At 43.0% G+C, this 41,064-nt stretch carries 51 protein-coding genes, 1 pseudogene and 1 other annotated feature (1 of these 53 running past the window's edge); of the genes and pseudogenes, 44 read left to right on the top strand and 8 right to left on the bottom strand.

The window, feature by feature from the left end; translation table 11 throughout:
- The 17 genes from OCV65_RS03335 to OCV65_RS03415 all read left to right on the top strand — a co-directional run.
- Positions 1 to 178, top strand: the 3' portion of a protein-coding gene (locus OCV65_RS03335; protein WP_262580934.1) for an adenylate kinase. 467 nt of this gene lie to the left of the window's left edge; 178 of the gene's 645 nt are visible here — the last part of the coding sequence; the start codon falls outside the window, past its left edge; its stop codon occupies positions 176 to 178.
- Positions 179 to 181: 3 nt separating this feature from the next.
- The gene (gene map / locus OCV65_RS03340; protein WP_262580935.1) at positions 182 to 946 is read left to right on the top strand and encodes a type I methionyl aminopeptidase; all 765 of its coding nucleotides are present in this window, start codon (positions 182 to 184) and stop codon (positions 944 to 946) included.
- A 21-nt stretch (positions 947 to 967) separates the two neighbouring features.
- Positions 968 to 1,216, top strand: a complete 249-nt coding sequence (locus OCV65_RS03345) for a KOW domain-containing RNA-binding protein (RefSeq protein ID WP_118452188.1) — start codon at positions 968 to 970, stop codon at positions 1,214 to 1,216.
- Positions 1,217 to 1,229: 13 nt separating this feature from the next.
- Positions 1,230 to 1,448, top strand: a complete 219-nt coding sequence (gene infA, locus OCV65_RS03350) for a translation initiation factor IF-1 (RefSeq protein WP_004607275.1) — start codon at positions 1,230 to 1,232, stop codon at positions 1,446 to 1,448.
- Between the two features lie 139 nt (positions 1,449 to 1,587).
- Positions 1,588 to 1,701: a 50S ribosomal protein L36 gene (gene rpmJ, locus OCV65_RS03355; RefSeq protein ID WP_005339020.1), complete on the top strand. Its 114-nt coding sequence runs from the start codon at positions 1,588 to 1,590 to the stop codon at positions 1,699 to 1,701.
- Positions 1,702 to 2,116: 415 nt separating this feature from the next.
- Positions 2,117 to 2,485 (top strand): 30S ribosomal protein S13, encoded by a 369-nt coding sequence (gene rpsM / locus OCV65_RS03360; RefSeq protein WP_262580936.1) that lies wholly within the window; start codon positions 2,117 to 2,119, stop codon positions 2,483 to 2,485.
- A gap of 28 nt (positions 2,486 to 2,513) precedes the next feature.
- Positions 2,514 to 2,909, top strand: a complete 396-nt coding sequence (gene rpsK / locus OCV65_RS03365; protein WP_118382514.1) for a 30S ribosomal protein S11 — start codon at positions 2,514 to 2,516, stop codon at positions 2,907 to 2,909.
- 53 nt (positions 2,910 to 2,962) lie between these two features.
- Entirely contained in the window at positions 2,963 to 3,556 is a 594-nt protein-coding gene (gene rpsD / locus OCV65_RS03370) for a 30S ribosomal protein S4 (protein ID WP_118382515.1), read from the top strand.
- Positions 3,557 to 3,595: 39 nt separating this feature from the next.
- Positions 3,596 to 4,555, top strand: a complete 960-nt coding sequence (locus OCV65_RS03375) for a DNA-directed RNA polymerase subunit alpha (protein ID WP_118382516.1) — start codon at positions 3,596 to 3,598, stop codon at positions 4,553 to 4,555.
- A gap of 119 nt (positions 4,556 to 4,674) precedes the next feature.
- A complete protein-coding gene (locus OCV65_RS03380) occupies positions 4,675 to 5,211 on the top strand; it encodes a bL17 family ribosomal protein (RefSeq protein ID WP_118382517.1) in 537 nt (178 codons plus the stop codon).
- A 413-nt stretch (positions 5,212 to 5,624) separates the two neighbouring features.
- A complete protein-coding gene (gene adhE / locus OCV65_RS03385; protein ID WP_262580938.1) occupies positions 5,625 to 8,246 on the top strand; it encodes a bifunctional acetaldehyde-CoA/alcohol dehydrogenase in 2,622 nt (873 codons plus the stop codon).
- Between the two features lie 154 nt (positions 8,247 to 8,400).
- Complete coding sequence (locus tag OCV65_RS03390; protein ID WP_262580939.1) at positions 8,401 to 8,991, top strand: hypothetical protein; 591 nt, start codon at positions 8,401 to 8,403, stop codon at positions 8,989 to 8,991.
- Positions 8,972 to 9,808, top strand: coding sequence for a Cof-type HAD-IIB family hydrolase (locus OCV65_RS03395; protein ID WP_317258762.1), 837 nt, complete (start codon positions 8,972 to 8,974; stop codon positions 9,806 to 9,808). Before OCV65_RS03390 ends, OCV65_RS03395 begins: the two co-directional genes overlap by 20 nt.
- Before the next feature lie 32 nt (positions 9,809 to 9,840).
- On the top strand, positions 9,841 to 10,668 hold the full coding sequence (locus OCV65_RS03400; RefSeq protein ID WP_262580940.1) for an undecaprenyl-diphosphate phosphatase: 828 nt from the start codon (positions 9,841 to 9,843) through the stop codon (positions 10,666 to 10,668).
- A gap of 187 nt (positions 10,669 to 10,855) precedes the next feature.
- The gene (locus OCV65_RS03405; RefSeq protein ID WP_243061130.1) at positions 10,856 to 11,545 is read left to right on the top strand and encodes an amino acid ABC transporter permease; all 690 of its coding nucleotides are present in this window, start codon (positions 10,856 to 10,858) and stop codon (positions 11,543 to 11,545) included.
- A 13-nt stretch (positions 11,546 to 11,558) separates the two neighbouring features.
- The gene (locus OCV65_RS03410; RefSeq protein WP_118382521.1) at positions 11,559 to 12,281 is read left to right on the top strand and encodes an amino acid ABC transporter ATP-binding protein; all 723 of its coding nucleotides are present in this window, start codon (positions 11,559 to 11,561) and stop codon (positions 12,279 to 12,281) included.
- Positions 12,282 to 12,388: 107 nt separating this feature from the next.
- Positions 12,389 to 13,192 (top strand): transporter substrate-binding domain-containing protein, encoded by an 804-nt coding sequence (locus OCV65_RS03415; protein WP_262580941.1) that lies wholly within the window; start codon positions 12,389 to 12,391, stop codon positions 13,190 to 13,192.
- Positions 13,193 to 13,258: 66 nt separating this feature from the next.
- Here the strand turns inward: OCV65_RS03415 and OCV65_RS03420 are convergent, their stop codons facing one another.
- Entirely contained in the window at positions 13,259 to 14,410 is a 1,152-nt protein-coding gene (locus OCV65_RS03420) for a double-cubane-cluster-containing anaerobic reductase (protein WP_262580942.1), read from the bottom strand.
- Positions 14,411 to 14,585: 175 nt separating this feature from the next.
- Between OCV65_RS03420 and mutY the strand changes: the two are divergent.
- The 5 genes and pseudogenes from mutY to proC form a co-directional block, all read left to right on the top strand.
- A pseudogene (mutY, locus tag OCV65_RS03425) lies at positions 14,586 to 15,701 on the top strand (A/G-specific adenine glycosylase); the annotation flags it as partial.
- Between the two features lie 11 nt (positions 15,702 to 15,712).
- Positions 15,713 to 16,351 (top strand): GntR family transcriptional regulator, encoded by a 639-nt coding sequence (locus tag OCV65_RS03430; RefSeq protein WP_118452255.1) that lies wholly within the window; start codon positions 15,713 to 15,715, stop codon positions 16,349 to 16,351.
- A 30-nt stretch (positions 16,352 to 16,381) separates the two neighbouring features.
- Positions 16,382 to 17,305 (top strand): diacylglycerol/lipid kinase family protein, encoded by a 924-nt coding sequence (locus tag OCV65_RS03435; protein WP_262580943.1) that lies wholly within the window; start codon positions 16,382 to 16,384, stop codon positions 17,303 to 17,305.
- Positions 17,306 to 17,323: 18 nt separating this feature from the next.
- Entirely contained in the window at positions 17,324 to 18,145 is an 822-nt protein-coding gene (locus OCV65_RS03440) for a glycerophosphodiester phosphodiesterase (RefSeq protein WP_262580944.1), read from the top strand.
- A 121-nt stretch (positions 18,146 to 18,266) separates the two neighbouring features.
- The gene (gene proC / locus OCV65_RS03445; protein ID WP_262580945.1) at positions 18,267 to 19,061 is read left to right on the top strand and encodes a pyrroline-5-carboxylate reductase; all 795 of its coding nucleotides are present in this window, start codon (positions 18,267 to 18,269) and stop codon (positions 19,059 to 19,061) included.
- Between the two features lie 67 nt (positions 19,062 to 19,128).
- Here the strand turns inward: proC and OCV65_RS03450 are convergent, their stop codons facing one another.
- Positions 19,129 to 19,791: a phosphatase PAP2 family protein gene (locus OCV65_RS03450; protein ID WP_262580946.1), complete on the bottom strand. Its 663-nt coding sequence runs from the start codon at positions 19,789 to 19,791 to the stop codon at positions 19,129 to 19,131.
- A 244-nt stretch (positions 19,792 to 20,035) separates the two neighbouring features.
- On the opposite strand from OCV65_RS03450, the gene OCV65_RS03455 reads away from it, so the two are divergent.
- From OCV65_RS03455 to tyrS, 7 genes are all read left to right on the top strand, one after another.
- Entirely contained in the window at positions 20,036 to 20,554 is a 519-nt protein-coding gene (locus tag OCV65_RS03455; RefSeq protein ID WP_262580947.1) for a peptidylprolyl isomerase, read from the top strand.
- 48 nt (positions 20,555 to 20,602) lie between these two features.
- A complete protein-coding gene (locus tag OCV65_RS03460; RefSeq protein ID WP_416810573.1) occupies positions 20,603 to 21,448 on the top strand; it encodes an energy-coupling factor transporter ATPase in 846 nt (281 codons plus the stop codon).
- Positions 21,433 to 22,284, top strand: a complete 852-nt coding sequence (locus tag OCV65_RS03465; protein WP_262580949.1) for an energy-coupling factor transporter ATPase — start codon at positions 21,433 to 21,435, stop codon at positions 22,282 to 22,284. The genes OCV65_RS03460 and OCV65_RS03465 overlap by 16 nt, the downstream gene beginning before the upstream one ends.
- A complete protein-coding gene (locus tag OCV65_RS03470; protein WP_118382530.1) occupies positions 22,277 to 23,101 on the top strand; it encodes an energy-coupling factor transporter transmembrane component T family protein in 825 nt (274 codons plus the stop codon). The genes OCV65_RS03465 and OCV65_RS03470 overlap by 8 nt, the downstream gene beginning before the upstream one ends.
- A gap of 23 nt (positions 23,102 to 23,124) precedes the next feature.
- Positions 23,125 to 23,883 (top strand): tRNA pseudouridine(38-40) synthase TruA, encoded by a 759-nt coding sequence (gene truA, locus OCV65_RS03475; RefSeq protein WP_262580951.1) that lies wholly within the window; start codon positions 23,125 to 23,127, stop codon positions 23,881 to 23,883.
- Between the two features lie 189 nt (positions 23,884 to 24,072).
- The gene (locus tag OCV65_RS03480) at positions 24,073 to 25,878 is read left to right on the top strand and encodes a Na/Pi cotransporter family protein (protein WP_262580952.1); all 1,806 of its coding nucleotides are present in this window, start codon (positions 24,073 to 24,075) and stop codon (positions 25,876 to 25,878) included.
- A gap of 82 nt (positions 25,879 to 25,960) precedes the next feature.
- Positions 25,961 to 26,240 (top strand) — a binding site (T-box leader).
- A 43-nt stretch (positions 26,241 to 26,283) separates the two neighbouring features.
- On the top strand, positions 26,284 to 27,504 hold the full coding sequence (tyrS, locus tag OCV65_RS03485; protein ID WP_262580953.1) for a tyrosine--tRNA ligase: 1,221 nt from the start codon (positions 26,284 to 26,286) through the stop codon (positions 27,502 to 27,504).
- 153 nt (positions 27,505 to 27,657) lie between these two features.
- Here tyrS and OCV65_RS03490 read toward each other — a convergent pair whose 3' ends face one another.
- Positions 27,658 to 28,965 carry an alpha-amylase family glycosyl hydrolase gene (locus OCV65_RS03490; protein ID WP_262580954.1) on the bottom strand — a complete coding sequence of 436 codons (1,308 nt, stop codon included), beginning with the start codon at positions 28,963 to 28,965 and terminating at the stop codon, positions 27,658 to 27,660.
- A gap of 29 nt (positions 28,966 to 28,994) precedes the next feature.
- Positions 28,995 to 29,720, bottom strand: coding sequence for a helix-turn-helix domain-containing protein (locus OCV65_RS03495; protein ID WP_262580955.1), 726 nt, complete (start codon positions 29,718 to 29,720; stop codon positions 28,995 to 28,997).
- A 334-nt stretch (positions 29,721 to 30,054) separates the two neighbouring features.
- Here OCV65_RS03495 and OCV65_RS03500 point away from each other — a divergent pair, with 334 nt between their 5' ends.
- From OCV65_RS03500 to rpsI, 5 genes are all read left to right on the top strand, one after another.
- Positions 30,055 to 30,765, top strand: a complete 711-nt coding sequence (locus tag OCV65_RS03500) for an MFS transporter (protein WP_262580956.1) — start codon at positions 30,055 to 30,057, stop codon at positions 30,763 to 30,765.
- Complete coding sequence (locus tag OCV65_RS03505) at positions 30,732 to 31,343, top strand: MFS transporter (protein WP_262580957.1); 612 nt, start codon at positions 30,732 to 30,734, stop codon at positions 31,341 to 31,343. Before OCV65_RS03500 ends, OCV65_RS03505 begins: the two co-directional genes overlap by 34 nt.
- A 43-nt stretch (positions 31,344 to 31,386) precedes the next feature.
- Positions 31,387 to 32,472 (top strand): M24 family metallopeptidase, encoded by a 1,086-nt coding sequence (locus OCV65_RS03510; RefSeq protein ID WP_262580958.1) that lies wholly within the window; start codon positions 31,387 to 31,389, stop codon positions 32,470 to 32,472.
- A gap of 251 nt (positions 32,473 to 32,723) precedes the next feature.
- Complete coding sequence (gene rplM, locus OCV65_RS03515; RefSeq protein ID WP_262580959.1) at positions 32,724 to 33,152, top strand: 50S ribosomal protein L13; 429 nt, start codon at positions 32,724 to 32,726, stop codon at positions 33,150 to 33,152.
- A 28-nt stretch (positions 33,153 to 33,180) separates the two neighbouring features.
- The gene (gene rpsI, locus OCV65_RS03520) at positions 33,181 to 33,573 is read left to right on the top strand and encodes a 30S ribosomal protein S9 (protein ID WP_118382538.1); all 393 of its coding nucleotides are present in this window, start codon (positions 33,181 to 33,183) and stop codon (positions 33,571 to 33,573) included.
- Between the two features lie 217 nt (positions 33,574 to 33,790).
- Here rpsI and OCV65_RS03525 read toward each other — a convergent pair whose 3' ends face one another.
- From OCV65_RS03525 to OCV65_RS03535, 3 genes are all read right to left on the bottom strand, one after another.
- The gene (locus OCV65_RS03525; protein ID WP_022164639.1) at positions 33,791 to 34,129 is read right to left on the bottom strand and encodes a hypothetical protein; all 339 of its coding nucleotides are present in this window, start codon (positions 34,127 to 34,129) and stop codon (positions 33,791 to 33,793) included.
- 9 nt (positions 34,130 to 34,138) lie between these two features.
- Positions 34,139 to 35,191, bottom strand: a complete 1,053-nt coding sequence (locus OCV65_RS03530; protein ID WP_262580961.1) for a tyrosine-type recombinase/integrase — start codon at positions 35,189 to 35,191, stop codon at positions 34,139 to 34,141.
- Between the two features lie 174 nt (positions 35,192 to 35,365).
- The gene (locus OCV65_RS03535) at positions 35,366 to 35,821 is read right to left on the bottom strand and encodes a DUF3040 domain-containing protein (RefSeq protein WP_262580963.1); all 456 of its coding nucleotides are present in this window, start codon (positions 35,819 to 35,821) and stop codon (positions 35,366 to 35,368) included.
- 68 nt (positions 35,822 to 35,889) lie between these two features.
- Between OCV65_RS03535 and OCV65_RS03540 the strand changes: the two genes are divergently transcribed.
- Both OCV65_RS03540 and OCV65_RS03545 read left to right on the top strand, forming a co-directional pair.
- Entirely contained in the window at positions 35,890 to 36,087 is a 198-nt protein-coding gene (locus OCV65_RS03540; RefSeq protein WP_022164642.1) for a helix-turn-helix domain-containing protein, read from the top strand.
- 47 nt (positions 36,088 to 36,134) lie between these two features.
- Entirely contained in the window at positions 36,135 to 36,332 is a 198-nt protein-coding gene (locus OCV65_RS03545; protein WP_118369655.1) for a hypothetical protein, read from the top strand.
- 7 nt (positions 36,333 to 36,339) lie between these two features.
- On the opposite strand, the gene OCV65_RS03550 is transcribed toward OCV65_RS03545, so the two are convergent.
- A complete protein-coding gene (locus OCV65_RS03550) occupies positions 36,340 to 36,699 on the bottom strand; it encodes a helix-turn-helix domain-containing protein (RefSeq protein ID WP_262580966.1) in 360 nt (119 codons plus the stop codon).
- Positions 36,700 to 36,835: 136 nt separating this feature from the next.
- Here OCV65_RS03550 and OCV65_RS03555 point away from each other — a divergent pair, with 136 nt between their 5' ends.
- From OCV65_RS03555 to OCV65_RS03590, 8 genes are all read left to right on the top strand, one after another.
- Positions 36,836 to 37,069, top strand: a complete 234-nt coding sequence (locus tag OCV65_RS03555) for a hypothetical protein (protein WP_118369653.1) — start codon at positions 36,836 to 36,838, stop codon at positions 37,067 to 37,069.
- A gap of 254 nt (positions 37,070 to 37,323) precedes the next feature.
- The gene (locus OCV65_RS03560) at positions 37,324 to 37,554 is read left to right on the top strand and encodes a hypothetical protein (protein WP_262580967.1); all 231 of its coding nucleotides are present in this window, start codon (positions 37,324 to 37,326) and stop codon (positions 37,552 to 37,554) included.
- Positions 37,541 to 37,723 (top strand): hypothetical protein, encoded by a 183-nt coding sequence (locus tag OCV65_RS03565; protein ID WP_227750222.1) that lies wholly within the window; start codon positions 37,541 to 37,543, stop codon positions 37,721 to 37,723. Before OCV65_RS03560 ends, OCV65_RS03565 begins: the two co-directional genes overlap by 14 nt.
- Positions 37,724 to 37,986: 263 nt before the next feature.
- A complete protein-coding gene (locus OCV65_RS03570; protein ID WP_117800661.1) occupies positions 37,987 to 38,943 on the top strand; it encodes a rolling circle replication-associated protein in 957 nt (318 codons plus the stop codon).
- A complete protein-coding gene (locus OCV65_RS03575; protein WP_262580968.1) occupies positions 38,900 to 39,622 on the top strand; it encodes a lytic transglycosylase domain-containing protein in 723 nt (240 codons plus the stop codon). The genes OCV65_RS03570 and OCV65_RS03575 overlap by 44 nt, the downstream gene beginning before the upstream one ends.
- A complete protein-coding gene (locus tag OCV65_RS03580) occupies positions 39,619 to 39,927 on the top strand; it encodes a hypothetical protein (protein ID WP_262580969.1) in 309 nt (102 codons plus the stop codon). The genes OCV65_RS03575 and OCV65_RS03580 overlap by 4 nt, the downstream gene beginning before the upstream one ends.
- Positions 39,928 to 40,038: 111 nt before the next feature.
- Positions 40,039 to 40,491 carry a VRR-NUC domain-containing protein gene (locus OCV65_RS03585; protein WP_262580970.1) on the top strand — a complete coding sequence of 151 codons (453 nt, stop codon included), beginning with the start codon at positions 40,039 to 40,041 and terminating at the stop codon, positions 40,489 to 40,491.
- Between the two features lie 162 nt (positions 40,492 to 40,653).
- Positions 40,654 to 40,980, top strand: coding sequence for a ParA family protein (locus OCV65_RS03590; RefSeq protein ID WP_262580971.1), 327 nt, complete (start codon positions 40,654 to 40,656; stop codon positions 40,978 to 40,980).
- The last annotated feature ends 84 nt before the right edge of the window (positions 40,981 to 41,064 follow it).

A 41,064-nucleotide genomic window follows, 5' to 3' on the forward strand; every position in this document is an offset into this window, starting at 1 on the left:
GCTGATCCTCAGAGATGATGATAAGCCGGAGACAGTTCAGAAGAGACTGAATGTATACCATGATCAGACACAGCCGTTAATTGACTACTATACCAGTCAGGGAATCCTCCGTACAGTAGATGGAACTGTAGATATTGATGATGTATTCCGCGCAATTACGGAATTTCTGGGAGCATAAGTTATGCCGATTACCGTAAAATCACCTAGAGAAATTGAACTGATGGCTGAAGCAGGACGTATCCTGAGTCAGGTACATCAGGAACTTGGTAAGGCATTGCACCCTGGAATGAGTACCCTGGATATTGACCGATTGGGTGAGGAGATTATAAGGGGATACGGATGTATCCCTTCTTTCCTTAATTATAATGGCTATCCGGCATCTATCTGTGTATCATTGAATGAAGAGGTCGTCCATGGAATACCGTCAGCTGACCGTATTATCAAAGAGGGCGATATAGTCAGCCTGGATGCAGGAGTCATTTACAAAGGCTACCATTCTGATGCTGCCAGAACTCACGCAGTGGGCGAGGTCAGTAAAGAAGCCGAGGATTTGATCAGAGTTACCAGAGAAAGCTTTTTTGAAGGCATAAAATATGCGAAAGAAGGCAATCATTTATTTGATATCTCCGGAGCTATTGGCAGATATGCTGAAGAACGAGGCTATGGGGTAGTAAGAGATCTGTGCGGACATGGAATCGGGACAGCACTTCACGAAGCACCTGAGATTCCGAATTACGAGATGAATCGTAAAGGTGTGCTTCTGAAAGCCGGTATGACGCTGGCAGTTGAGCCGATGATCAATGCCGGAAGCTGGGAAGTTGACTGGATGGATGATGACTGGACAGTAGTGACCAGAGATCGCAGCCTGTCAGCGCATTATGAAAATACCATATTAATCACAGACGGTGAACCACGCATTCTGTCCTTGACGGAAGATACACCGTAGTGCGGAAGAAGCGAGGAATATATGGACAGATATAGAAAAGGAATGTTGGTAAGGTCAAAAGCCGGACACGATACCGGAAAGGTATATATAATAGTAGAAAGCGCGGACGCATATGTGCTGGTCTGTGATGGCAGGATCCGGACACTTGCCAATCCGAAGAAAAAGAAGTTCAAACATTTGCAGATCATTAACCGGGAATATCCGATCGAGACAATGAATGATGTTCAGATCAAACGGATATTGAAAGAATATAACAGGGAAGAGAATTAGGAGGATATAAGATATGTCAAAGGCTGACGTAATTGAAATTGAAGGAACAGTTGTAGAGAAACTTCCAAATGCGATGTTTCAGGTAGAACTTGAGAATGGACACCAGGTTCTCGCACACATCAGTGGTAAACTGAGAATGAACTTTATCAAGATTCTTCCGGGAGATAAGGTAACACTTGAATTGTCACCGTACGATTTATCTAAGGGAAGAATTATCTGGAGAGATAAATAAAAAAAGTATTGACGTAGTAATATTAGTGATGCTATAATATGTAAGCACGTTTTTGGGTGCTTTTATTTCGTTATGCAATTTTAAAGGCACACAAAGCAAAGAAACTAAAGGCAAAGCAATGGATGAAAGGAGGATCCCCGTGAAGGTTAGATCATCAGTAAAACCAATTTGCGAAAAGTGCAAAGTAATCAAAAGAAAAGGAAGCGTTCGTATTATTTGCGAAAATCCAAAGCATAAACAGCGTCAGGGATAGGCATTGAACACTATTATTTGAGATGCATTTATGAATTTTGGAGTGAATTAGGCGGCTGATAGCAGATACGCCAGGCGGCGTGTAAGCTATTTAATATACAAGGAAGCACCAAAGCCGGTGAAGTCCTCGTATATTGCTTCTAATGCCGGCTCGTCATTACCGGGACAAGACCGGTGGCCGGAAAGGGCGTGATACCGAACACGCCTGGGAACCAGGAGTTCCCCTATTAAAGACAATATGAAACAACAGGGAGAAATGCTGAGTCCGAGGAAGACTGACGTTGCAAGCTTGCTTGCAAAACGGCAGAATTCGAGGACGAAATAGGGCGCCAGCCCATCATCGAGCCGCAGCAAAGCGGAGGCGAGATGTGCATTTCGACAACCAAAACAACAAGGAAAAATGGAGGAAAAATCACATGGCTCGTATTGCAGGTGTAGACTTACCAAGAGACAAACGTGTTGAGATCGGATTGACTTATATCTACGGAATCGGTAGAACAAGTGCAACTCGTATTTTGACAGAAGCAGGAGTTGATCCTGACATTCGCTGCAGAGATCTGACAGACGAAGACGTTAAGAAGATCAGTGCAGTAATCGATGAAACTCAGGTTGTAGAAGGTGATCTTCGTAGAGAGATCGCTCTGAACATCAAGAGATTACAGGAGATCGGATGCTACAGAGGTATCCGTCACAGAAAAGGACTTCCGGTTCGTGGTCAGAAGACAAAGACCAATGCAAGAACAAGAAAAGGTCCTAAGAGAACAGTAGCTAATAAGAAAAAATAAGTTAAGGAAAGTGTAGGTTAGTTTTATTATGGCAAAGAAAGTTACAAAAAAAGTGACAAAAAAACGTGTCAAGAAAAACGTTGAACACGGACAGGCACATATCCAGTCATCTTTCAACAACACAATTGTTACATTAACAGATGCACAGGGTAATGCTCTTTCATGGGCAAGTGCTGGTGGTCTTGGATTTAAAGGTTCAAGGAAATCTACTCCATATGCAGCACAGATGGCAGCTGAGACAGCAGCTAAGGCAGCATTAATTCATGGTTTGAAGACAGTAGACGTATTTGTAAAGGGACCTGGTTCAGGAAGAGAAGCAGCAATCAGAGCACTTCAGGCATGCGGAATTGATGTAACAAGCATCAGAGACGTAACACCGGTACCGCACAACGGATGCCGTCCGCCGAAGCGCAGAAGAGTCTAGTCGAAACATTGATAACCATAAATTGGCGAAATAATTAGGAGGATATATAGAACATGGCAGTAAATAGAGTTCCGGTTCTTAAGAGATGCCGTTCCCTCGGAATGGATCCGGTATATTTGGGAATTGATAAAAAGTCTAACAGACAGTTAAAGAGATCTAATAGAAAAATGAGCGAGTACGGTCTTCAGCTGCGTGAGAAACAGAAAGCTAAGTTCATCTACGGCGTACTTGAGAAACCTTTCAGAAACTATTTCGAGAAAGCTCAGCGTCAGCCGGGTATGACAGGTCCTAACCTGATGATCCTGCTTGAGAGCAGACTTGATAACGTAGTATTCCGTATGGGTCTTGCTAGAACACGTCGTGAGGCTCGTCAGATCGTTGACCACAAGCATGTTACAGTGAATGGTAAGCAGGTAAACATCCCATCTTACCTTGTAAAAGCCGGTGATGTGATCGAAATCAAAGAGAAATGCAAAGGATCTCAGAGATACAAAGATATCCTTGAGGTAACAGCAGGACGTCTCGTTCCAGGATGGATTGAAGCAGATCAGGAGAACCTGAAAGCTACAGTTAAGGAACTTCCTACTCGTGATGAGATTGATGTTCCGGTTGACGAGATGCTGATCGTCGAGTTGTATTCTAAATAATAAGATTTAGGTATTCATCCCACAAGGAGGGACTATATAGTGTTTGATTTTAATAAACCAAATATCGAGATAACCGAGATTTCAGATGACAAGAGATATGGAAGATTTGTTGTAGAGCCTTTGGAAAGAGGATATGGTACAACACTTGGAAATTCTCTCAGAAGGATCATGCTTTCTTCACTTCCTGGTGCTGCAATCAGCCAGATTAAGATTGATGGAGTACTGCATGAGTTCAGTTCCATCCCGGGTGTAAAAGAAGATGTTACAGAGATCGTTATGAACCTGAAATCACTGGCGATCAAGAACACATCAGAAACTGACGAACCAAAGACTGCTTACATTGAGTTCGAAGGTGAAGGTGTGGTAACAGGCGCAGATATCCAGGTGGATTCAGACATTGAGATCATGAATCCTGAGACTGTTATTGCTACATTGAATGGTGGAGCTGACAGCAAGCTGTATATGGAACTTACCATTACAAAGGGTCGTGGATATGTGAGTGCAGATAAGAATAAGACAGAGGACCTGCCAATCGCAGTGATTCCGATTGATTCTATCTATACACCGGTAGAGCGCGTTAACCTTACTGTGGAGAATACACGTGTTGGTCAGATTACAGACTTTGACAAACTGACATTAGATGTTTGGACAAACGGAACTCTGCTTCCGGATGAGGCTGTAAGTTTGGCAGCAAAGGTATTAAGTGAGCATCTGAAACTGTTTGTAGACCTGTCTGAGGTAGCTCAGTCTGCAGAAGTAATGATCGAAAAAGAAGACGATGAGAAGGAAAAAGTGCTTGAGATGAGCATTGATGAACTTGAGTTGTCTGTTCGTTCTTACAACTGCCTGAAGAGAGCGGGAATCAATACAGTAGAGGAACTTACAAACAGAACACCAGAAGACATGATGAAGGTACGTAACCTTGGTCGCAAGTCTCTGGAAGAAGTATTAGCAAAGTTAAAAGAGTTGGGTCTCGAACTCAGCCAGGGAGAGGAATAGAATTCCGCCCTTACGTAAATATAAACCAAGGTATCAGTAAGACCAAAGAGCGTGATATCGCATTTGGCTAGTAAGCCCGATGAATGCATAACCAAGTGTCAAAATGGAGGAAATAAGAGATGGCAAAGTATAGAAAGCTCGGCAGAACATCAAGCCAGAGAAAAGCATTAATCAGAAACCAGGTAACAGCACTTCTGAACAACGGTAAGATCGTTACAACAGAAGCGAAAGCAAAAGAGATCCGCAAAGTTGCTGAAGGTCTGATCGCTATGGCTGTTAGAGAAAAAGACAATTACGAAGAAGTAACTGTTAAGGCTAAAGTTGCTCGTAAAGACAAAGATGGTAAGAGAGTTAAAGAAGTTGTAGACGGTAAGAAAGTAACTGTATACGACGAAGTTGAGAAGACAATCAAGAAAGATATGCCTTCAAGACTGCATGCCAGAAGAGAAATGCTTAAAGTTCTCTACCCTGTAACAGAAGTTCCTGCACAGGGAGCTGGAAGAAAGAAAAATACTAAGGAAGTTGATCTCGTAGCTAAGCTGTTTGACGAGATTGCACCTAAGTATGAGAATCGTAACGGTGGTTACACAAGAATCGTTAAGATTGGTCTCCGTAAAGGTGACGCAGCTATGGAAGTTCTTCTTGAGCTTGTATAATAACGATATAGAACAGAAAGCATATAGACGCACTCTGAGAAATCAGGGTGCGTTTTCTTTGTGTATTGTGCTTAAATATCAGATAAAAAGGTATTCTGCAGGGTTAGGAAAATAGCTTATGAATGTTATAAATATAACAAAAAATTATCTGTATTAGAAATAGTAAGTGATTTAATTGTACACACAATAATGATGAGTTATCAAATAAGTTTTTGCTATATAAAAATACTATAGTATTTCTCTCCATGCATTTTGTGAAAAACTCACAATGAAATCTTGAAATGTTATAAATGTTTGAATATATTCACAAATTCGTTAAAAATATATCACTTTTAATTGACAATTAATTAACGGAGGGATATACTTGGAGACAGTTAAAGCAAGACGATTTCTACACAAGGGAGGATATAGTTATGGCAAAAGAAGTAAAACAGGCAGTGGCAGAACCAGAGGTAAATACCGCTGAATGGTTGGAGCAGAAGATGGCCAAGATGAAAGAGGCCCAGAAGATATTTGCTACATACACACAGGAGCAGGTAGATAAGATTTTTTTCGAGGCGGCTATGGCAGCTAATAAGGCACGTATTCCACTGGCAAAGATGGCAGCCAAAGAGACAGGAATGGGAATCGTAGAAGATAAGGTTATCAAGAATCATTACGCAGCAGAATATACATACAATCAGTATAAGAGAACCAAAACCTGTGGTGTGATTGAAGAAGATAACTCATACGGAATTAAGAAGATTGCAGAGCCGGTTGGTCTGGTTGGAGCTATTATTCCTACAACAAACCCGACATCAACAGCAATTTTTAAAACACTTATTGCATTAAAAACAAGAAATGCGATTATCATCAGTCCACATCCACGTGCTAAGAAATCTACGAGAGCAGCCGCAATGCTGGTATATGAAGCAGCTGTTAAGGCAGGAGCACCGGAAGGCATTGTAGAATGTCTGGAAGAACCTACGGTTGAGATGTCTGGGCTGATCATGGCTAACGCAGATGTAATTCTTGCAACAGGAGGTCCTGGAATGGTAAAGGCAGCTTACTCTTCAGGAAAACCGGCCATCGGTGTTGGACCTGGTAATACACCTGTTATCATGGACTCAAGCTGTGATATTCAGACAGCAGTGTACTCAGTTATCCATTCTAAGACATTTGACAATGGCATGATCTGTGCATCTGAACAGTCTGTTACAGCACTGGCTGACATTTATGATGATGTGAAGAAAGAATTCATTAAGAGAGGATGCCATGTACTGAACAAGAAAGAACTGGATATGGTTCGTGAGATTATCCTGACACCTGCAGGAAGCGTTAATCCTAAGATCGTAGGACAGCCTGCGGCAGAGATCGCTAAGCTGGCTGGATTTGAAGTTCCGGAAGATACGAAGATCCTGATCGGTGAAGTAACTTCTGTTAACGTAGAAGAGCCATTCGCACATGAGAAATTATCTCCTGTACTTGCTCTTTATAAAGCAAAAGATTTTGAAACCGCGCTTCAGATGGCAGAACAGCTTGTTGCTGATGGTGGATACGGACATACATCTTCCCTTTATATAAATGTAAGTGAAAAAGAAAAAATGGCAGAACATGCAGATCGCATGAAGACCTGTCGTATTTTGGTAAATACACCTTCTTCACAGGGTGGTATCGGTGACCTTTACAACTTTGGATTAGCTCCATCTCTGACTCTGGGCTGTGGTTCTTACGGCGGTAACTCTGTATCAGAGAACGTAGGAGTAAAACATCTGTTAAATGTTAAGACGGTTGCTGAAAGGAGAGAGAATATGCTGTGGTTCAGAACACCTCAGAAAGTATACTTTAAGAAAGGATGCCTGCCGGTTGCGCTGGATGAGCTGAAGAATTACTATAACAAGACGAAGGCATTTATCGTAACTGACGGATTCCTGTTCAGCAGCGGAATGACATCTCCGATCACAGATAAGCTTGATAAAATGGGTATCCAGCACGCATGCTTCTATGAGGTAGCACCAGACCCGACATTGCAGATCGCAAGAAAAGGTCTGGATCAGCTGAAAGCATTTGGACCAGATGTGATCATTGCACTTGGTGGTGGTTCAGCAATGGATGCAGCGAAGATCATGTGGCTGATGTACGAGCATCCGGAGTGCAACTTTGAAGATCTGGCTATGGACTTCATGGATATCCGTAAGAGAGTATACACATTCCCGAAGATGGGCGAGAAAGCTATGTTGGTAGCAATTCCTACTTCATCAGGTACAGGTTCTGAGGTTACACCGTTTGCAATCATCACAGATGCAGACACAGGTACAAAATGGCCGATCGCTGACTACGAGCTTCTGCCGAACATGGCAATCGTAGATACAGACTTCATGATGACTCAGCCGAAGGGACTGACCAGTGCGTCAGGTATCGATGCCCTGACACATGCTCTGGAAGCATATGTATCTATCATGGCTACTGATTATACAGATGGTCTGGCTCTCAAAGCTGGTAAGAACATCTTCACATATTTGCCAGATGCATATGAGAAGGGCGCTGCTGATCCGATCGCAAGAGAAGGAATGGCTAATGCATCTACAATGGCTGGTATGGCATTTGCCAATGCATTCCTGGGAGTATGCCACTCTATGGCACACAAGCTTGGTGCATATCACCACCTGCCACACGGTATTGCTAATGCATTGCTGATTGAACATGTAATGCGCTTTAATGCAGATCCGGCACCGGCTAAGATGGGAACATTCTCTCAGTATCCATATCCGAAGGCTAAAGAGAGATATGCTGAATTTGGAAGATTCTGCGGAGTAACAGGAAAGAATGATGATGAAGTATTTGAGAACTTCATCAAAGCAATCGCAGACTTGAAGGCAAAAGTTGGAATCAAGAGAACAATTAAAGATTACGGTGTTAAGGAAGAAGATTTCCTCGCTACATTGGATGAAATGGTAGAGAATGCATTCAATGACCAGTGTACAGGTGCTAACCCAAGATATCCTCTGTTTAAAGAGATTAAAGCAATGTACCTGAAAGCATACTACGAAGGTTAATCAATTTACAGCATCATAACAAAATAAAGCAATAGATTCACGCATTGTATATTTATTAAGATATTTATACGGATGCGTGGATTTATTGCTTTCTTCGTGTTTTTTTGGTATAGTGGAAATGTTAAATAAAAATATTATGGCAAAGGAGCCAGTTATGAAGAAATACGAAGAAGAACATTATCTGTATAATAATATTAAGGAGCAGATTTATCCGTGGGTGTCAAGCACATTATCACTGCCTGAGACATTGAATGGTAAGAATATATCCGAGAAAGATACACCATTAATTGAATTTGTAGGTGCTTTGAAGATCCTGTTTGTCATAAAGAGAGGCGAAGAAACATATGAAGTCATTAAAGATAATATGCTTCCGCCGGAATGTGATATACCGGCATTATATCATCAGGCATGCGAGAATTTGGTGCGGGACGTGGAATTTGTAATCGGTAATACCATGTATGGAGCATTTTCAATTCTGGCAGATGGTAAGCATGAGGCAAGTTCCCTGTGCTTCCAGCATATCTGGAATGTATGCGCGGAGAAATTGCAGGACGATCTGCTGATTATGGCACCACGTACAGATACGGTGTTGTTTGCACCGCTGTCTCAGCCAAAAGCAATAGAAACGATGAAAACACATGCGGAACAGGCATATACAATGGGGACGAACAAAATCAATACAGATATGTATTTATTTACGCGAGACGGGAAGGAATTATTGACTTATGATGAAACGAAACATTAAGATGATCGGTTTTGACCTGGATGGAACGCTGTTAAACAGTAATAAGGAGATCAGTGATTATACACGGGACGTCATGAGGGAAGCTGTTGAGCAGGGCGTGATCATTCTTCCGGCGACGGGAAGACCGCTGACCGGTATACCAAAGCCAGTTATGGCACTTCCTGGCATCCGATATGCAGTCACAGCTAACGGTGCCAGAGTAGTAGACGTGCAGGAGGATAAAGTTCTGCATGAAGCATTGCTTCCATATGAAAAAGGTAAGGAATTGCTGGAGATCTTTGCAAAATACGATACATACAGGGAAGTGTATTATGAGGGATTCGGTTATGCAACTGCGGATATGGTAGAGCGTATTGAGGAATATATGCCGATTAAGCCGATGATTGAATATATGCGTACTACCAGACGCCGGGTGCCGGATGTGGAAGCTATGTTCCATGAGAAAAAGATGGCAGTGGATAAGCTGCAGGCACTGTTTCGCGATACAGAAACAAGAGATCTGGCAATGAAAGAAGTAAAAGAGAAGGTTCAGGGAGCGGCCGTTACCAGTGCGTTAGGCAATAATATTGAAGCGAACGGGGAAGATGCACAGAAGGGTATCGCGCTTTTGAAGCTGGGAGAGATCCTTGGTATTAAGAAGGATGAGATCATGGCATTTGGTGATGGTTCTAATGATATGGATATGATTCGCAGAGTCGGTTTTGGTGTGGCTATGGAGAATGGTATTGATGAGATCAAAGAAGCAGCAGACTATATCACTGTGACCAATGATGAGCATGGCGTTGCAAAAGCAATTGAAAAATTTGTATTGAGGTAGTATCTGGCAGATGTGAATAAAAGGAGGCAGATATGTTAGATTTTATTAAAGTTGTGATCCTGGGTATCGTAGAAGGAATCACCGAATGGCTTCCGGTCAGCAGTACCGGCCATCTGATTCTGGTCGGCAGCGTATTGAAGCCGGGACTCAGTGATGCGTTTATGGAAATGTTTGACGTAGTGATCCAACTTGGTGCGATCATGGCTGTTGTGGTGCTCTATTTCCACAAATTGAATCCGTTTTCACCAAGAAAATCCGAACGTCAGAAGATGTTGACCTGGCAGATGTGGATTAAAGTGGCGATCGCGTCAGTTCCGGCAGCGATTGTGGGCTTATTGTTTAATGATTATCTGGATGCGATTTTTTATAAACCGGTGCCGGTTGCAATCATGCTGATCGTATATGGTGTGTTGTTTATTATAATAGAAGATAAGCACAGAGGAAAGCAGCCAAAGGTTACCAGGATTTCACAGCTTACACTGAAGATGCTGTTGTGGATCGGTGTGTTCCAGATGCTTGCATTGATTCCGGGAACTTCAAGATCCGGTGCGACAATCGTAGGAGCGCTGCTGATCGGAGTATCCAGAGAGACAGCGGCGGAATTTACATTTTTCCTTGCGATTCCGGTTATGTTCGGAGCAAGCCTTCTGAAGCTGTTGAAATTTGGATTTGCATTTTCAGCGGCAGAGTTCGGTTTCCTGATGCTTGGATGTATTGTATCATTTGGGGTATCTATATTTGCTATCAAGTTTCTGATGGGATATATTAAACAGCATGATTTTAAGGTATTTGGATATTATCGTATTGCGCTTGGAGTATTGATTCTGATCGTGTCGATCTTCCAGGTGATCATGGGATAATATAAAAGAAGAGATTAAGGGGCATTTTTGTACGAAATAAATTAGTTTTGCATAAAAATACCCCTTTAAATGTATAAAAATACAGTTGCAATTTGGCGTGAACGTGCTAAAATATAACGCATAGCGTGGAATAAGCAGGAATAAAAATTGCATAATCATAAGGTTATGAAGAGAGAGGCGGTTATTTATGAATAGTTGGACGGCGGATATGGCAGATACATTTGCGCGCTGCTTTATCAGAGAAGATAGGTATAAACTTCTGATCAGTGGTATTGGTGTGACGATTAAAGTGTCAATCGTAGCGGTTATCCTTGGAATTTTGATTGGTTTTCTGATTGCACTCTGTAATTTGTCTAAGAACAAATTCCTCAGAGCGATCGGTAAGATATATACAGATATTATTCGAGGCACACCTTCAGTTACACAGCTGATGATCATTTACTTTGTAATTTTTGCGACCGTTGATATTGAAAAATGGATTATTGCAGCGATTGCATTTGGTATTAACTCGGGTGCGTATGTGTCGGAAATCATCCGTGCCGGAATCCTTTCTATAGATAAAGGACAGACGGAGGCGGGAAGATCATTGGGATTAAATGCTTATCAGACGATGACAAGAATCGTAATCCCGCAGGCATTGAAGAATATTTTCCCGGCACTTTGTAATGAATTTATTGTACTTATCAAAGAGACTGCAATTGTCGGTTACGTTGGACTGATGGATATTCAGAAAGCAGGAGATTTCATTAAGAGTGCTACGTATGAGGCATTTATGCCGTTGATCGGTACAGCAATCATTTACTATGTTCTGATTAAGGTTCTTACATTGATACTTGGCGTATTTGAGAACAAGTTGAGAAAATCAGACATAAGATAAGGGGGGCTGTGAGATGATAAAAGTAAAGAATCTGCATAAAAAATTTGATGAATTAGAAGTATTAAAAGGAATTGATGAGCATATCAGACCAGGAGAAGTTGTTGTAGTCATTGGACCATCCGGTTCGGGAAAAAGTACTTTTCTCCGTTGCCTGAATCAGCTTGAGACAGCTACAGAAGGCGAGATTTACGTAGATGATGAATTGATCACAGATCCGAAATGTGATGTAAATAAAGTTCGTCAGAAAATGGGAATGGTATTTCAGCAGTTTAATCTGTTCCCACACCTTACGATTCTGGAGAATATTACGCTTGCGCCGGTTATGTTGAAGAAAATGACAAAAGATCAGGCGAAAGAAAAAGCAATGGAACTGTTAAAGAGAGTTGGTCTGGAAGAAAAAGCGGAGGCATATCCGGTACAATTATCCGGCGGACAGAAGCAGCGCGTAGCAATCGCGAGAGCACTGGCAATGAATCCGGAGATCATGCTTTTTGATGAGCCGACTTCCGCACTTGACCCTGAGATGGTCGGAGAGGTTCTTGATGTAATGAAAGATCTGGCAGAATCTGGTATGACAATGGTTATTGTAACTCATGAGATGGGATTTGCCAGAGAAGTTGCATCACGTGTGATTTTTATGGATCAGGGTATCATCATGGAGAACGGAACACCGGAAGAAGTGTTTACGAATCCGAAAAATGAGAGAACAAAGCTGTTCTTGAGTAAAGTATTATAATGGTATTTTGCAAACAGTGTTTGCATGATATAGAGGTAACGGATTAACATGTTGATCTGTGTAAAATGCAAGTAACTACTTGTGAGGAAGGAAAAGGAGAAAGAATTATGAAAAAGATGACAAAAATGCTTTCTGTTATTCTTACCGTTGCAATGATGGCTGCAATGCTTGTTGCATGCGGAAGCAGCGACAGTAAGAAAAGTGATGAAAAGACAGAATCTACAGATTCAAAAGACACAATCAAATTTGGTACAAACGCAGAGTTCCCACCATTTGAGTATGTAACACAGGATGGTGTGATCGGAGAGTTTGATGGTATTGATATCGCAATCGCAAAAGATATTGCTGAAGAGAATGGAATGGAAGCTCAGATTGAGAACATGGAATTCGATTCACTGATCGTTGCTCTTCAGAATGGACAGGTTGATGCTGTTATTGCCGGTATGACTGTAACAGATGAAAGAGCGGAAGCAGTTGATTTCTCTACACCATATTATACAGCTACTCAGGTAATGGTAGTAAAAGACGATTCTGACATTACAAAAGCATCTGATATGGAAGGAAAGAAGATCTGTGTTATCCAGGGATACACAGGTGAGACTTGTGTAAAGGATCTTGGCTATGATTACGAAGCATTCAAAAAAGGTACAGAAGCAATCATGGAGCTTGTAAATGACAAGTGTGATGTTGTTGTTATCGACTCTGCTACAGCTCAGAAGTATGTTGCTGACAATGATGGTCTTAAGATTGTAGAAGATAACGATGCATTTGATTCTGAGGAATATGCTATTGCTGTTCAGAAAGGCAATACAGAACTTCTGGATAAGATCAATACAGCAATCGAGAAACTGATCAGCGATGGAAAAGTTTCAGAGTATGCTGCAAAATATACAGACGCAGACGCTGAATAATCTGATTTAAAAAGAAATGTAAAATCCCGCACGTCACAGAGTGATGTGCGGGATTTTGATATTATGTTACAGCATTTCAAGGAATGCAGTCAGTCGTGTATTCAACTGTCCGATATCGGCCTGAGAGTAATCAGTCTCTACATGGATATATGGAATACCTTTCTTCTCGTTAACAAATCTGCGGATTGCAAGTGTCTCTACATTGTAGGTATGGCATGCCTGCAGAGTCATCTCTACGACGCCATCTACGTGGAACTCGTCGATCAGCTCATCGAGCAGTTTCAGACGGTTCGGGTTCGGAGTCATCACGGAACATCCGATGTTCAGGTATCTCTTGGCAATTGCGTCGTATACGTCAGGGTTCTCTTCGTCTACTAATTCGGCAGTAGATTTGGCACCGGAGCAGTTCTCATAAGCAACTACGATACCGCCGTTGTCTTCGATAGCGCGGATAACCTTTTCCGGAGCGCCTCCGATCGGACACCCTGTGATCAGGATACGAGGTTTCTTTTCTTCCATCTTGCCTTCTGCGTATTCTTTTTCAATCTTATCTACCAGAGCATTGATCTCTGCAGGAATCGCTTTGCGGTCAAATTTGAATCCGCTTCCGTATAATACTTTCCACAGATCGTATCCCTTGATCGGTGCCGGATCGTATTTCATTACACCGTACAGATTCTTAAGAGCGGTACGAACAGCGTTCTCTTCTTTGATCGCTTCTTTAACAGCTGCGTCTGTGATCGTTGTCTCAAAATGCTCTTCCAGATATTCCTTAAAACGGATGATCTCACTTTTCCATAACTTCTGGGCTGCTTCGTTCTGTGTGTTCGGCAGTTCCATAATGTAGACGTTCTTGAAGTCAGACATATACTCGTACATCTTCTTCTTACCATCACAGGTGGTCTCACCGACTACTACATCGGAGAAGTAGAAGAAAGGACATTTGTCTGTTACTGCGAATCCGTAGCTGGATTTGATCAATGGACATAAATTCTTTGGCAGATCTTTCTCTGCATCCGGGATTGTCTCATCAGATGTAGAGCATAAGCCGACAGTGACAGCTCCCATAGCCATGGCGATCTCTCTTGGAAAGTAAGTACAGTATGCACCGACTACCGGTGTGCCCTGATCTTTGATCTTCTTTAATGCCAGAAATGAATTCTTACGCTGTTCGGCAAATTCTTCAAATACTTCTGGCAAATCTTTAATTAATTCCATAATGTATCTCCTTTTGCGTTTAATCATTACCTATATTTTATCACTAATGAAAATAAACGACAATGAAACAAGGGGAAAATCGAAGGATTAGTCATTTGAAAATATAATGAATGTGAGGATATATTTAGATTATCTATAAGTACAGAAAGACTTTTTTAGTATGGAATAAAATGTTATACTTAAATACGGAGATATAGAAAAGCAGGATAGATTTATGATTTATGAGAATATACAGGAAGAATTACAGATATTAAAGCAATTACCGGAGCCTGTAGTGACATGGTTTCGTGCTAATAAGCGGGAGCTCCCGTGGCGGGATCATCCGGATGCTTACCGCGTGTGGGTGTCGGAGATCATGCTGCAGCAGACCCGTGTGGAGGCTGTGAAGTCTTATTATCAGAGGTTTCTGGAGGCGTTACCGGATGTGAAGGCACTGGCAGGAGCAGAGGAAGATCAGTTATTGAAACTGTGGGAAGGGCTTGGATATTATAATCGTGTCCGCAATATGCAGAAAGCGGCAACGCAGATCATGGTAGATTACGGCGGCGAGTTTCCGCAGACATATGAAGAGATTCTGAATCTGACCGGTATTGGAAGCTATACAGCAGGGGCGATCAGTTCGTTTGCATTTGGACTGGCAAAACCTGCGGTGGATGGTAATGTGCTCCGGGTGATTTCGAGAATTACCGGGAGTGATCGTGATATTATGAAGCAGAGTGTCAGAAAACGGATGGAGACGCTCCTGGAACAGGTGATCCCGGCAGACGCATCCAGTGATTTTAATCAGGGACTGATTGAAATTGGGGCAATCGTCTGTGTGCCAAATGGCGAACCAAAGTGTCAGGAATGTCCGGCAAAGGAGTTCTGTGTGGCATATAAAAAGGGCATCGAGATGGAACTCCCTGTGAAGAAGAAGGCGGCAGCCAGACGGATTGAGAAGAGAACGATATTGATCTTCCGGGATGGAGAGACCAGAGGTATCCGCAAACGTCCGGCAAAAGGACTGTTGGCAGGCTTATATGAACTTCCGGGGGTGGATGGACACCTGACGATGGAAGAAGCGATAGAATATAGTAAAAAGATTGGGCTGACGCCGGTCCGCGTAAAGGAGGCAGGCGAAGCAAAGCATGTATTCAGCCATGTGGAGTGGCATATGATCGGGTATCAGATCCAGGTGGATGAGCTGGAAGAATCCTGTACAGAGGATATGATATTTGCACATCCGGAAGAGATCCAGCAACGTTATCCGATTCCGTCAGCATTTGAAAAATATATGAAGTATGTGATATGAGAGGAGCAGCTATGAGTGGAAAAGCAAAGTCACTTGCCGATCAGGCATATGAGACGATCAAACAGAATATATTGAACCTGACGTATCCGCCGGGCATGCCTTTGACTGAGGCGAAGCTCGCAGAGGAACTGGGGATGAGCCGGAGTCCGGTACGTACCGCGCTTCGCATGCTGCAGACAGATGGACTTATTGTGACTGATTATTATAAATCTATGACGGTCAAAGAGATTACCGAAGAGGATATTAATCAGATTTATCAGTTAAGAGAATTGATAGAGCTTCCGGCGTTTAAGCTGATTTTTGATTCAGAAAAATATGAAGAATTCTCTTACCGTATCGAGGAAAAGGTAGTGCGCATGTGTGCGGTAGCATCCGATCCATTTGCATGGGAGATTGCGGATATTGCATTTCATATGGAAATTGTAAGTATCTATGAAAATGAGCGGATCGATCGGATTTATCATAATAATCTGTCGGAGCTTACTCGTATGGGTGTGCATTCGGTCAAGAATGGCATGGAGATCCAGCAGACGAATGACCATTTGAAGGATCTTGTGGAGTATATGCGTCAGGGAGATTATGAACATGCAGTAAAGATATTGAAGGATGATCATTTTGGTACAGGAAGAACGACTGCTATGTCAAAATGATAGCGGTCGTGATACGAAGGAGATAAAGCTATGTACGATTTTATAGTGAATCCGAATGCCAGATCAGGGCTTGGCGGCAGGATCTGGAAAGAACTCGAGCAACTTCTGAAAGAGCAGAAGGCAGAGTATCGGGTACATTTTACTAAATACCAGAGACATGCAAGCCGGATTGCGGAAGAGATTACCACAGATGGGGAAGAACACACCATTGTGGTACTTGGCGGTGACGGTACGGTAAATGAAGTGCTGAATGGAATTACCGAATTGTCTAAGGTGACGATGGGATATATTCCGATGGGTTCCAGCAATGATTTTGCCAGATATTTTAAGATGGCAGCAGAACCTGCGGAATGTCTGACACGGATATTGCATCCTAAGAAAATAGTGGATATGAATGTGGGAATCATGTCTTATAAAAATGGTGAAAAGTCCAGACGGTATGCGGTCAGCACAGGAATCGGATTTGACGCGGCTGTATGCCATCAGGCGGTCATTTCTAAGATGAAGGTATTCTTAAATAAGATTCATCTTGGTAAGCTTACCTATCTTGGAATTGCTCTTTCCCGTATGATTGCATTGCGACCGGGTAAGATGCGGGTCCGTCTGGATGATGGAGAATGGATTGAATACGACAGAGCTTATTTCGCGACAGCGATGAATCATCCGTTCGAAGGTGGAGGATTTAAGTTTTGCCCGGATGCAGATCCGTGTGATGATATCCTGAATGTGACGGTGATATCTGGTTTGCCGAAATGGAAGGTGCTGTGCCTGCTTCCAACTGCATTTAAAGGATGGCATATCCGCTTCAGGGGCATCGATACATATACCTGTAAAAAAGTTGAGATTGACAGCGAGCAGGCATTGCCGGTACATACAGATGGAGAACCGGTATTTCTGCAGCGGAAAATGACAGCAGCATTAGAACTGGACAAGATCAGACTTATTGTTGGATAATTTGAGGAGGCGCAGAAAATGGCAGCAGGATATATTTTTCTCGTGGTGTTATTACTTGGTGTATTGTATCTGCTGTTGATCCGACCAGAGAACCGGAATACAGAAATGGCAGTATATCGGCGCACGATGTTTGCACATCGGGGATATCACAATAAGGAAAAACTGATTCCGGAAAATTCAATGGCCGCATTTCGGGCAGCAGTCGCTCATGGCTATGGTATAGAACTGGATATACATATTACCAGAGATGGAAAAGTGGTGGTATTTCATGATGATACACTGGAGCGGATGTGCGGAGAACATGGCAAGGTAGAAGATTATACATTGGAAGAGTTACAGAAGTTTCATCTGCTGAATACGACAGAGAGGATCCCGGAATTACAGGAAGTGTTGGAATATGTGGATGGCAGGGCACCACTTCTGGTTGAACTTAAGATACCGGGACGGGATCTGAGGGTCTGTGAGGCATCATATGATATTCTGAAGACATACCATGGAAAATATCTGGTGCAGTCATTCAATACATTAGGGTTACAATGGTATCGCAAATATGCACCGGCGATACTGCGAGGTCAGCTTTCGTCCAACCTTACTGCAGATCCATTGAATGATCCATACATACTCCGGTTTCTGGTAAAATATCTGATGCTGAATGTGATTGGAAGACCAGATTTTATTTCTTACAAATTAAAGGATCTTCCGAATTGCAGTGTTCTATTATGCAGATGGCTCTGGAGAATTCCGGTAGCAGTGTGGACACTTCGAACGGAACAGGCACTTCGGCAGGGAAAAGCGAAGTATGATATGTACATTTTTGAAAAAAGCGGAGAAAATTATTAAAAGTTACTACCATAGTATTGACATGCAATTAGCACGGTGTTATATTATAGAAAACGAGTTGTATACAAAATATAGATTTGTATACAATACAACTTTTCTCAAATATTAAGGAGGTAACGTCATGAAATTAGGGTTTATTGGAACTGGTAATATGGCTTCAGCAATTATGGGAGGAATCATTTCAAAAGGAGTTATTCCGGCAGATGAGATTATTGGAGCTGACCTGTTTGCCCCTGGTAGAGAACGTGTAAAAGAGAAATTTGGAATTCATGTAACCGCAGATAACAACGAAGTAGTAGAGAAGGCTGATGTAGTACTTCTGTCAGTAAAACCGCAGTTCTACGCAGATGTTATCTCTGGTATTAAAGATAAGATCAGACCGGATCAGATTGTGATCACAATTGCACCTGGTAAAACACTTTCATGGCTTGCTGAGCAGTTTGGTAAAGATGTTAAGATCGTACGCTGTATGCCGAATACACCGGCTATGGTTGGTGAAGGTATGACTGCTGCATGTCCGAATGAGCATATGACAGAAGAAGAAATCGAATATGTGAAAACACTGCTTTCAAGTTTCGGTCTGGTAGAGATCGTACCGGAGAAGTTGATGGATACTGTTACAGCAGTAAGCGGAAGTTCGCCGGCCTACGTATTCATGTTTATCGAAGCGATGGCAGACGCGGCTGTATTAGATGGTATGCCGAGAGCGCAGGCATATAAGTTTGCAGCACAGGCTGTATTGGGAAGTGCTAAGATGGTACTTGATACAGGAAAGCACCCGGGAGAGTTGAAAGATATGGTATGCTCACCGGCAGGTACTACAATTGATGCAGTACGTGTGCTGGAAGAGTGTGGATTCAGAGGAACAATCATTGACGCTGTTCAGACATGTGCAGAGAAGTCGAGAAGTCTGTAAATAGAAGATTAAGGAATTCAGAAAAATTAAGAACCTCAGGATGTGGCCTGAGGTTCTTTCGTTATACTTAAATGACAGGTTCATGCATCAGCTTGCGTGCCTGTCTGGTCTGCCTGGCATAGACCAGCTGATATAAAATCCCATCCATTACCAGAGCGGCTGCTACATCTGTTACTGAATGCTGCTTCAGAAACATGGTAGAAAGCACAATGATAAATGAGAGGATTCCGGCGGCAATTCGGATGCCGTGTTTATCCTTTAGTGCCGGCGTACGGTTCAATGCCATGCACATACCTACGGAGAGGAATACATGCATGCTTGGCAATACATTGGTCGGTGTGTCTGTAGAGTAGACAATCTTTACAAGATCAACAAATACATTATCGTGAACAAAGATGGTTGGGCGTAATGCCAGGCCATTTGGAAATATTGTACAGATGATCAGAAAAATGGTCATACCGCTGATTGCAAATCTGGCTGCCTGCAAGAACCCTTTTTTGTCCTTGAAAAAAAGAAAACATGCACCGGCTGCAAGATATACGAACCATAGCAGATAAGGAACGATAAAATACTCCACAAATGGTATATAATCGTCCAGTGGTGAATGGATCAGATAAAAATCAGCAGTCACATGGCGTTCCAGATATGTGAACCATGGCATGTAGATCAGTGCATACAACAGTACCCACACATGATTATATTTTTTAAACAGTTCTTTTAACTTCTTCATGAAAATACACCCTTTCGATGTGTATGGTATAAGATTAATATATTTCAAACTCATAGGATTATAACACGAAAAAATTGAATCAACAACCGACTTTACAAGGAATTAATAAAATCTTTTGAAACAGGACAGGTGTAAGAACTCCGTATCCTTTGCGTTGATTTTGCATAAGTGACGTGTTACAATTGATTCAATATGTGATCCGATATGGATAGAAATAAAGAAATAAAAAAGCGAGGTATATAAAATGGCAAATCCAATCGTAACTTTTGAAATGGAAAATGGCGATATTATGAAAGCAGAACTGTATCCGGAGATTGCACCGAATACGGTCAATAACTTTATCTCATTGGTAAAGAAAGGATTCTATGATGGATTGATCTTTCACCGTGTCATTAATGGATTTATGATTCAGGGCGGATGCCCGGACGGAACCGGTATGGGTGGCCCGGGATACCAGATCAAGGGCGAGTTTTCTCAGAATGGCGTGAAGAACGACCTGCTTCACACAGAGGGGGTGTTGTCTATGGCACGAGCTATGCATCCGGATTCAGCAGGTTCCCAGTTCTTTATCATGCATAAGAACTCGCCGCATCTTGACGGACAGTATGCAGCATTTGGTAAGATTATTGAAGGTATGGATATTGTGGATAAGATTGCAACAGTACAGACAGATTTCAGAGATCGTCCGCTTCAGGAGCAGAAAATGAAAAAAGTAACAATAGATACACAGGGGACTGAGTATCCGGAGCCGGAGAAGGCATAAGACTGTTACGTGAATAAAGAGAAGGAGGCTGAAACTATTATGAAGAAAATGGTTCAGACCGATGACCTGATATTTGAATATGCAAAGAGAGACGAAGAAGGCAATGTGATCGGTAACTACCGCGCTATTGATCAGGTGAATCTGGAAGTGGAAGAGGGGCAGTTTATTGCTGTGTTAGGGCATAATGGCTCCGGAAAATCGACGCTGGCGAAACACCTGAATGCGATTCTGGTGCCGACAGAAGGTACAGTGTGGGTAGATGGAACGAATACCAGTGATCCAAATGAACTGTGGAATGTAAGGCAGTCAGCGGGGATGGTATTTCAGAATCCGGATAACCAGATCATCGGGACGGTGGTAGAAGAAGATGTGGGATTCGGACCAGAGAATTTGGGTGTGCCGACGGATGAGATCTGGAAACGCGTGGAGGACAGCCTGAAAGCAGTCGGAATGATCAGCTACAGACATCATTCGCCGAATAAGCTGTCCGGCGGTCAGAAGCAGCGTGTAGCGATTGCGGGAGTCATTGCCATGAAGCCGAGATGCATCGTGCTGGATGAACCGACTGCGATGCTGGATCCGAACGGACGAAAGGAAGTCCTTCGTACTGTAGAGGAACTGCGCAAAAAAGAGAAGGTTACGGTAATACTGATTACGCATTATATGGAAGAAGTGATTGATGCAGATAAAGTATTTGTCATGGATCACGGACATGTGGTAATGGAAGGAACACCGCGGGAGATATTTTCGCAGGTGGATACATTGAAAAAGTATCGGCTGGATGTGCCACAGGTGACCATACTTGCAGATGAATTGAAAAAACGCGGACTGGATATTCCAGCCGGGATTTTGAGGAAAGAAGAATTGGTAGAAGCGATATGTCGATTAAAATAGAACATTTGAATTATGTATATAGTGAAGGTACGGCGTATGAGAAACAGGCACTCAAAGATATCTGCCTGGAGATTCCGCATGGGGAATTTGTAGGTGTGATCGGACATACGGGATCCGGTAAGTCTACGCTGATCCAACATCTGAATGGTCTGATCAGGGCTACGAGTGGAGCATTGTACTATAACGGAGAGAATATTTACGAAGACGGTTATAATATGAAAGCGCTTCGCAATCAGGTGGGACTGGTATTTCAGTATCCGGAGCATCAGCTGTTTGAGGTGGATGTGCTGTCGGATGTATGCTTTGGACCGAAGAACCAGGGGCTTTCTAAGGAAGAATGCGAGAAGAGAGCCAGAGAGGCACTGAAGCTTGTAGGCTTAAAGGAAAAGTACTATGATGCATCGCCGTTTGAACTGTCCGGCGGACAGAAGCGGAGAGTGGCAATCGCAGGCGTACTTGCCATGGAACCGCAGGTGCTGATCTTGGATGAGCCGACCGCAGGACTTGATCCGAAAGGTCGTGATGAGATTTTGGATCAGATTGCATATCTTCATAAGAAAAGAAATCTGACGGTTATTCTGGTGTCCCATAGTATGGACGATATTGCAAAATATGCAGATCGCATTATTGTAATGAACCAGGGCGAAGTGATGTATAACGATGTGCCGAAAAAAGTATTTGCGCACTATAAAGAACTGGAAGAGGTCGGACTTGCAGCGCCACAGGTGACTTATATCATGCATGAACTGAAAGCACATGGCTTGAATGTGAATACAGAGGCGACTACGATCGAAGAAGCCGCAGACAGTATTATGGAGGTGATGGCTCATGATTAGAGATATTACCATTGGACAATACTATCCGGCGAAAAGTGTACTGCACCGTCTGGATCCGAGAGTAAAGCTGGTGGCAACACTGTTGTATTTGATTTCGTTATTCTTATTTAAGAACATTCTGGGATATCTTGTGACGACAGTATTCCTGATAGCCATTATAAAGCTGTCAAAAGTGCCATTCCGCTATATCATGCGGGGTATGAAGCCGATTATGATGTTACTGTTAATCACGTTGTTGTTTAACCTTTTCCTTACGAGGGAAGGAGACGTGCTGTTCCATGCGTGGATTTTTACAATTACAGAAGGTGGTTTGCGTACAGCAATCCTGATGGCAATCCGCCTGGTGTATCTGATCACAGGGTCTTCATTGATGACGTTTACTACGACACCGAATGAACTGACAGACGGCATTGAGAGTCTGTTGAAGCCATTGAATAAGATTCATGTGCCAGTGCACGAGATTGCAATGATCATGTCGATCGCGCTGCGCTTTATCCCGATTCTGCTGGAAGAGACAGATAAGATTATGAAAGCGCAGATTGCCAGAGGTGCAGATCTGGAAAGTGGTAATATGATCCAGAAGGCAAAGAGCATGGTGCCGATCCTGGTGCCGTTATTCGTATCTGCATTCCGAAGAGCCAACGATCTGGCCATGGCAATGGAAGCGAGATGTTACAGAGGTGGTGACGGACGTACCAAGATGAAGCCTCTTCATTATACTGGAGTTGACCGTACAGCGTATGTACTGGTGATCTTTTATGTGGCAGCAGTTGTAATAATAGGAAGATGTGTTCCTTTCCATGTATGGATTTTCTAAATGATCTGGGAGAGAACAGATATATGAAAAGAATCAAACTGACGGTAGCTTACGACGGAACCGACTATTGTGGATGGCAGGTTCAGCCCAATGGAGTTACCATCGAAGAAATACTAAACCGGGAGATCAGCGGTCTGACAGGAGAAGAGATCCGAGTGATCGGAGCCAGCAGAACAGATTCGGGCGTGCATGCGCTTGGCAATGTTGCGGTATTTGACACAAAATGTTCGATTCCCGCTGAGCGGTTTGCTTATGCTTTGAATCGGAGAATGCCGGAGGATATTGTAATTGTTCGATCTGAACAGGTGGCAGATGACTGGCATCCACGCTATCAGGATGTGATTACAAAGACATATGAGTATCACATTTACAATGCGTCTGTGCCGAATCCCATGAAACGTCGGACATCTACATTTGTATCCTTTCCACTGGACATAGACCAGATGCGGAAAGGAGCATCTTATTTGATCGGAGAGCATGATTTTGTAAGCTTTTGCAATGTCAGAACGAATACGTCCGATACGGTCCGTACAGTGTATGATATTATGATCGATCAGAATGGCGAGGATATCTGTATCCGGATTACGGGAAATGGGTTCCTCTATAATATGGTCAGGATTATAGTCGGAACACTGATCCGTGTGGGGAGAGGTTTTTACACACCAGAACGGGTGAAGGAGATCCTGGAAGCCGGAGAGCGTACGGAAGCCGGAGTGACGGCACCACCACAGGGGTTGGTGCTGGTAGAGATACGGTATGGTAATGAAAATGAAAATGAATAATGTGTAGCGGATAGACTGTGTGAGAATGCACAGTCTATTTTACATTGATTTAAATCAAATTTTACATTTTGTTAAAGTTAACGTAGACTTCTGTAGAAAGTGATGGTATATTAAAAATTGACAAAGTAGGAATATTCATAGAATAGAAGGATAATAAAGCGGCTATGTTATATAGTCGGGGAGGACGTTATGGATATATTTTCGATGGTACTGTCACTGCTTAGTGGAGTTGCGTTATTCTTATTTGGTATGCAGCTTATGGGTGACGGTCTGAAAATGGTTGCGGGAGACAAGCTTGAGTCTTTTCTCTATAAAATGACCAACACATCTCTGAAAGGAGTAGCACTTGGAGCCGGAGTGACATCAGTCATCCAGTCGTCATCAGCGACGACGGTTATGGTAGTCGGATTCGTTAACTCAGGTATGATGAAGCTGAGACAGGCAATCGGTATTATCATGGGTGCCAATATCGGTACCAGTATTACCGGATGGATTCTGTGTCTGTCTTATATTAATGGTTCCAGCGGAATTGCCAAGGTCTTATCGACAGCAACGATCAGTGCGGTAGTAGCAATCGTTGGTATTGTCATGAAGATGGTATCCAAGAGAACCGTATACCGTAATGTGGGTAATATCATGCTTGGTTTTTCCATTCTGATGTTTGGTATGCAGACTATGAGCGGGGCTGTGGCACCGCTGAAGGAAAGCGAAGCATTTACAAATATGCTGACTATGTTTTCTAATCCGTTAGCAGGTATTCTGCTCGGTATTGCGTTTACCGCAATTTTGCAGAGTGCATCAGCAGCAGTTGGTATTCTGCAGGCATTGTCTGTGACCGGATCATTGACATTTGCGACTGCATTCCCGATCATACTGGGAATCGGTGTTGGTGCAGCCTGTCCGGTATTGATCTCTGCGATCGGTGCCAATAAGAACGGACAGAGAACAGCATTGGTATATCTGATCAATGACTTGTTTGGTATGGTGATCTGGGGAACTGTTTTTTATGTAAGTAATATATTTGTACACTATCCATTCCTGGATATGACTATGAGTCCGGTTGCGATCGCGATTATTAATACCGCATTCCGTGCAGCAACTGTATGTGTACTGTTTGGATTTATTCCGAAGATTGAGAAGTTAGTATGTAAGCTGATCAAGGACAGCCCGGAGGATCTGGAGGACATGGCAGACAGCGCAGATTTTGATCTGTTGGAAGAACGTCTGCTTGCATATCCGGCTCTTGCTATCGGACAGTGCCGTCGTGTGCTGCGCGGCATGTCTAAGAATGTGCGTAAGAATGTTGGGCGTGCACTGGATCTGGTAGATGGATATGAACGTGAACGTTATAATAAAGTTCAGAGCAAGGAAGAATTGATTGATAAGTACGAGACGAAAATCGGTGAGTATTTGATACAGCTTACCAAGCGTGAGATGAACACGGCACAGACCAGACAGGTATCACTGTATCTGCATATCATTAGCGATCTGGAGCGTGTGGGCGATTATGCATCCAATGTGGCCAGAGTGACCAATGAGATCAATGAAAGTAATATTGAATTATCTAAAGAAGCCATTGGGGAACTGGATGTGATCATGGGAGCGGTTCGTGAGACAGTAAGCCTGACAGAGACGACTCTTCGAGAGCGTGAAGAAGAAGGTGCATTCCGTGTCAGATCCCTGTCTTTGGTGGTAGCAGCGCTGGCAGAAGAGATGAAGATGCGTCACGTGACCAGATTGAGCCACGGAGACTGTGAACTGAGACAGGGTACAGCGTTTAATGAATTACTGAACAGCTTTGAACGTATTACAGCGCATTGTACCGGTGCGGTTACAGCAGTGATCAAGATGGAAGAGAATGATCCGAATATGCATATTCATTCATCTATTCTGGATGAAGAACAGGATATGCAGACCAAGGAGAAAATGCTTGCACAGGTGAAGACACACAAACCGATTCTGGATGAGTACCGCAGGAAGTATAGTATTGATTAATTGATGGTGCATTGCCAGACGGTGAACGGAATAGAAGGTCTTGACAAGAGGCTGGAAATCAGTTAATCTTTTAAACAATAGTGGAAAAGCGAAGAAGAGAAAAAGTAACATTGCTTGCACCCATACAGAAAGTTGCCGGTTGATGAGAGGCGCATGAAGGAAAGCAGTGTGAATACATCTCGGAGCTGCACATCGAAAGAATCTCAGATAGATATGAAAAGGTGGAATCTGATGTGAGATTTAAGTAGACTGTGACGCTGGCGCACGTTACGCGCAGAAGCTGTGAAAGCAGCCACAGAGGCTGTCAGTGTGAACTGATGGTGAATTAAGGTGGTAACACGGAGTATAGACCCGTCCTTATCGAGAGATAAGGATGGGTTATTTTTAATAAAAAAGGAGAAGATTATGGGTATTTATGAAGAACTTCAGGCGCGCGGACTGATCGCGCAGGTGACTGATGAAGAGAGAATCAGAGAACTGGTTAACAATGGAAAGGCAACATTTTATATTGGCTTTGACCCGACGGCGGACAGTCTGCATGTAGGTCATTTCATGGCATTGTGCTTGATGAAGAGACTGCAGGAAGCAGGAAATAAGCCAATTGCATTGATCGGTGGTGGTACAGGATATATCGGAGATCCGTCTGGAAGATCTGATATGAGAAGCATGATGACGCCGGAGCAGATTCAGCACAATTGCGACTGCTTTAAGAAGCAGATGAGCAAGTTTATCGATTTTTCAGAAGGCAAGGCGCTGATGGTTAATAATGCTGACTGGCTTCTGGATCTGAACTATATCGATGTACTGCGCGAGGTCGGACCACACTTCTCAGTTAATCGTATGCTGACAGCAGAGTGTTACAAGCAGAGAATGGAAAAGGGACTCAGCTTCCTGGAGTTTAACTACATGATCATGCAGGCATATGACTTCTATGAGCTGTTCCAGAATTACGGATGTAACCTGGAGTTCGGTGGTGATGACCAGTGGAGCAATATGCTGGCAGGTACAGAATTGATTCGTCGTAAGCTTGGCAAGGATGCGAGCGCGATGACCATTACGCTGCTTCTGAATTCAGAAGGCAAGAAGATGGGCAAGACACAGAGCGGCGCTGTGTGGCTTGATCCGGAGAAGACATCTCCGTTTGAGTTTTATCAGTACTGGAGAAATGTAGGAGACGCTGACGTGCTCAAATGTATCCGCATGCTGACATTCCTTCCGTTGGAAGAGATTGACAAGATGGACAGCTGGGAAGGTGCGCAGCTTAATACAGCAAAAGAGATTCTGGCTTATGAGCTGACAAAACTGGTGCACGGCGAAGAAGAAGCTGAGAAAGCACAGGCAGCAGCGAAAGCATTGTTCAGTCAGGGTGCAGCAGCAGACATGCCGACAACAGAACTGACATCAGAGGATCTGACAGACGGAAGCATCGATATCCTGAGTATTCTTGTAAAGAGTGGTCTGGTTCCATCAAGAGCAGAAGCAAGACGTGCTGTACAGCAGGGCGGTGTAACTGTTGAAGGCGAGAAGGTCGGAGATATCAAGACTTCTTATACAGCAGATACATTGGGAGAAGGTCTGGTAGTAAAGAAAGGCAAGAAGAACTTCCGTAAAGTAGTAATGAAATAAGATGCCAGTGAAAAGTGCGGAGTGATCCGCAGGCATCTGCTGATATATGTATGAAATGAGGCTGTGATTAATCAAACACTTTTGATTAGTAATCAAAACGAATGATTAGTCACAGCCTCGTGTTATATATAGTTGCCTACAGCAGGTATGTTTTTAGAATTTCAGATAATTTACACTGTAAGGTGCCATGTCAAATTGTCCGGTCAACGTTATCACATTACCGCTTAAAAGCTCTGTTGCTGTGCCATTCAGATCACCATGGTAAGCAGTGTAATGATCACCGGAAGCATTAATTGCCACCAGAATCCGTTCTTTTTCAGAAGCGCGTTCAAAGATTAACTGATGGTTGGTCAGAACTACATTGCGGTAACCGCCATTGCACAGACCATCACTCAATTGCCGTATGACAATCAGCTTCTCAATAAATTCTGTCAGTTCATTTGGCTTTGGTGCATCAAAACACGGTCGCAGAGCATAATCATTGTCTGGTGCTTTTGTACCTTCTTCACCCCATTCACTGCCATAATAGAGACATGGAATGCCAGGCATGCCCATTAACAGACCATAAGCCGGGCGTATATGTTCTTTGTTCGTCAGAATGGAAGCAAGTCGGGTGACGTCATGGTTGTCTACAAAGTTCATCAGATGCTTGCCGCGGTAAATGCACCATGGGTCCGGGCCGTATTGGCGGTGCAGCGAATGTGCGATCTCGAACATATTCATAGAATTGAAACTGGAGTAGATGCCCTTGTAGCATTCGTAGTTGGTGCAGCTGTGCAGCATTTCATCATTCACGATCAGATTATAATCACCGAATAAAACTTCTCCGATCAGTGCAAAGTCTGGTTTGAGCTCGGTGGTAAAATGTCGGAGACTGCGCATAAAGTTGTGATCCAGGCTGTACGCCACATCCAGACGGAGTCCGTCAATGTCAAATTCTTCAATCCATCCGCGCACGCAGTCCAGCAGATAATCGGTTACGGTCGAATTCTGAAGGTTCAGCTTCACCAACTCATAATGTCCTTCCCAGCCTTCGTACCAGAAGCCATCGTCGTAGCAGCTGTTGCCGTCAAAGCTGATGTGAAACCAGTCTTTATATGGAGAATCCCATTTCTTTTCCTGCACATCGCGGAATGCCCAGAATCCTCGTCCTACATGATTGAAGACGCCATCCAGCACGATGCGGATACCATGCTCATGAAATGTGTGGCAGACATCTGCAAAATCTTTATTCGTGCCGAGACGACAGTCAATCTTACGGAAATCTCTGGTGTCGTAGCCATGATTGTCTGAATCAAAGATCGGATTCAGCAGGATGGCATCAACACCAAGTTCTTTTAAATAATCAGCCCATTCTCCGATCTTGAGGATGCGAGAAGTACAGATGCCGTCATTGGCATATGGTGCACCGCAGAAGCCAATCGGATAGATCTGATAAAATACACTATTATAAGCCCACATATAATAACCTCTTTTCAAATAATTAGTAATTAGTAAATGACTAATGAATTCACACGCTTAAGTTCAGCGAGCGTCGATTTGTCGGAAATGATCAGTTCATCACGAAGTGCATCATCCATAGGAAGTGGATTTAGCGAAAAAATGACTTTGATTGCATAAGGGTTGCGCAGCGATTGAGAAAGCGCGATTAACAGACCTGTAGTTGTGTTCTTAAGCGAAAAAGTTGCTTTGGCGCAAATAGACAGATCATCACTTTCGTTATATGGATTTTTGCAGTAAATATTGGTAATGAAATCGTGAACAAACATGGTGCCCTTGTAGATATATTGTGCATCGGTATAGTTATATTCATCAGCGACATCATAATAAAGGACGATATCATCATAATCCTGTTCGAGATTGGTCTGCACTTCCATTACACAAGGGTAGATTTTCCGGTCGATTGCAAAATACTGATACATATAGAAAATATTGGAACGTCTGAAGAAACTGCGCTCATCAGTTTTTTCAATCTTAGGCTTGCCGGGTTTCTGGTAATCTGTCAGTTGATTCACGGATATATTGAGCGCATCTGCAATTTCAAATAGCACAGAAACATTGAGTGCAAGTCTCGCATTTTCATATTTGGAAATGGTGGATGGACTTACATGAAGTTTGCGTGCCAGAGTATCTATTGTCATATGTTGTCTGGTGCGGTACATACGGATTCTCTGCGCAACGTGTTCTGCCGGTGTGTGCGTCATGTCGACTGTCATATAATCACTCCCTTATAGATAGATATTTACAATAATTCCCTGTGGAAATAGATATTTATAATAACTAATATACCATATATTTCCAAAAAGGAAAGAATATTTTGAAATAATAAATACAATAAATGGCAAAATATAATATTTTCTAAAAATAATATATTTCGTTCCAATATGGATAAAAAAATATTGAAACATTCCTTAGAGGAAAGAAATGCCGGTTTGCGAAGTACAGAATAGAATGATAATCTTTTATCAAGATAAATCCTGAGTTGCGCATAAGGATTTTGTATATTGCGATAAGTAGTTTGACAGATGACAAGAGAGAAAGGGTGATTATATGGAAACACGTGGTTATAAACAGAATCGAATTGTTATCATGTTAGTTGCATTAGCGGGAATGAGTGTATACCTGCTTCCATATTTCCGTTACTATTATTACGATGCGTATGTTTCATATTTTGGAATTAATGACCTGCAGATGGGAACGCTGGGAAGCATCTATGGTGTACTTGCAATTGTAGGCTACTGTCTTGGCGGCTGGATTGCAGACCGTGTATCCCTGAAGCTTGCAATTTCAGGATCGTTGGTAGTAACAGGACTTGGAGCATTTGTACTTCTTCTGAAACCGGCGTTTCCAATTCATGTAGGAATTTATGCATTGTGGGGCGTAACTTCTATCATGACATTCTGGAATCCATGTATGAAAGCATTACGTGCGCTGTCTAAAGCAAGTGAGCAGGGACGAGGCTATGCACTATTTGATATGACAAGAGGTATCTTGAATTTCCTCTCAGGACTTGTAATTCTGGCGGCATTTACAGCAGTTACAAAAAAAGTTGGCGAAGCCAATGGAATGACCGGATTGATCCTCTTCTATGGTATTAAGGCAATTATTGTTGGTGTGGCCGTATACTTCGCATTGCTGAAGCATCTTCCGAAGTCATTGGATTCCAATACGGAGAAGGATGCAAGCTTTGGAAAGAATGTGTTAAAAGCATTGAAGATGCCTACCACATGGTGTGTAATCGTTATCATGTTCATGACCTAGGCGTTATTATTACATATAATTATGTAGTACCTTATTGTACCGCAGCATTTGGAATGTCAGCAGCACTTGCGGCTATCATGGGATATGCGGCCAATGGATTCCACTTTGTGGGATGTGCAATTGGTGGACAGATTGCTGATAGAAAAGGTCTTTCAACGATGATGCTGGCGGATGTTATCCTAATGATTGTTGGTGTCGCAGGTATTCTGTATACACCGCGTTCTATGAAATTCATGTGGATGTTGATTATCAGTATTGCACTGTTGTGTATGTTCATGTACAGTGCACAGGCATTGCATTACGCAGTACTTGAAGAAGGCGAGTATCCAGTAGAAATTATGGGTGCAGTTACATTTATCATTTCACCATTAGGATACAGTGCAGAAAGTATTATGCCGCTGTACAATGGTTGGTGTCTGAATCACTTTTCAGGACTGGAAGGATATGAGATGATCTTTAAGACATTTATCGGTATGTTGTGTATTGCGATTGTAGCGATTCTGATTTTCCGTAAGCTGACAAAGGAACGTCGTACGGAAATGGCAGAGATGCGTAAGAAAGGTGAAGAAGCGAACTAGCTTCATAGAACTGTGAAAAGAATGCAAAAGGAGGTAACAGATTATGATGAACAAAGAGAGATTTACAAGAGTTGTGGAAGAAATGAAGCGACAAGGACTTACGCAGATTCTGATTGCGGATGATCCGGCTATCTTCTGGCTGACTGGTCGTATCGTGAACCCAATGGAGCGTTGCGGCGCAATCTTGTTGAAGGATGACGGAGAAGTTCATGCATTTATGAACAATCTGTTTTGCTTCGAACCAATTGACGGAATGACCATGCACTATTATGCAGATGGAGAGAATCCATACAAACTGATTGCGGACGAACTGGCACCAGGTAAGATTGGATTTGATAAGAACTGGGCATCTAAGCATACTATTTCTGTATTAAAAGAACGTGACGATCTGATCCCGGTACTTGGCTCTGATCCGATTGATATCTGCAAGTCACACAAGGATGAGGCAGAAAAAGAAGCACTTCGTCACGCGGCAAGTATTAACGATATGGCAGTAGAGTTTGGTATTAAACATATTGATCCGAGTCTGGATGAGTTGACACTTTCTAATATGATCGAAGAGTTCTTTGAGGAGCATGGAGCTGTTCAGGATATGCAGTTACAGTATGTATGTTATGGCAAAAATGCAGCAGAACCACATCATGGAGCTGTTGCAGGTGAGATGCTGAAAGAGGGAGACGCAGTATTATTTGACCTGTGGGCACCGATCAATAATTACTGGTGTGATATGACCCGTACCGTATTTTATAAGAGTTGCAGTGAAGAACATCGCAAGGTATATGAGATTGTAAAGGCAGCTCAGCAGGCAGCGATTGATTTTGTAAAACCTGGCGTAAAGATGTCCGATGTAGACGCAGTTGCGCGTAAAGTTATTACAGATGCCGGATATGGAGAGTATTTCCTGACCCGTACCGGACATGGAGTTGGAATGACAGTTCATGAGCCACCGGAGGCAAGTCCATCCTGTGATTTGATTGCTGAACCGGGAATGTGCTTCTCTATTGAACCTGGTATTTATCTGAAAGACGACGTCGGAGTTCGTATTGAAGATCTTGTAATTGTAACAGAGGATGGATGTGAAGTGTTGACCAGGTATCCTAAGAATCTTCAGATCGTAGGAAATGATTGATTCTACTAAAGGTTTATTAGCTTCATATAGAAAGAGCCTGTGACTTATCCATATGGGAGAGCTACAGGCTCTTTCTGTATGAAAAGTATGGGAAAAAGTATGGGAAAATGCTTGACACACCGGGACACGTATAATATAATAAATCAGTATGACGATGAGAGAAACAGAATGCTCCAAAGCCCCGGAGGCTTCTGATTTCGATAGAGTTAATTGTTAAATAAGCAATGTAATGAATCACAGGAGGGAAACCAATGAAAACTTATATGGCTAATCCAGATAAGATTGAAAGAAAATGGTATGTAGTTGATGCAGCAGATTGCACATTAGGACGTCTGGCATCAGAAGTAGCAAAGGTTTTAAGAGGAAAGAACAAGCCGGAATTCACACCGCATGTTGATACAGGTGACTACGTAATCGTAGTTAACGCTGAGAAAGTTAAAGTAACTGGTAAGAAAATGAGCCAGAAGGTATATTACAATCACTCTGACTATGTTGGAGGAATGAAAGAGACTACTCTGGCAGAGATGATGGAGAAGAAGCCAGAACGCGTTATCGAGCTGGCTGTTAAGGGAATGCTTCCAAAGGGACCTCTGGGAAGATCTATGATTAAGAAGCTTCATGTATATGCAGGACCGGAGCACGAGCAGCAGGCTCAGAAGCCGGTTGAACTGAAATTTTAATTAGGATGGTCGAAAGGAGGATATAACAGTGGCTACAGCAAAATTCTACGGAACAGGAAGAAGAAAAAAATCAATCGCAAGAGTATATCTTGTACCTGGAACAGGTAAGATTACAATTAATAAAAGAGATATCGATGAGTATCTTGGACTTGAAACTCTGAAAGTTATCGTTCGTCAGCCATTAGTACTGACAGATACAGAAGGTAAATTCGATGTAATCGTTAACGTAAAGGGTGGCGGTTACACAGGACAGGCAGGAGCAATCCGCCATGGTATTTCAAGAGCACTTCTTGAGGCAGATGCTGATTACAGACCAGTGCTTAAGAAAGCCGGATTCCTGACACGTGATCCACGTATGAAAGAACGTAAGAAGTACGGTCTCAAAGCAGCTCGTCGTGCTCCACAGTTCAGCAAACGATAATTCAATCGAATATCACAAAAGAGCAAATTTCCCCGAAAACATCGAGTTTTCGGGGATTTCTTTATATTCCGATAAATCTATCAGACACCACAAAAACACACGAAATTTCAACGGTAACTAACAAATAACTAACAGGTAACTAACACGGAAAACCTTGTCTTGTGTAAGACATTGAAAGTCTTATGTAAGACACATTTTGCAATAAAAAAAGGACGAATCAATCGCCCTTTTCGTTGCAGTATTCAATGATACATGACCGGACATCCTTTTTCGTCCGGCAATGGCAGGAATGACCGTCCTTGAAAATGATGTCATATCCGTCGTGCATGTTTCCGGTGATTCCAGAAATCATTTCTCTGTTCTTTTCTGCAATCTGCATTGTATCAAATAAACCGCATTGGTCTTTTCTGACAAGGTCTTGCATGTACGCATTGACCGACATCCCTTTACTGGATGCAAGAGCCTTGATGATGTCTTTCATGCCTTTAGGTACAACGAGATTGATTCGTTCGTAATGCTCACGCCCGAAATTGTTTTTGTATTCAGTTCTATTCATGGCACACCTCTATATTTTGTTGATAGCGTCAATCAGTTCCTCGATTTCAAAATGTGTATATACGACCTCTGTCACACCCTGCCCTTTATGACCGACAATTTTCTTGATGACCTTGTCTGACACTCCGGCAACCGTCAACATGGAAATGCATGTGTGACGGGTATCGTGAGGGCGGTGTTTCATTCCGAGGGTCTCAATAAGTGGCGACCAGTACGAATCATAATAATTCCGGTATTTGAAATGTTCGCCCTCCGGAGTAGAGAGGAGATATTCGCAATCATTGAGGTTGTACCAGTATTCAAAGAACGGATAAACCTTTTCGGAGATTGGAGCAGTACGGATTCCGGCAGCAGTTTTCGAGGCGACAATCTTGAAATATCTTTCCTCAAGGTTCACATTTTCTTTCTTGAGGTCGAGGAGTTCGCCGATTCTGCATCCGGTATATATCAACATGAGGATGACAGTATAATATATATTTGAATCCTTGACATCCCATAATTTCGCAACCTCTGTTTTTGAGAACGGTTCACGGTTGTATGCGTTGGGATTGCCCGCCTTTTTAATGTCGAGGTATTCGACAAGGTTTCGTTCTTTTGAAATAATCTCATGAATCACAGCGTATTTGTACATCAGACCGAATAATATTTTTAATTTCCGGAGTGTAGGATAATTTTTGCCGGATTCATCAACGACCATTTGCAGGTGGTCGAGTTTTATATCAACAAATCGCATCCGTGCAAGTTTATCACATAACGCCCATGCTGCACGGTAGCCTTTGACGTTGGAATCACTGACAGTCGGAAAATGTTCATCAGACCATCGCTCATATACATCCTCGAATGTAACCTTTGCAGCATTCACATCATAAGGATTTGCATTGAACTCCGCAAGTGCGGTCAATGCCTCTTTGCGGGTCGGGTAATATCCGACGACCGTATATAATTGTTTTGATTTACCTGTTTTCGGGTCGATTTCCCATCCTTTTGTCTTTTTGGCGACATAAGGATTCCGGCGATTTCCCGATAATTTGTAAACCGTTCCGAATCCGTTCGGTAGTTTCATAAAATCACCATCCTAAAAAAGAGTATAAAAAATAAAACCAATGCAAAAAGCACGGTTTTATGATAGAATGGTGTTTGCAGGAACATTCTGTCGGTGCTTTTTGCAGGAGCATGAGACGGAGGTTTCACAAAGGCGATTCACGTTGCAGCGTGGGTCGTCTTTTTTTGTTGTGCATTATTCATTTGCACGGCGTTCTTTTGCGACTTTTCTATACTTGCGACCAATGACGACACATGCGACACCGACCACAACAGCAATTATTCCGGCAACCGGAACAGCAAGCAATAGAATCAATCCTAAAAGTGCAAGGACAGCACCGAGAACAATCATGAGGATTCCGCAAACACTGTATGTATTTGCAGAGTATTCCCTTTTCTGCGGTGCATTTGTTGAACTGGATGCAGCAGGATTTCCGTTTGCAGCCGTCAATCCTTTTGCAATGTCGGACACGCCGACGGTAGTTCTGTTATACACTGCGTTGTATGCTGCCTTTTTCGGGTCGTTGACGATTCCCATTCCCTTTTTACCATAAAGGGGATTGACCGCCTTTTTGACCTGCCGTTTGACTTTTCCTGTTGTTCTTGCCTTAATGCTTTTCTTGATGTTTGGTTTTCTGACACCGTATTTCATGAACACACCTCCGTTTCTTTATAAAATCAACATTCTGTAAACTTTCCTCAAGAGAGGAGGTGAGCAGAATGAAAATCCTTGTGTGGGAAGTGAGAACCTCAAAAGGGTTCACATTGATGGAGTTATCGAAGAAATCCGGAATCGGAAAATCTACGATAAACAACATCGAAAATGGTAAGGTGTCACCGACATTGTTTCAACTTGAAATGATAGCGATTGCATTAGGCGTGAACATCACCGACCTGTTTGAATCCGAATACAAATAATTGTACCATAATGCAGCGGGATTCCGGCAGCAGGAGGAACGATTTCCATGATTATGGAAATCAACCTCGATATTTCCACAATCATGGAAATATATGATACAATGCAATTCGGAAAGGGGGTGGTGTCTCCCTTGAATTACAAAGAGGCTATTGTCGAAATAGTCGGAAAGATACACAGCGAACGCATCCTCAAGAGGATATACAAATTCGTGTTGTATCTCTACACCCATGAGACTGGCAGTTGAAAGACTGTCAGTCTTTTTTTGATGCAAATAAATCTATGATTCTTTGAAATGCTGCGATGTCCTCGTCGTTTGCCTCAAGTAGTGCCTTGAAAAGATTCTTGCGGGCATCGTCCTCACCTACCATGATGCGGTCAATTCTTTCGATGAAATCATCGTCAGTATCAACGAACATCTCACCATCACCAGTAGTCAACCATATATAATCAACATTAAATTCACGGCAGATTGATTTGATAACCTGTTCGGTGATATTACGACCGCCACTCTCTAATAGAGAAATAGAACTCCCTTTCATTCCGATTCGTTCTGCGAAAGCATCTTGAGACAATTTCAAAGTTTTTCTCAATAATTTCAATCTTTCATTCATGAGTTATTCACCTCCTGTGAGACGAATATAACACAAAAACTTTGCAGAGTAAAGAAAAATAATAAAAAAGAGTTGACAATCTTTGCACAGTAAAGTATTATGATTGCAGAGCAAAGAAAACAGGAGGTACAAAACAATGACACGACAGGACTTAGTAAACAAATCAATAGACAAATTAAACACAGTAAAAGAGGCTCTTGAGTTGATAGAAATTCTCGAATATGACGAATGCATCGCAGTTTTGACAGGAACAAAGAATCTCCCATCTGAAATACATAGTGCGTTAATGAGGAGAGGAAAAGAGGCAAACGGAGGAAAGACAACTCTTGCGTTGGCAATGGCAGGAATACAGAACATAGTGAACGAATAAAAGCCGAAACGGGGCAGCAGTCGCCCCGTCAGTGTCCGGACGGCAACCGACACTCTGACGATGGCAAGCCGAAAGGCATCGGGCAGCGATACCGTGGGAAACATGGCAGCGGTCGCACCTGCTACAAAGTGCGTGGATGGTCAACAGGTTTTTCTTGATTTTTTAAGGTGAAAAATCAAAACACGGTGTACATTGCCGGAAAAGAGGTGGACGGGATGAAAAGACCGAGAGAACCACCAACAGGAGGAAACAAGATGAATATAGGACGAATATTGCCGACAGAGGCAGCAGCAATCCTCAATGTGTCACCGCAATTCGTGAGGGTAGCAATGCAACAGGGAAAACTCCCGATTGGAACGGCGGTGCAGATGTCCTCAATTTGGACGTATCACATTTCGGAAAAACTGCTTGCAGATTATTCCGGAAAGAACATAGAAAAAGAGATTGAGCGAATCAGAGGAGGTGTTGAGAATGACGAGAAGTGAGAAAAAGGCAGTGATTGAGAGCATGGCAGAAAAATTCATGAATATCGACGACCTTGAGGGGAAGTCAATGACCATTATGGTGATGTCTGCGTATGCCGAGGGTAAGGCAGCAGGAAAAGCAGAGGAGCGTCGCAGATGGGAACAGAAAGAGGCGGTTGCAGCCGTTTAATGAAAACGCCCCGTCATAATGGCGGGGCAGTACATAGCAGGAGCATGAGAACAAAGAAAAAGGACAACCATTGCAGTGGTCGTCCTTGATTTGACTGATTGTGTCAGTCGCTATCCTTAGAAAATATTATAGCAAATCTGACACGAAAAAGCAACTTGAAAACGACCGGAAAGGTCGGGAAAACAAAGGGTTTTCGGAGGTTTTGTCGTCCTTGTAATAGATACTAACAAGTCTACGAAAACATAACAGGAGGATTGTGTCAGATGGCAAGAAAAAGAGGGATGCAGTTTATCCCGTATGATTATGAGGCAGCATATAACAAAGCAATGGAGGATATGCATGAATGGTTCATTGAGAACCTGTTCCAACATCGAAAGAAAGTAATATATGCACTCAAAGAGATAACAGCAGGAGACCAGTTTGAAATTGAGATATATCCACAGTTCCGGAGTATGGATGAAGTACCTCCGGAGGGGAGGACAATCAAGAAAGACAACAACAAGGCTCAAAAGAATCTGAATGACAAGAACGCAAGGAAATACGTTGAGAGGTTAATCAACGAGAATTTCAGTGACCGTGATATTTGGATGACATTGACCTATGATGACGCACACCTCCCACCGGACGGGGATGTTGATGCAGCAATCAAGAATGTGCAAAAGTACATCCGACGCATCAACTATCAGAGGAAAAAGAGAGGTCTCCCGAACGCAAAATATGTCTATGTGACCGCATACAATCCGGATGCGGAAATCAGATGGCATCATCACATTGTCATGGATGGTGCGTTAGACATGGAGACAGTTGAATCCTGTTGGAAACAGTCAAGCAGGAATGAGGTTCGCAGGTTACAGACAGATGAAAACGGTCTGTCCGGTATGGCGAACTATATCGTCGAAGAAAAGAACCGTGTTCCGTCGGAAAAGAGATGGAACAGTTCGCAGGGATTGAGAGACCCACGAATCAAGGTCGTACACTCCAAACGTCCGGCAGCAGGAGGCAGCTATAAAAAAATAGGGTCATTTGTTGACGGTATGGTCAAAGATAGGGATTCAATACCGGAGATATTAAAAAAGTGGTATCCGGACATGGATTTCACGAACGCAAATGTGTACTATAACGATTTTAACTGCATGTTTTACATACATGCACGAATGAGGAAAAGGAGGCTACAAAGTGAAAAGACGGAAAAGACGGGCAAGACATGCAGGACGACGTGATGCGTTCCATTTGACAATGATTGCGGTATTGATGACGGTGTTGTGCTTGATGATAGTGAATATCAAAGAGCCGGAGCAGACCGAGGAGGAGCAGCCGGAGACGACACATGCGGAAGTGGTACAGAATCCGGAAACAATCGTGCAGACAGCAGAGGAGACCGAAAGCAAATACAAGGTTTTCGATGGCATGTCCGAGGACTGGGGGAGTGATGACCTTGAGGGATTCGTGCTTTATAAGTTACCGGAACAGTATGCGGATAAAGGCTATTTTCCGGAGAAAATGCAGATATACACAAGATGTCTATGCAAGCAAAATGACGTTCCCTATGCCCTTGTACTGGCAATCATCGAGCATGAATCCGGATATGAATTTGACAAGGTCGGAGACGGCGGGCAGTCAAAGGGATATATGCAGATATATGAGAAATGGCACACTGACCGGATGAAACGGTTGAACTGCACCGACCTCATGAACCCATATCAAAATGTGAGGGTCGGGATTGATTTCCTGTCGTACCTGCTCAAGAAATACGGCACGGTGCAGGATGCACTTGCAGCGTACAACTACGGTGAAAAGGGTGCGAGGGAACATTTGTGGAGCAATGGCGTGTATGTCTATTCATACAACAGTGCAATCATGCAGAGAATGAAAGAGATTGAGGAGGTGGTCGGGAAATGAGTTTTGACTGGCGACCGGAATCAAAAGACAGGCATTTCAGAAAAGCCGAGGCAGCAGTCAAGGCAGCGGGATTCGATGACATCCTGCAAATCAGCAAAGAACAGTTTGCAATCACGAAAAGCACGGTCAAGGTGTATTTCAAGCCGATTCCGAGAGAGGGAAAGACCCGCCGATGGTGGGAGGCAAAGAAAAGCATCGCAGGGATGCAGGAGCAGTCCGGAGGGCGTGACGAGTTCGGCAGGAAAAAGAAAACCATTTTTATTCATGCCTATATGGTTTTAGAAATGGAGGAGCAGGACAGGTGAGGGCAGGAAAAATCATTGAAAGAATCAGACACATGCTCAAGGTCAAGGACTGCAAACATGTATGTCTGTTCTGCGAATATTATGACATGTGCAAAGAGGAGGCGAAAGCGAATGAACATGAGATATGCAAAGAGAAGTGAGGACACGGAGCAAATCAACGTCGTGTCATGGGCGGGATGGAACATGAACCGTTATCCGGAATTAAAGTGGTTGTTCCATGTGCCAAACGGAGGCAGTCGAAACAAACAGGAGGCAGTCAAATTCAAACAGATGGGTGTCAAGGCGGGCGTTTCTGATTTGTGCCTCCCGTACCCGAAAGGCTCATACTGCGGGTTATTTGTAGAAATGAAATTCGGGAATAACAGGCAGCAGGACACACAAAAAGAGTTCCTTGCGGATATGGCAGCAGCCGGACATTTTGTTGTAACCTGCTATTCGGCAGAGGAGGCAATCAAGGTCATTGAGGAATATCTGAATTTGTCGGATGCGGTACACATGGAGAGAAATCTGAACATGAGCATCCCGAACAACAGCATCCTCAAGGACGGGAAAATCAAGAATTGAGGAGAAAAGCGATGAAAGTATTGATTGCGTTAGGTATTGCAGCGGTTGTCATGCTTGCGATGGTATTTCTTGCGGTGATTTTATTCGTGGCAGCAGTTGCGGTCGATATAGCGTCCGAATTTATGGACTAAAAAATATAACAGGATAACAGGAGGAAACAACATGAGAATTATTGCGGTAATGTCACCAAAGGGAGGAATCGGAAAAACGACGACATCCGATTCAATCGCCTATATGTTGGGCGAGGAGCAGGGAAAGAGAGTGCTTGTGTTAGACGGAGACCCGCAGGGCGATACATCAAAGACGTTCGGGGTATTTGAACCGGACGGAATCGGAATGAGTGAGCTGCTTGAGAAACATGAATGTGTCGGCGGTACATACAAAACGGGTGATTTGATTCGCCCGACGGAATACTCACACGTTGACATCATTCCGGCGAACGGCTATCTCATGAAAACGGACATGAATTTGCTGCTCAAGTCAGAGTGATGTTGTATCATAAAAGTTGACACCCTATTCTCAAGGATTTTGATATATAATTATAATCAATACGAGAACAGGAGAAATAACCTA

The sequence above is a fragment of the Dorea ammoniilytica genome (genome assembly GCF_025567415.1).
GTDB classification, from domain to species: Bacteria; Bacillota; Clostridia; order Lachnospirales; family Lachnospiraceae; genus Claveliimonas; species Claveliimonas ammoniilytica.

Excerpts from the sequence above, each read along its gene's own strand:
- map (WP_262580935.1), top strand. The coding sequence starts at position 182 with ATGCCGATTACCGTAAAATCACCTAGAGAAATTGAACTGATGGCTGAA.
- OCV65_RS03345 (WP_118452188.1), top strand. The coding sequence starts at position 968 with ATGGACAGATATAGAAAAGGAATGTTGGTAAGGTCAAAAGCCGGACAC.
- infA (WP_004607275.1), top strand. The coding sequence starts at position 1,230 with ATGTCAAAGGCTGACGTAATTGAAATTGAAGGAACAGTTGTAGAGAAA.
- rpsM (WP_262580936.1), top strand. The coding sequence starts at position 2,117 with ATGGCTCGTATTGCAGGTGTAGACTTACCAAGAGACAAACGTGTTGAG.
- rpsK (WP_118382514.1), top strand. The coding sequence starts at position 2,514 with ATGGCAAAGAAAGTTACAAAAAAAGTGACAAAAAAACGTGTCAAGAAA.
- rpsD (WP_118382515.1), top strand. The coding sequence starts at position 2,963 with ATGGCAGTAAATAGAGTTCCGGTTCTTAAGAGATGCCGTTCCCTCGGA.
- OCV65_RS03380 (WP_118382517.1), top strand. The coding sequence starts at position 4,675 with ATGGCAAAGTATAGAAAGCTCGGCAGAACATCAAGCCAGAGAAAAGCA.
- adhE (WP_262580938.1), top strand. The coding sequence starts at position 5,625 with ATGGCAAAAGAAGTAAAACAGGCAGTGGCAGAACCAGAGGTAAATACC.
- OCV65_RS03390 (WP_262580939.1), top strand. The coding sequence starts at position 8,401 with ATGAAGAAATACGAAGAAGAACATTATCTGTATAATAATATTAAGGAG.
- OCV65_RS03395 (WP_317258762.1), top strand. The coding sequence starts at position 8,972 with ATGATGAAACGAAACATTAAGATGATCGGTTTTGACCTGGATGGAACG.
- OCV65_RS03400 (WP_262580940.1), top strand. The coding sequence starts at position 9,841 with ATGTTAGATTTTATTAAAGTTGTGATCCTGGGTATCGTAGAAGGAATC.
- OCV65_RS03405 (WP_243061130.1), top strand. The coding sequence starts at position 10,856 with ATGAATAGTTGGACGGCGGATATGGCAGATACATTTGCGCGCTGCTTT.
- OCV65_RS03410 (WP_118382521.1), top strand. The coding sequence starts at position 11,559 with ATGATAAAAGTAAAGAATCTGCATAAAAAATTTGATGAATTAGAAGTA.
- OCV65_RS03415 (WP_262580941.1), top strand. The coding sequence starts at position 12,389 with ATGAAAAAGATGACAAAAATGCTTTCTGTTATTCTTACCGTTGCAATG.
- OCV65_RS03420 (WP_262580942.1), bottom strand. The coding sequence starts at position 14,410 with ATGGAATTAATTAAAGATTTGCCAGAAGTATTTGAAGAATTTGCCGAA.
- OCV65_RS03430 (WP_118452255.1), top strand. The coding sequence starts at position 15,713 with ATGAGTGGAAAAGCAAAGTCACTTGCCGATCAGGCATATGAGACGATC.
- OCV65_RS03435 (WP_262580943.1), top strand. The coding sequence starts at position 16,382 with ATGTACGATTTTATAGTGAATCCGAATGCCAGATCAGGGCTTGGCGGC.
- OCV65_RS03440 (WP_262580944.1), top strand. The coding sequence starts at position 17,324 with ATGGCAGCAGGATATATTTTTCTCGTGGTGTTATTACTTGGTGTATTG.
- proC (WP_262580945.1), top strand. The coding sequence starts at position 18,267 with ATGAAATTAGGGTTTATTGGAACTGGTAATATGGCTTCAGCAATTATG.
- OCV65_RS03450 (WP_262580946.1), bottom strand. The coding sequence starts at position 19,791 with ATGAAGAAGTTAAAAGAACTGTTTAAAAAATATAATCATGTGTGGGTA.
- OCV65_RS03455 (WP_262580947.1), top strand. The coding sequence starts at position 20,036 with ATGGCAAATCCAATCGTAACTTTTGAAATGGAAAATGGCGATATTATG.
- OCV65_RS03460 (WP_416810573.1), top strand. The coding sequence starts at position 20,603 with ATGGTTCAGACCGATGACCTGATATTTGAATATGCAAAGAGAGACGAA.
- OCV65_RS03465 (WP_262580949.1), top strand. The coding sequence starts at position 21,433 with ATGTCGATTAAAATAGAACATTTGAATTATGTATATAGTGAAGGTACG.
- OCV65_RS03470 (WP_118382530.1), top strand. The coding sequence starts at position 22,277 with ATGATTAGAGATATTACCATTGGACAATACTATCCGGCGAAAAGTGTA.
- truA (WP_262580951.1), top strand. The coding sequence starts at position 23,125 with ATGAAAAGAATCAAACTGACGGTAGCTTACGACGGAACCGACTATTGT.
- OCV65_RS03480 (WP_262580952.1), top strand. The coding sequence starts at position 24,073 with ATGGATATATTTTCGATGGTACTGTCACTGCTTAGTGGAGTTGCGTTA.
- tyrS (WP_262580953.1), top strand. The coding sequence starts at position 26,284 with ATGGGTATTTATGAAGAACTTCAGGCGCGCGGACTGATCGCGCAGGTG.
- OCV65_RS03490 (WP_262580954.1), bottom strand. The coding sequence starts at position 28,965 with ATGTGGGCTTATAATAGTGTATTTTATCAGATCTATCCGATTGGCTTC.
- OCV65_RS03495 (WP_262580955.1), bottom strand. The coding sequence starts at position 29,720 with ATGACAGTCGACATGACGCACACACCGGCAGAACACGTTGCGCAGAGA.
- OCV65_RS03500 (WP_262580956.1), top strand. The coding sequence starts at position 30,055 with ATGGAAACACGTGGTTATAAACAGAATCGAATTGTTATCATGTTAGTT.
- OCV65_RS03505 (WP_262580957.1), top strand. The coding sequence starts at position 30,732 with ATGGTGTGTAATCGTTATCATGTTCATGACCTAGGCGTTATTATTACA.
- OCV65_RS03510 (WP_262580958.1), top strand. The coding sequence starts at position 31,387 with ATGATGAACAAAGAGAGATTTACAAGAGTTGTGGAAGAAATGAAGCGA.
- rplM (WP_262580959.1), top strand. The coding sequence starts at position 32,724 with ATGAAAACTTATATGGCTAATCCAGATAAGATTGAAAGAAAATGGTAT.
- OCV65_RS03525 (WP_022164639.1), bottom strand. The coding sequence starts at position 34,129 with ATGAATAGAACTGAATACAAAAACAATTTCGGGCGTGAGCATTACGAA.
- OCV65_RS03530 (WP_262580961.1), bottom strand. The coding sequence starts at position 35,191 with ATGAAACTACCGAACGGATTCGGAACGGTTTACAAATTATCGGGAAAT.
- OCV65_RS03535 (WP_262580963.1), bottom strand. The coding sequence starts at position 35,821 with ATGAAATACGGTGTCAGAAAACCAAACATCAAGAAAAGCATTAAGGCA.
- OCV65_RS03540 (WP_022164642.1), top strand. The coding sequence starts at position 35,890 with ATGAAAATCCTTGTGTGGGAAGTGAGAACCTCAAAAGGGTTCACATTG.
- OCV65_RS03545 (WP_118369655.1), top strand. The coding sequence starts at position 36,135 with ATGATTATGGAAATCAACCTCGATATTTCCACAATCATGGAAATATAT.
- OCV65_RS03550 (WP_262580966.1), bottom strand. The coding sequence starts at position 36,699 with ATGAATGAAAGATTGAAATTATTGAGAAAAACTTTGAAATTGTCTCAA.
- OCV65_RS03555 (WP_118369653.1), top strand. The coding sequence starts at position 36,836 with ATGACACGACAGGACTTAGTAAACAAATCAATAGACAAATTAAACACA.
- OCV65_RS03560 (WP_262580967.1), top strand. The coding sequence starts at position 37,324 with ATGAATATAGGACGAATATTGCCGACAGAGGCAGCAGCAATCCTCAAT.
- OCV65_RS03565 (WP_227750222.1), top strand. The coding sequence starts at position 37,541 with ATGACGAGAAGTGAGAAAAAGGCAGTGATTGAGAGCATGGCAGAAAAA.
- OCV65_RS03570 (WP_117800661.1), top strand. The coding sequence starts at position 37,987 with ATGGCAAGAAAAAGAGGGATGCAGTTTATCCCGTATGATTATGAGGCA.
- OCV65_RS03580 (WP_262580969.1), top strand. The coding sequence starts at position 39,619 with ATGAGTTTTGACTGGCGACCGGAATCAAAAGACAGGCATTTCAGAAAA.
- OCV65_RS03585 (WP_262580970.1), top strand. The coding sequence starts at position 40,039 with ATGAACATGAGATATGCAAAGAGAAGTGAGGACACGGAGCAAATCAAC.
- OCV65_RS03590 (WP_262580971.1), top strand. The coding sequence starts at position 40,654 with ATGAGAATTATTGCGGTAATGTCACCAAAGGGAGGAATCGGAAAAACG.